The sequence below is a fragment of the Rhodospira trueperi genome (assembly GCF_900101965.1).
Lineage (GTDB): Bacteria > Pseudomonadota > Alphaproteobacteria > Rhodospirillales > Rhodospirillaceae > Rhodospira > Rhodospira trueperi.
In genome coordinates this window covers 56,841-113,227 of the sequence record NZ_FNAP01000014.1, presented here as the reverse complement: position 1 = coordinate 113,227, position 56,387 = coordinate 56,841, and the positions used below count along the sequence as shown (strand labels likewise).

The 56,387-nt window shown below is 68.1% G+C and carries 53 protein-coding genes (2 of these 53 cut by a window edge); 23 read left to right on the top strand and 30 right to left on the bottom strand.

Annotated elements, in window-relative coordinates:
* The 3 genes in view from BLS85_RS15790 to BLS85_RS15780 are tightly spaced (each overlapping or abutting the next) and all read right to left on the bottom strand, a layout consistent with a single transcriptional unit that may run on beyond the window.
* Window positions 1–1,575 carry the 5' portion of a hypothetical protein gene (locus BLS85_RS15790; protein WP_092787700.1) on the bottom strand. Its footprint begins 693 nt before the window's first position, so the window shows 1,575 of its 2,268 coding nt (coding positions 1–1,575); its start codon is at window positions 1,573–1,575; its stop codon lies off the left edge, out of view.
* Entirely contained in the window at window positions 1,572–2,342 is a 771-nt protein-coding gene (locus BLS85_RS15785; protein WP_092787699.1) for a tetratricopeptide repeat protein, read from the bottom strand. The genes BLS85_RS15790 and BLS85_RS15785 overlap by 4 nt, the downstream gene beginning before the upstream one ends.
* Window positions 2,339–4,429, bottom strand: coding sequence for a hypothetical protein (locus tag BLS85_RS15780; RefSeq protein WP_143027224.1), 2,091 nt, complete (start codon window positions 4,427–4,429; stop codon window positions 2,339–2,341). Before BLS85_RS15780 ends, BLS85_RS15785 begins: the two co-directional genes overlap by 4 nt.
* Window positions 4,430–4,739: 310 nt before the next feature.
* On the opposite strand from BLS85_RS15780, the gene BLS85_RS15775 reads away from it, so the two are divergent.
* Together BLS85_RS15775 and BLS85_RS15770 are read left to right on the top strand one after the other, a co-directional pair.
* Window positions 4,740–6,080 carry a hypothetical protein gene (locus tag BLS85_RS15775; protein ID WP_092787697.1) on the top strand — a complete coding sequence of 447 codons (1,341 nt, stop codon included), beginning with the start codon at window positions 4,740–4,742 and terminating at the stop codon, window positions 6,078–6,080.
* Between the two features lie 32 nt (window positions 6,081–6,112).
* Entirely contained in the window at window positions 6,113–6,430 is a 318-nt protein-coding gene (locus BLS85_RS15770) for a hypothetical protein (protein WP_092787696.1), read from the top strand.
* An 81-nt stretch (window positions 6,431–6,511) separates the two neighbouring features.
* Here the strand turns inward: BLS85_RS15770 and BLS85_RS15765 are convergent, their stop codons facing one another.
* From BLS85_RS15765 to BLS85_RS15745, 5 genes are all read right to left on the bottom strand, one after another.
* Window positions 6,512–7,675, bottom strand: a complete 1,164-nt coding sequence (locus tag BLS85_RS15765) for an acyl-CoA dehydrogenase family protein (protein WP_092787695.1) — start codon at window positions 7,673–7,675, stop codon at window positions 6,512–6,514.
* Window positions 7,676–7,776: 101 nt separating this feature from the next.
* Window positions 7,777–8,412: a 3-oxoacid CoA-transferase subunit B gene (locus BLS85_RS15760; protein ID WP_092787694.1), complete on the bottom strand. Its 636-nt coding sequence runs from the start codon at window positions 8,410–8,412 to the stop codon at window positions 7,777–7,779.
* Window positions 8,409–9,062: a 3-oxoacid CoA-transferase subunit A gene (locus tag BLS85_RS15755; protein ID WP_425438487.1), complete on the bottom strand. Its 654-nt coding sequence runs from the start codon at window positions 9,060–9,062 to the stop codon at window positions 8,409–8,411. The genes BLS85_RS15760 and BLS85_RS15755 overlap by 4 nt, the downstream gene beginning before the upstream one ends.
* A 21-nt stretch (window positions 9,063–9,083) precedes the next feature.
* Window positions 9,084–11,042 carry a TRAP transporter permease gene (locus BLS85_RS15750; RefSeq protein WP_092787692.1) on the bottom strand — a complete coding sequence of 653 codons (1,959 nt, stop codon included), beginning with the start codon at window positions 11,040–11,042 and terminating at the stop codon, window positions 9,084–9,086.
* 79 nt (window positions 11,043–11,121) lie between these two features.
* Entirely contained in the window at window positions 11,122–12,249 is a 1,128-nt protein-coding gene (locus tag BLS85_RS15745) for a TAXI family TRAP transporter solute-binding subunit (protein ID WP_092787709.1), read from the bottom strand.
* A gap of 197 nt (window positions 12,250–12,446) precedes the next feature.
* On the opposite strand from BLS85_RS15745, the gene BLS85_RS15740 reads away from it, so the two are divergent.
* Together BLS85_RS15740 and BLS85_RS15735 are read left to right on the top strand one after the other, a co-directional pair.
* Window positions 12,447–13,373 carry a LysR family transcriptional regulator gene (locus BLS85_RS15740; RefSeq protein WP_176793802.1) on the top strand — a complete coding sequence of 309 codons (927 nt, stop codon included), beginning with the start codon at window positions 12,447–12,449 and terminating at the stop codon, window positions 13,371–13,373.
* Window positions 13,374–13,483: 110 nt separating this feature from the next.
* Window positions 13,484–14,686, top strand: a complete 1,203-nt coding sequence (locus tag BLS85_RS15735; RefSeq protein WP_092787690.1) for a CaiB/BaiF CoA transferase family protein — start codon at window positions 13,484–13,486, stop codon at window positions 14,684–14,686.
* Here BLS85_RS15735 and BLS85_RS15730 read toward each other — a convergent pair.
* The 8 genes from BLS85_RS15730 to BLS85_RS15695 all read right to left on the bottom strand — a co-directional run bounded on the left by BLS85_RS15730 (window position 14,617) and on the right by BLS85_RS15695 (window position 22,960).
* Complete coding sequence (locus BLS85_RS15730) at window positions 14,617–15,966, bottom strand: hypothetical protein (RefSeq protein WP_143027223.1); 1,350 nt, start codon at window positions 15,964–15,966, stop codon at window positions 14,617–14,619. The two genes, BLS85_RS15735 and BLS85_RS15730, sit on opposite strands and share 70 nt — an antisense overlap.
* Before the next feature lie 101 nt (window positions 15,967–16,067).
* Window positions 16,068–16,829, bottom strand: coding sequence for an enoyl-CoA hydratase/isomerase family protein (locus BLS85_RS15725; protein ID WP_092787688.1), 762 nt, complete (start codon window positions 16,827–16,829; stop codon window positions 16,068–16,070).
* 4 nt (window positions 16,830–16,833) lie between these two features.
* Window positions 16,834–17,688 (bottom strand): MaoC/PaaZ C-terminal domain-containing protein, encoded by an 855-nt coding sequence (locus BLS85_RS15720; protein WP_092787687.1) that lies wholly within the window; start codon window positions 17,686–17,688, stop codon window positions 16,834–16,836.
* A 1-nt stretch (window position 17,689) separates the two neighbouring features.
* Window positions 17,690–19,798 (bottom strand): acetate--CoA ligase family protein, encoded by a 2,109-nt coding sequence (locus BLS85_RS15715; protein ID WP_092787686.1) that lies wholly within the window; start codon window positions 19,796–19,798, stop codon window positions 17,690–17,692.
* Complete coding sequence (locus BLS85_RS15710; protein ID WP_092787685.1) at window positions 19,795–20,949, bottom strand: thiolase; 1,155 nt, start codon at window positions 20,947–20,949, stop codon at window positions 19,795–19,797. Before BLS85_RS15710 ends, BLS85_RS15715 begins: the two co-directional genes overlap by 4 nt.
* The gene (locus BLS85_RS15705) at window positions 20,946–21,326 is read right to left on the bottom strand and encodes a Zn-ribbon domain-containing OB-fold protein (RefSeq protein WP_092787684.1); all 381 of its coding nucleotides are present in this window, start codon (window positions 21,324–21,326) and stop codon (window positions 20,946–20,948) included. Before BLS85_RS15705 ends, BLS85_RS15710 begins: the two co-directional genes overlap by 4 nt.
* A complete protein-coding gene (locus tag BLS85_RS15700; protein ID WP_092787683.1) occupies window positions 21,323–21,766 on the bottom strand; it encodes a PaaI family thioesterase in 444 nt (147 codons plus the stop codon). Before BLS85_RS15700 ends, BLS85_RS15705 begins: the two co-directional genes overlap by 4 nt.
* 9 nt (window positions 21,767–21,775) lie before the next feature.
* Window positions 21,776–22,960, bottom strand: a complete 1,185-nt coding sequence (locus BLS85_RS15695; protein ID WP_342729563.1) for an acyl-CoA dehydrogenase family protein — start codon at window positions 22,958–22,960, stop codon at window positions 21,776–21,778.
* Between the two features lie 76 nt (window positions 22,961–23,036).
* On the opposite strand from BLS85_RS15695, the gene BLS85_RS15690 reads away from it, so the two are divergent.
* From BLS85_RS15690 to BLS85_RS15640, 11 genes are all read left to right on the top strand, one after another.
* Window positions 23,037–23,822 (top strand): IclR family transcriptional regulator, encoded by a 786-nt coding sequence (locus BLS85_RS15690; protein ID WP_176793800.1) that lies wholly within the window; start codon window positions 23,037–23,039, stop codon window positions 23,820–23,822.
* Between the two features lie 34 nt (window positions 23,823–23,856).
* Window positions 23,857–24,777: an SDR family NAD(P)-dependent oxidoreductase gene (locus BLS85_RS15685; RefSeq protein ID WP_092787681.1), complete on the top strand. Its 921-nt coding sequence runs from the start codon at window positions 23,857–23,859 to the stop codon at window positions 24,775–24,777.
* Between the two features lie 357 nt (window positions 24,778–25,134).
* On the top strand, window positions 25,135–26,265 hold the full coding sequence (locus BLS85_RS15680; protein ID WP_092787680.1) for an ABC transporter substrate-binding protein: 1,131 nt from the start codon (window positions 25,135–25,137) through the stop codon (window positions 26,263–26,265).
* A 9-nt stretch (window positions 26,266–26,274) separates the two neighbouring features.
* The gene (locus BLS85_RS15675) at window positions 26,275–27,144 is read left to right on the top strand and encodes a branched-chain amino acid ABC transporter permease (protein WP_092787679.1); all 870 of its coding nucleotides are present in this window, start codon (window positions 26,275–26,277) and stop codon (window positions 27,142–27,144) included.
* Window positions 27,145–27,155: 11 nt separating this feature from the next.
* Complete coding sequence (locus BLS85_RS15670) at window positions 27,156–28,049, top strand: branched-chain amino acid ABC transporter permease (protein WP_092787678.1); 894 nt, start codon at window positions 27,156–27,158, stop codon at window positions 28,047–28,049.
* Window positions 28,046–28,813, top strand: a complete 768-nt coding sequence (locus tag BLS85_RS15665; RefSeq protein ID WP_245699261.1) for an ABC transporter ATP-binding protein — start codon at window positions 28,046–28,048, stop codon at window positions 28,811–28,813. Before BLS85_RS15670 ends, BLS85_RS15665 begins: the two co-directional genes overlap by 4 nt.
* On the top strand, window positions 28,810–29,526 hold the full coding sequence (locus tag BLS85_RS15660) for an ABC transporter ATP-binding protein (RefSeq protein WP_092787676.1): 717 nt from the start codon (window positions 28,810–28,812) through the stop codon (window positions 29,524–29,526). Before BLS85_RS15665 ends, BLS85_RS15660 begins: the two co-directional genes overlap by 4 nt.
* Window positions 29,526–31,124, top strand: coding sequence for an AMP-binding protein (locus tag BLS85_RS15655; protein WP_092787675.1), 1,599 nt, complete (start codon window positions 29,526–29,528; stop codon window positions 31,122–31,124). Before BLS85_RS15660 ends, BLS85_RS15655 begins: the two co-directional genes overlap by 1 nt.
* A gap of 10 nt (window positions 31,125–31,134) precedes the next feature.
* Window positions 31,135–31,602: a MaoC/PaaZ C-terminal domain-containing protein gene (locus BLS85_RS15650; protein ID WP_092787674.1), complete on the top strand. Its 468-nt coding sequence runs from the start codon at window positions 31,135–31,137 to the stop codon at window positions 31,600–31,602.
* Entirely contained in the window at window positions 31,599–32,648 is a 1,050-nt protein-coding gene (locus BLS85_RS15645; protein WP_092787673.1) for an NAD(P)H-dependent flavin oxidoreductase, read from the top strand. Before BLS85_RS15650 ends, BLS85_RS15645 begins: the two co-directional genes overlap by 4 nt.
* 401 nt (window positions 32,649–33,049) lie before the next feature.
* Complete coding sequence (locus BLS85_RS15640) at window positions 33,050–33,874, top strand: alpha/beta hydrolase (RefSeq protein ID WP_092787672.1); 825 nt, start codon at window positions 33,050–33,052, stop codon at window positions 33,872–33,874.
* A gap of 292 nt (window positions 33,875–34,166) precedes the next feature.
* Here BLS85_RS15640 and BLS85_RS15635 read toward each other — a convergent pair whose 3' ends face one another.
* From BLS85_RS15635 to BLS85_RS15620, 4 genes are all read right to left on the bottom strand, one after another.
* Window positions 34,167–34,472 (bottom strand): hypothetical protein, encoded by a 306-nt coding sequence (locus tag BLS85_RS15635; protein WP_092787671.1) that lies wholly within the window; start codon window positions 34,470–34,472, stop codon window positions 34,167–34,169.
* Window positions 34,473–34,774: 302 nt separating this feature from the next.
* On the bottom strand, window positions 34,775–35,353 hold the full coding sequence (locus tag BLS85_RS15630; RefSeq protein ID WP_092787670.1) for a lipocalin family protein: 579 nt from the start codon (window positions 35,351–35,353) through the stop codon (window positions 34,775–34,777).
* Complete coding sequence (locus BLS85_RS15625) at window positions 35,350–36,057, bottom strand: haloacid dehalogenase type II (RefSeq protein ID WP_092787669.1); 708 nt, start codon at window positions 36,055–36,057, stop codon at window positions 35,350–35,352. Before BLS85_RS15625 ends, BLS85_RS15630 begins: the two co-directional genes overlap by 4 nt.
* A gap of 111 nt (window positions 36,058–36,168) precedes the next feature.
* Entirely contained in the window at window positions 36,169–38,178 is a 2,010-nt protein-coding gene (locus BLS85_RS15620) for a lytic transglycosylase domain-containing protein (RefSeq protein WP_176793798.1), read from the bottom strand.
* Window positions 38,179–38,604: 426 nt separating this feature from the next.
* On the opposite strand from BLS85_RS15620, the gene BLS85_RS15615 reads away from it, so the two are divergent.
* Window positions 38,605–39,927, top strand: a complete 1,323-nt coding sequence (locus tag BLS85_RS15615) for an ABC1 kinase family protein (protein ID WP_092787667.1) — start codon at window positions 38,605–38,607, stop codon at window positions 39,925–39,927.
* 23 nt (window positions 39,928–39,950) lie between these two features.
* Here BLS85_RS15615 and BLS85_RS15610 read toward each other — a convergent pair whose 3' ends face one another.
* Together BLS85_RS15610 and BLS85_RS15605 are read right to left on the bottom strand one after the other, a co-directional pair.
* On the bottom strand, window positions 39,951–41,033 hold the full coding sequence (locus BLS85_RS15610; protein ID WP_092787666.1) for a YeeE/YedE family protein: 1,083 nt from the start codon (window positions 41,031–41,033) through the stop codon (window positions 39,951–39,953).
* A 528-nt stretch (window positions 41,034–41,561) separates the two neighbouring features.
* Window positions 41,562–42,839: a penicillin-binding protein activator gene (locus tag BLS85_RS15605; RefSeq protein ID WP_245699260.1), complete on the bottom strand. Its 1,278-nt coding sequence runs from the start codon at window positions 42,837–42,839 to the stop codon at window positions 41,562–41,564.
* 162 nt (window positions 42,840–43,001) lie between these two features.
* Here BLS85_RS15605 and rsmI point away from each other — a divergent pair, with 162 nt between their 5' ends.
* Both rsmI and BLS85_RS15595 read left to right on the top strand, forming a co-directional pair.
* On the top strand, window positions 43,002–43,895 hold the full coding sequence (rsmI, locus tag BLS85_RS15600) for a 16S rRNA (cytidine(1402)-2'-O)-methyltransferase (protein WP_092787664.1): 894 nt from the start codon (window positions 43,002–43,004) through the stop codon (window positions 43,893–43,895).
* The gene (locus tag BLS85_RS15595; RefSeq protein WP_092787663.1) at window positions 43,892–44,293 is read left to right on the top strand and encodes a YraN family protein; all 402 of its coding nucleotides are present in this window, start codon (window positions 43,892–43,894) and stop codon (window positions 44,291–44,293) included. The genes rsmI and BLS85_RS15595 overlap by 4 nt, the downstream gene beginning before the upstream one ends.
* Before the next feature lie 39 nt (window positions 44,294–44,332).
* Here BLS85_RS15595 and recA read toward each other — a convergent pair whose 3' ends face one another.
* Window positions 44,333–45,433: a recombinase RecA gene (recA, locus tag BLS85_RS15590; RefSeq protein WP_092787662.1), complete on the bottom strand. Its 1,101-nt coding sequence runs from the start codon at window positions 45,431–45,433 to the stop codon at window positions 44,333–44,335.
* Window positions 45,434–45,679: 246 nt separating this feature from the next.
* Between recA and dapB the strand changes: the two genes are divergently transcribed.
* Complete coding sequence (gene dapB, locus BLS85_RS15585; protein ID WP_092787707.1) at window positions 45,680–46,477, top strand: 4-hydroxy-tetrahydrodipicolinate reductase; 798 nt, start codon at window positions 45,680–45,682, stop codon at window positions 46,475–46,477.
* Between the two features lie 16 nt (window positions 46,478–46,493).
* Here dapB and BLS85_RS15580 read toward each other — a convergent pair whose 3' ends face one another.
* A complete protein-coding gene (locus BLS85_RS15580) occupies window positions 46,494–47,276 on the bottom strand; it encodes an exodeoxyribonuclease III (RefSeq protein ID WP_092787661.1) in 783 nt (260 codons plus the stop codon).
* Between the two features lie 94 nt (window positions 47,277–47,370).
* On the opposite strand from BLS85_RS15580, the gene BLS85_RS15575 reads away from it, so the two are divergent.
* The 3 genes from BLS85_RS15575 to BLS85_RS15565 all read left to right on the top strand — a co-directional run bounded on the left by BLS85_RS15575 (window position 47,371) and on the right by BLS85_RS15565 (window position 50,159).
* Complete coding sequence (locus BLS85_RS15575) at window positions 47,371–48,069, top strand: hypothetical protein (RefSeq protein WP_092787660.1); 699 nt, start codon at window positions 47,371–47,373, stop codon at window positions 48,067–48,069.
* A 66-nt stretch (window positions 48,070–48,135) separates the two neighbouring features.
* A complete protein-coding gene (locus BLS85_RS15570; RefSeq protein WP_143027222.1) occupies window positions 48,136–49,053 on the top strand; it encodes a class I SAM-dependent methyltransferase in 918 nt (305 codons plus the stop codon).
* Between the two features lie 119 nt (window positions 49,054–49,172).
* Window positions 49,173–50,159 carry a DMT family transporter gene (locus BLS85_RS15565; protein ID WP_092787658.1) on the top strand — a complete coding sequence of 329 codons (987 nt, stop codon included), beginning with the start codon at window positions 49,173–49,175 and terminating at the stop codon, window positions 50,157–50,159.
* Window positions 50,160–50,232: 73 nt separating this feature from the next.
* Here BLS85_RS15565 and BLS85_RS15560 read toward each other — a convergent pair whose 3' ends face one another.
* The 6 genes from BLS85_RS15560 to BLS85_RS15535 all read right to left on the bottom strand — a co-directional run bounded on the left by BLS85_RS15560 (window position 50,233) and on the right by BLS85_RS15535 (window position 55,546).
* Window positions 50,233–50,610 (bottom strand): Rap1a family protein, encoded by a 378-nt coding sequence (locus BLS85_RS15560; protein ID WP_092787657.1) that lies wholly within the window; start codon window positions 50,608–50,610, stop codon window positions 50,233–50,235.
* Between the two features lie 582 nt (window positions 50,611–51,192).
* Complete coding sequence (locus BLS85_RS15555; RefSeq protein ID WP_092787706.1) at window positions 51,193–51,627, bottom strand: HMA2 domain-containing protein; 435 nt, start codon at window positions 51,625–51,627, stop codon at window positions 51,193–51,195.
* Window positions 51,628–51,769: 142 nt separating this feature from the next.
* Window positions 51,770–53,854 (bottom strand): heavy metal translocating P-type ATPase, encoded by a 2,085-nt coding sequence (locus BLS85_RS15550; RefSeq protein ID WP_092787656.1) that lies wholly within the window; start codon window positions 53,852–53,854, stop codon window positions 51,770–51,772.
* Between the two features lie 152 nt (window positions 53,855–54,006).
* A complete protein-coding gene (locus BLS85_RS19175) occupies window positions 54,007–54,765 on the bottom strand; it encodes a hypothetical protein (protein WP_176793795.1) in 759 nt (252 codons plus the stop codon).
* Window positions 54,762–55,172, bottom strand: a complete 411-nt coding sequence (locus BLS85_RS15540) for a magnetosome protein MamC family protein (protein WP_092787654.1) — start codon at window positions 55,170–55,172, stop codon at window positions 54,762–54,764. The genes BLS85_RS19175 and BLS85_RS15540 overlap by 4 nt, the downstream gene beginning before the upstream one ends.
* Complete coding sequence (locus tag BLS85_RS15535) at window positions 55,169–55,546, bottom strand: hypothetical protein (protein ID WP_092787653.1); 378 nt, start codon at window positions 55,544–55,546, stop codon at window positions 55,169–55,171. Before BLS85_RS15535 ends, BLS85_RS15540 begins: the two co-directional genes overlap by 4 nt.
* A gap of 497 nt (window positions 55,547–56,043) precedes the next feature.
* Between BLS85_RS15535 and BLS85_RS19315 the strand changes: the two genes are divergently transcribed.
* Window positions 56,044–56,387, top strand: the 5' portion of a protein-coding gene (locus BLS85_RS19315; protein ID WP_218128457.1) for a hypothetical protein. 10 nt of this gene lie beyond the right edge of the window; only the first 344 of its 354 coding nucleotides appear in the window; the start codon lies at window positions 56,044–56,046; its stop codon lies beyond the right edge, outside the window.

Genomic DNA, 56,387 nt, shown 5'->3' with positions numbered 1-56,387 from the left:
ATCGTAATACCAGTTGTCGGCAATGGCCTTGATGCCGGTGATCTCGCCCAGGCCCCGCACCGTGGCGTCGATCAGGTGGCCGCCGGCCTCCACCGGATCCTCAGTGAGATCGAGGATCCCGTTGCCGGTGACGGTCGCGACCCAGCCCAAACCCTGGCCGGTGGCGTTGGCCGCGCCCTTGGTGATCCGCCACATGCCGCGCCCGAAGGCGGCGGCGCCGTCCAGCGCGCCGTCGGCGCTGGCGAACTCCTCGCCCATGATGCGCGAGGCTTCGCCGATGGTCCCGTCCAGCACGGCGTGGCCCAGCTTCACCGGCGCCACGACCATATTGTTGAACATCTCTTCGGCCATCTCGACCCCACCCGCACCCAGCCATGTGACCTGTTCACCCTGCATGGCGGCGCGTTCCCGCACGGTCAGCGCGGCGCGAGAGCCCTCGCCGGCGATCTCGATGACCGCCAGCACCGCCCCGCCCGCCTTGGCCAGCGTCTGCAGCCCGCTCTTGGGCGGGCGCAGCTTGTGGGCGGCCTCGAACAGGCCGGTCCCGCGCTCGATCACGTCATCCACCGAGGTGCCAAGCTGCGCCAGCCGGCGCCGCACCTCAGCCGGAGCCAGCCGGCTTTCGCCGCCCATGCGGAGAATCCGGGCCGCCTCGTCGAGGTTGCTCGGCACCTGCCCGCCCAGGGCGGTGACGCGCGGCAGGATGTGCTTGTCGTACTGTTTCGCAAACTGGCGGAACTGCTCCAGTTCCTGGCCGACGGCGGCGCGGCGAGCCTGATCCAGGATCGCCCGCGCCTCGGTCGAGTTGGGGGCGAGGCCCTGGGCGCGGACCAGATCCTCGGCCTCGTCCAGGATGGCACGCGCCCGGTTGGCAGGCTCCAGCGACTTGTGCCGCATGGCCATGCGGATCTGCTCCGGATCGCGCAGGCGGGCATCCGGCGGGCCGTCGAAGAAGGTGGCGGTGTCGCGCCGGTCGATGCCGTAGGCCTCGACATGCTTGACGTCGGTCACCTCCACCGAGAGGTCGCGGGCGAAACGCCGGGCTTCGTCGGGCGAGGCTGGCGGCCGGCCGTGCGTGGCTTCGAAATAAGCATCGGCCACGCGGCCCTCGACCTCGGCGTGGGGGATGTCGCGGCCGTTGACCCGCACCGTCACATCCCAGTCCTGGCCCAGCTTGGGACGGTCACCCGGATTGGGAGCGTTGGTGGCCTCGAAGAACTCGATGGCGTCCTCGGGCACGTTGTATTCCCGCGCCAGCCGTTCCCGCAACCGGTCGCGCGTGCCGCTCTGGATCATATCGTGCTGGCGCGCGGCCTCGCGGATCAGCCGGTCGTCGCCGAACTGATTGAGGCGCTGCACCGCGACCGGATCGGCGCGCAGTTGGACGGCCAGCCGGCGCATTTCCACCGCATCGCCGCGCCGCGCCGCCGCCTCGAACGCCTGGATGGTCTCGTCGGCCTCGCGGATCGCCCCGACCCAGGCCTCGACGTTGGTTTCGACCTGGGCGCGGACGGGAGCGGGCAGCGCCAGCAGGATACAGGCAACGACGGCCAGAACACAGGCACGGCGGATCATGGCTGCCCCTCCTCGCGCAGTAGGGTTTCCGCCAGCGCCCGCAGCAGCGGTTCGGTACGCGGGTTGTCCCGGATCATGGCGATCACGGCAGTGCCGCCGTCCTCGTTGCCGCGCGCGCGCTCCAGGATGCCAAGCGCCAGCAGGGTGCGGTCGTGGGGCGAGATCAGCAGCATGTGGTCCAGCAGGGCCGCGCCCCGGTCGAGCGTTTCGGTGCGGGCATACAGCGTGCAAGCCATTGCAAGGTCCAGCCAGTCCGGATCCTCGGCCGTGCGGGAGAGCAGGGATTCATAGGTCGTCAGGGCAGCGCCGAAATAGCCGCGCGAGGTCAGCAGGCCGGCCAGCGTGCGTTCGGCATCGGTCAAGGTGGGGTCGTACAGCAGCGCGGTGGAATAGGCCGCGATCGCCGCATCCGCCTGGGTCGGGCGTGCGGCGAGGGCATCGCCCAGCCGCACCCACAGGGCGGCATCGTCCGGCGTGCGGTCCAGGTCGGCCCACAGGGCTGCGACCTCCCGTTGGCGCTCTGGGGATAGGCCCGCCAGCGCCTCCGGATCGAGGGCGGGTGCCGGTTCGGACGATGCCTTGTCGGACGGGGCCGCCGGGAGTGCGAAGGTGGGGATGGCCGGCTCGGAAGAGGCCGCGACGATGACGTCGGGCGCCGATCCTGCGTCGGGCTTGGCCTTGCGCTCGGCCTGAGCCGCACCATGCGTGACGCAAAGGCAGACGGCGGAAACCAGCGTCGCAGAAAGGATGCGTTGCGCGCGTTTCATCGGCCGTCCTCCCCGACGATAGCCTCAAGCTGGCGGATCAGGTCGCTGACGTCCAGGTCCTCGCGAATGGTCAGGTCCGGCTTTTCCTCGACCGGTCCAGCAAAAGTTGCGTTCCATCCGGCCGTGGGCGGGTCGTCGCAGTAGCCCCATGTTCCGCGCAGGGTTTCCCCGTCGCGCTCGAACATCACCCGTCCCCAGTGATGGCGGCCGTTGCGGGCCGTGTCACACCTCTGTTTGGAGCCATTCTCGATCCAGTAGCCGTCGAACCGGGACCCGCGAATGGAGCCGTCCAATTCACCGTCGTCAGGCACATAGGTTCCGGTCAGCCTGGTTCCGTCCACGGTCAGGGTCATGGGGTGTCCGCCCTCTGTATTGCGCCAGATGCCGGCGTAGCCCATGGGATCGGCGCCGGGATCGAGGGGGGACGCATCGTCACCGCCATCGCCAACATCCGCCACACGATCGGTCCCGCTCCCATCCGAAGGCGCGCCGGCGCCGCGCGCGCTGACCGGCTTCACATCATCCGGCCGGGTCTCGGAGACACGCAGGGGCACCGAGACAAGCTCCCGGTTGTTGCTGGTTTCGGCCATGCGGAGCGAATAGAGCCCTGGTTCGGCCGGAGCCCGGAACTCCCAGCTGCCTTCGGTGGCGTTGTCCAGCCGGTGATAGGCGATGTCGTGCTGGTCGAGCACCGCGAAATCGCCGTGCGGCACGTCCGCCTTCATCAGCAGGATAAAGGTCCGCGCTGGATAGGTGGCCGACGCGGTGAAAGCGACAGGAAACGTCTCGCCCGGGGCCACCCAGTTCGCGGCCAGCGACAGCGAGGCCGCGCCCGTGTCCACGGCGACCGTAACCGTCCGCGAGGCCAACTCGACGTTGTTCGTCGTCTCCGCCATGCGGATGTCGTAGGGGCCTTCAGCCATCGGCGCCCGGAAGTCCCGCGTACCGTCGGTCGCGCCGTCCAACCGGTGATAGGCGGTGTCGTGCTGGTCGAGCACCATGAAATCGCCGTGCGGCACATCCGCCTTCATCAGCATCAGATACGTCCGCGCCGGATAGGTGGCCGAGGCCGCGAACTCGACCGGCATGACCTCGTTGGGGGCGTAAACATCCTTGGGCAGGGACAGCGAGGCCGCCTCCCGGTCCACGCGCACGTCGAAGGTCAGCGAGGCCAGCTCGACGTTGTTGGTGGTCTCTGCCATCCGCAGGTCATAGGTGCCCTCGACGGTCGGCGCGGTGAAATCGCGCGTGCCCTCTGCGGCGCCGTCCAGGCGATGATAGGCCGTGTCGTGCTGATCCAGTTCCGCGAAGTCACCATGCGGCACGTCCGATGTCATCAGCATCAGATACGTCCGCGCGGGATACGTGGGCGAGGCCGTGAAGGCCAGCGGCATGGTTTCATTCGGCGCATAGACCGGCTTCGGCAAGGACAGCGACGCGGCCGCGCGGTCCACCGCGACCGTGAACGTCAGCGAGGCCAACTCGATGTTGTTGGTCGTCTCCGCCATGCGGATGTCATAGGTACCTTCCGCCAGCGGCGCCGTGAACGGCCGTTCGCCCGTGGTCGCGCCGTCCAGCCGGTGATAGGCCGTGTCGTGCTGATCGAGCACGAGAAAGTCACCGTGCGGCACGTCCGTCTTCATCAGCAGCAGATACGTGCGCGCCGGATAGGTCGCGGACGCCGTAAAGGCCAGCGGCATCGCCTCGCCGGGGGCATAGGTGTCCTTGGGCAATGACAGCGAGGCGGCCTCGCGGTCCACCCGCACGGTGAAGGGAACGGAGGCCAGTTCGCCGATATCTCCGGGCGCGGCCATGCGCAGGGTATAGGTGCCCTCCGGCAGGGGGGCCCTGAACTCCCGCACGCCCGACGTGGCGCCGTCGAGCCGGTGATAGGCGGTGTCGTTCTGGTCGAGGGTGTTGAAATCGCCGTGCGGGACGTCGCCCTTCATCAGCAGGATGTAGGTGTTGCCGGGATAGGTTTCCGACGCCTGAAAGGTGACCGATACGACCTCGTTCGGCGCGAACACGGGTTTGGGCAACGACAACCCGGCGGCAGCCCGATCCACGGGCGTTTGGGCGAGTTGCACGGCTGCCGCTCGGGAGCCGTCGGCACACGCCGCGCGTGGCGGCCCGGCCACGCCCCAAACCAGAACGGCAAGACCAACCACTATCAGGCGCGCCGCGCGCCAGCCCATCCGTGCCATCGTCCCAGCCCCCCACGCAGTCCCCCTCGACCGGATATCCCGATGATGATCAGGGATTTTGGCGACGGCAAGGCATTTGCGTACACATGGCCTGGACAGCCGTCGGGCACCGGTCATACCTTTGTTGCCGCTATGGGTTTCCGCTCAATGCATCCGCGCTTGAATGCCGAGCCGCCCGCAATGGAGTGTCGCCATGCTTGGTGTTCTGCTGCGTTTGCTGCCGCTGACGGCCCTGATCGTGGTCCTGCTGGCGATCTGGTTCCCCGCCCCCGAGGTGGTCGAGGTCGAAGCCGTCGATTGGCCGGCCCGGTACGAGCGAGCGCATTCGCCGTCGCTGGTCGGGTTCGGCGCCCTGTCCGCGATGCGGGCGCAGGTGCGCCGCCAGCATGACGGCGAGTCGATGGCCGACTTCATCGCGCGCGAGACGGACGGCGGCCCGGTCGCGGTGTCGGGCGACGGGTGGGCGCCGCTGCTGTCCGCCGCCGCGCGCCGACCGGGCGAGCGGGTTTACGTCGCCGTCGAGGCGGTGCCCATGGCCTTGAGCCCGCACCACCCCGTTTACGCGACCGTCGGCGTGGGCGCGCAGGCGCCCACCCTGTGGCTGAACCGGACACCGACGGCCGATCTGTGGTCGTGGGACGAGGTGCCGGCGGACCTGCTGTATCCACTGCGGGGATGGTGGCCATTGATGCTGGGCGGGCTGGCGGGCGCGGTCGGGCTACGCTGGGCCGGCGATGGCGGACTCGCGCGCCAGCCAAAGGCCCGCGCAGCCGCCACCACCCACGGCAAGGCCGTGGTCTGGACGCTGGGCATGGCCCTGGTCGGCGCCGCCCTGATGGCGATGCCGCATCTGTACGGCATCTGGGGCGCGGGCATCGGGTTCGCGGCCACGATGTTCGGCCTGTTGCTGCTGCTGAGCGGCCTGATCGCGTGCGCGCTGTTCATCGGCGCGGTGGGCGCGCTCGACCGCCTGCTGTCGGGGCGCGAGCGGCTGGCCTGCTGGTCCTATCCCGAGGCCGACTGGATCGCCTTCGTCGGCGACACCCGGGCCGAGCAACGCGAACGGGCCAAGGCCATCCTGGCGGTGATCGGCGGTCTGATGGTGCTGATCGGCGGCGGGTTCCTTTTGTTCGCCGAGGACACCGAGGCGGCGTTGATCACCGTGGGCGTGCTGGCGGCGGTTTTCGTTTTGGTGCTGGTGGCGGCCCTTGTCATGCCGTGGCTGTCGGCGCGGCACCTGCGGCGCGGTCCATTCGAGATCCACATCGGCCCGCGCGCGCTGTGCGTCGGGCGCCAGAGCCATGTCTGGGGCGGCCTGCTGGGCCGTTTCGAGGACGCCGGTGTCGAGGACGCGCCCGAACCGGCACTGCGAATCCACTACTCCGTGTTGCAGTCTGCCGGAGGCCGTGTCTTCAGCCTCTATCGTCGTCATGAGGTCGTGGCGGTGCCGATCCCGCCGGGCCACGAGGCCGAGGCGCGGCGCGTCGCCGACGCCCTCAGGGCGCGACACGCGGGGTCGGGCGGGGCGGCCTGACGATCGAGCGAGGGCAGGAACACGAGGGGCAGGTGAGCGGTGTTGTCGAAAGGCGCACGCTCGCCTCCAAGGACCGCGCGGCGTCCGGCCGCGATGACCAGCACCAAACCCGATCCATTCTTGCGCCCGGCGCCCCCTTGAGCACCGATTGTCCGGTGTCGGAAACGGGGGACATCATGGATGGGGCGGAGTCCGAGGGGCTGATCCTTCACGTCGAAACGACACCGAAAGTGAACTTCGCGTGCCACCAGAGCGCGTTTCCGGTTGTGCGCGCGCTGAGCGTGGAAAACCGCGGTCCCGACACCGCCAAAAACACCCTGCTAAAAACAGCCGCTCAAAATCCGCGATAGCGGTCTGTGATCGCTCACAAAACCCTGATCTACCCAAAACCCGGTGACGGATGCGGGTTCAAGGCGGGGCCGCGTCCCCGATCAGAAGCTGCGCGGCAACCCGAGGACATGTTCGGCCAGATAGGACAGGATCAGGTTGGTCGAGATCGGCGCCACCTGATAGAGCCGCGTCTCGCGGAACTTCCGCTCAACATCGTATTCCTGCGCGAAGCCGAAGCCGCCCAGGGTCTGCAGGCAGGCGTTGCCGGCCTGCCACGACGCATCGGCGGCCAGCATCTTGGCCATGTTCGCCTGCGCGCCGCACTCTCTGTGGGCGTCGTACCGTCGGCAGGCCTCGAACCGCATGAGATTGGCGGCTTCCACCTGCGTGTAGGCCTGGGCCAGCGGGAACTGGATGCCCTGGTTCTGCCCGATGGGCCGGCCGAAGACGACCCGCTCGCCCGCGTAAGACACCGCCTTATCGATGAACCAGTAGCCGTCACCGATGCACTCGGCCGCAATCAGGGTCCGCTCCGCGTTCAGGCCATCCAGGATGTAGCGGAACCCCTTTCCCTCCTCGCCGATCAGGCTCTCAGCGGGAATCTCGAGTTCGTCGAAAAAGATCTCGTTGGTCTCATGGCCGACCATGTTGGGGATCGGCTTCACCTCCATTCCCTGGCCGATGGCTTGGTCCAGCTCCACCAGGAAGACCGACAGGCCGTCAGACTTGCGCTTGACCTCGGATAAGGGCGTGGTGCGGGCAAGCAGGATCATCAGGTCGGAATGCTGCACCCGGCTGATCCACACCTTCTGACCATTGACGACATAGCGATCGCCCTTCCGCACGGCGGTCGTCTTCAGCTTCGTCGTATCGGTGCCCGTGGTCGGCTCGGTGACCGCCATGGACTGCAACCGCAACTCTCCGCTGGCGATGCGGGGCAGATAGCGCGCTTTCTGCTCTTCGGATCCGTGCCGCAGCAGCGTGCCCATGTTGTACATCTGGCCATGGCAATGGCCGGCATTGCCGCCCGCACGGTTGATCTCCTCCATCACGATCGACGCCTCGGTGAGCCCGAGGCCCGATCCGCCATACGTCTCAGGGATCATCGCGCCAAGCCAGCCGGCCTCGGTCAGAGCCTGGATGAACGCCTCGGGGTAGGTCTCGTCGGCGCCATGCTGCCGGTGATACGCCGCCGGGAACCCGGCACAGAGCGCCCGCAGCGCGTCGCGCAGGTCGTCGAACTCTTCAGGTGCGCTGGTTCGCACAAGCCGCTCCTTCTTCTTCCTTGGCCTCGGGGCCGCCGTATCGCAGGATTTCCTGCTCCAAACGCGGAGGATGCTCTCGGGCGTTCCGCAGGTGGCCGTCCTCAAACATGGATCGTTGCCTCGGTCAGGGCCTGCACCTCGTCGAGCGTGTTCCCCGGAGCGAGATCGACCAGCACGAAACCGCGTGGCGTCACGTCCAGAACCGCGAGATCGGTGTACACCCGCGTCACGACCCCCAACCCCGTGAGCGGATATGTGCAGCGGCGCAGAACCTTCGGCGTGCGGTCCTTGCCGGCGTGGCGCATCATCACGAAGACCTTCGGGACTCCGACCACAAGGTCCATCGCGCCACCGACCGCCGGCGGATAGGTCTCGTCCAGTGTGGCCCAGTTCGCGAGGTCGCCGTTCTCGGCCACCTGATAGGCCCCGAGAACCGCGATATCGATATGCCCGCCGCGCATCATCGCGAAGCTGTCGGTATGCTCGAAATAGGCCGCGCCCGGCACCGTCGTGATCAGCCGCTTGCTGGCATCGATCAACTCGGGGTCCTCCGACCCTTCGGCGGGGGGCGGTCCGACCCCGATGATGCCGTTCTCAGAGTGGTAGATCACCTCGCGCCCCTCGGGAACATAGGCCGAGACATGCGTGGGCTTGCCGATCCCAAGATTGACATAGGAGCCGTCCGGGATGTCCCGCGCCACCCGGGCCGCCAGGTCCGCATCGCTCAGGCTCTTCATGGCCGAACCCCATATTCGACAACGCTTTGCACGAAAATTCCCGGAGTCACGACCACTTCGGGATCGAGCGGCCCGTCCGACAGGGACCGCACCTCGGCGATCGAATGGCGCGCCCCCATTGCCATGGCCGGATTGAAGTTCCGCGCGGTGGCGTGATACCGGAGATTCCCCCAGCGGTCCCCTTCCTCGGCGCGCAGGAGCGCGAAGTCGGCAGGCAAGGGCGCCTCCATCACGTAGCCGCGACCGTCGATCACCCGGGTCTCCTTGCCCTCGGCGAGCTTCGTCCCATAGCCCGTCGGTGTGAGGAACCCGCCGAGCCCGGCACCCGCCGCGCGGATGCGTTCGGCAAGGGTGCCTTGCGGGACAATCTCCAGCGCGACCTCGCCCGCCTCATAGCGCCGCTCGAACCAGATCGAGCCCGGCGTCCTGGGGTAGGAGCAGATCACCTTGGTGACCCGGTGTTCCTTCAAAAGCAGGGCGATCCCGGTTTCGCCCGCGCCCGCGTTGTTCGAGATGATCGTCAACCCGCGCGCCCCCTGATAAAGCAGGGCATGGATCAGGCCGAAGGGAATGCCCGACGAGCCGAAGCCGCCAATCATCACCACCGCCCCGTCCCGGATCGGGGCCACCGCGGTGCCAAGGTCCGTCACACGTTTGTCCATGCTGTCTCCTTATGCCTCCGCCTTCGCCTCTGCCTTGCGCCGCCCGAGGGTGAGGTTCAGCACGATGACGCAGGCAAGGATCGCGAAGCCGGTCAGGCTGGTGATCGGCTCGGGAACGAGGATCAGCAGCCCGCCCAGGCCGAACGCCACGCGGCTGGGTAGGCCGATCCGACCGACGCGGTAGATCCAGGCCTCGAATCCCGAGGTTAGCGCCCAGATCGCGATAACCGCCAGCGCGACGGAGTGGAGGACTTCCATCGGGGTGCCGTGCATGATCAGCGCTGGATCGTAGACGAAGATGAACGGCAGGATGAAAAGCGTGATCCCCAGCCGCATCGCCTGAACCCCGGTGGTCAGCGGGTTCGTCCGGGCCACGTTTGCTGCGGTGATGGCGGCCAGGGCCACGGGTGGCGTGATGTAGGACAGCATCCCCCAATAGAGGATGAAGAGGTGGCTGGCGACCGGGTCCAGGCCGGTCTGGATCAGCGCGGGGGCGAGTAGGATCGACAGAAAAATGTAGCAGGCCGTGACCGTCATCCCCATCCCGAGAACGAAGCTCGTCACGGCACCCGCCGCCAGCATCAGTGCCGTGTTCCCGCCCGCATACAGCAGGAGTTCGCGCGAGAATGCGCCCGCGACGCCGGTGTAGGAGAGCCCGCCGACGACCAGCCCGATGCCGGCCAGGATCGCCACCAGCGACCCCACGCTGACCGCGATGTCGTGGAGAAGCACCTTGAACCGTTCGAAGGTCAGGCGCGTTTCGCGGTTGAAGGCGGTGGCGATCAGCATGACCGCCGAGGCGTAATAGGGCGCGCGCGATTCCATCCGCAGCCCCATCAGGACGTAGATCAGCACCGCGAGGCTCAGAAGGTACGGCCAGCCCTTGCGCAGCACCGGCCAGATGTCGGGGAGCTCCGACCGTGGCAGGCCCTGCAGCCCCCGGCGTGCCGCGAACATGTCCACCTGGAACAGCAGCGCCACATAGAACAGCAGCGCCGGGATGACCGCCGCCGCGACGATGGTGGAATATTGCACCCCCAGGAAGGAGGCCATGACGAATGCCACCGTCCCCATCACCGGCGGCATCAGCGTGGCCCCGGTCGAGGCGCAGCTTTCAACTGCGGCGGCGTAGCTTGCCGGATATCCCACGCGCTTCATCGTCGGAATCGAGAACGGCGCCGACATCAGGATGTTCGAAATCACGCTGCCCGAGAGCGAGCCGAGGATGCCGCTGCCCATCACCGCGACCTTGGCCGGCCCGCCCCGGCTGTGCCCGAGCAGCGCCGACGCCAGTTCCATGAAGAACTCGCTGCCCTTGGTGACGACGAGGACCGAACCGAAGATGACGAACCCGATCACCAGTTCGGCCACCACCTGCATCGGGATCCCGATGATGCTCTCGACCCCCAGGACATGGGCCCGCACGGTCTCGATCAACGAGAACTGCGTGCCCCAGAGGAAGCCGGGCATGTAACCCGCGAAGAGGGGATAGCTCCCGAAGATCAGCGCCGTCACCAGCAGGATCGGTCCGCCCGCGCGACGCACGCCCTCCAGAACCAGGAGGATCAGGATCGAGGACATGATGTCGGCGATCAGCGGCGCATCGTATTCCCATCCGGCCTGGATGATCTCGAGCCCGTGGAGCCCCAGATAGCCGGCGCTGATCATCGCTGCCGCGCCCAGCAGCAGGTCAAGCCAGAGGAGGTGCCGCCTGGCCTTGCTCTGGATCGGGATGGCCAGGAAGGATACGGCCAGGAACAGGCCGATCAGGTAGTAAAGATAGGCGTTCCCCAGCGGCTGGAACCCGAAAAGGTTCAGCAGGAACTGCTGGTTGATCGCCATCAGCACGCCAACGGCGCCCATGATGCGGACCAGCCAGCGCAGGGCCTGCGCCCGGGAGGAGGAGCCTGCCTGATTCCGCGCGGACGGCGCCGATCCGGCGGCGAGTGGCTTAGGGTCGCCCGACATTGAAGCACCCTATCGTCTGGGTTGCCGCCCCCCGCCTGTGACGGAGGGCGGAGCCTGCAAAGGCGATGGTGCGCGGTCCTCAGTCGAGCGACGCGACAATCTCGTTGCGGCGTGCCATCCAGGCTGCGGCGAAGTCCTCGTCGGACAAATCCGAATGACCGTCCTTGAAGCTGCCCCAGGCCTCGACCAGGGCGTTCATCCGCTCCAGCCGTTTCTCGTTCCAGGCATCGTCCTCCTCGGTCCAGACGCCGATCTCTCTCAGATACCGGATCGCGCCCTCGTGGAACGGCAGGTCGATGGCGGGGCGACCCGCGCGATCAAGCGACCAGCGCCGCATCGTCGCCGTGCCGTCCTTGTAAAGGTCATAGGTCTCATCCAGCGCCTTGATGAAGGCATAGACCGCGTCGGCCGACTTGTCCGGGGTCGTTGTGACGACCGGATACCGGTAGGCCGCCATCTTGGCGGTCTCGCCCTCGGCCAGACCCGCCGCCACGTCCTCTTCCGACGGGCTCATGATCGGCAACACCTTCAGAAGCTTGGCCCAGCCCTCCTCGTTGTCGGGCTCCAGCGGGGCGTAGTAGATGCCGCGCGGGCTCTCGGCCAGTTCGTAGAGTTGGCTGGTGGTCGGCGTGGTGCAGGTCGCGTCGGACTCGTTCCTGGTCATCGACGACATGGCCGAGGCATAGGTCGGGAAGGTGATGACCTCGACATCGTCAAGCGTCAGCCCCCCGAAAGCCAGGATCGCCTCGCATTTCACGTTGACCGACGGATTGCCGGCCACGAAGGCAATGCGCTTCCCCCGGGCATCGGCGACGGTGTCGATCCCAGCGTCGCCCGCCGCGATCAGCGTGATGCCCGCCGGGCGTCCCGCCACGGCGCGCAATTCGTGTGGGCCCCAGTCGGACGTGGCGAAGTCATAAACGCCCTCGCTGACGAAGAACGCCTCAGTGGCGAGGAAGGCGTAGTCGGCCCGGCCCTGCAAGAGCGGCTGCAACCGGCCGATGCCGCTGCCCGACGGCTGGATGCGCACCCGCGTGCCGTACTCCTTGCCAAAGGCGTCCGCGATGGCCGAGGCCTCGGCGTAGCCGGCCGAGCCCACGTCATACGACGTCCAGACCATGGTGTCCGGCAGATCCTGAGCCGCGGCGGGCAGGCTCGCGCAGGCGAGCACGGCACCGAAGGCGGCCCCGACAGAACGATTGGTCATGATTTCCTCCCGGTTTTTTTTGATGGGAGAGAGCCGCGCGGCCCCGGTCTCCTCCGCGGTGGCGCGGGCCAAGGCCCGGACCTGCGGCGGCCACTCTGTCGGCACGGCATATGGCCTCCCTTGTGCAAATGCTGCAGGGCTGCCATTCATGTTTCAAATGCATTATGGATATAACAGAGATATCATGCAGGCATGGAATGGATCTGAAACAGCTGCGCAACTTCGTCCACATCGTGGAACTGAACAGCATCACCGCGGCCGCCGAACGCATCGCGATCGCCCAGCCCGCGCTCAGCCGGCAGGTCAAGGCGCTTGAGGCCGAGTTGAACGTGGCGCTCTTGCGTCGCCACGGACGCGGTGTGATGCCGACCGAGGAAGGCCTTCGCTTGGCCAGTCGCGCCCGAGCGATCCTCGAAGAGGTGGACGCACTCGCCGGCGAGTTCTCCGGAGAGCACCAGGTGCTGCGCGGTACACTGACCCTGGGCCTGCCGCCAACCGTCGCCGAAGTTCTCGCGACCCACCTGATCGAACGGGCGTTGGATTCGTTTCCCGAGGTGAAGCTGCGCATCGTCTCGGGGTTCAGCGGCCATGTCCAGGATTGGCTGTTGCGCGGGCGGATCGACCTCGGCGTCGCCTACGAGGGGCAGAAATCGCCCTTGGTCAAGATGCAACCGATCATCCTTGAGCAGCTCTTCCTGATCCAGTCGCCGGACGTTGCGAGCGTGGCGGATGGCACGCCGGTCCCGGTGGATGTGGCGTTGGCCCAGCCGCTGGTGCTGCCCAACCCCGAACACGGATTACGGGGCCGAGTGGAGATGCTCGCGGCACAGGAAAAAGCCGATCTGAACGTGGTGCTGGAGATCGACATGCTGCCCAGCATGCTGGCATTCGTCGAACGCGGGCTCGGCAGCACCGTCCTGCCGCTTGTCAGCGTGGCCGGTCGGGTCCGCGCCGGGCGCCTGATCGCCCGGCCGATCGTCGGGCGTAGCGTCGACCGGACACTGGTGCTGATGACGCCGATCAACCGTCCGTCCTCGCGCCTGATCGGCGCCTTTTCCGAATTCCTGATCGCCGAGGTCCACCGTCTGTCGGCCACCGGCGAATGGCCGGGCACGACGCTCTGAATCATGCCTCAGCGGCATTTCTAAAATCACGAAATAGCCTTAGAAGCATAAAATCTGCTTTCCTATCCTGTCGCGAGGACGCCCGCTCGTGCGGTCAGGGAGGAGCAGCGATGCATGAACAGCCGCTGAACGGTATTCTCGTGGTGACGGTCGAGCATGCCGTGGCCGCGCCCTTTTGCACGTCGCGCCTGGCCGATGCCGGAGCGCGCGTCGTCAAGGTCGAGCGGCCGGAAGGCGACTTCGCCCGGGGCTACGACCGGGCGGCGGCGGGGGAAAGCAGCTACTTCGTCTGGCTCAATCGGGGCAAGGAGTCGGTCGTGGTGGACTTGTCGGCGGACGCGGACCGGCGACTGCTCCTCGCGATGACCGACCGCGCGGACGTCTTCGTGCAGAACCTCAAACCCGGCAGCCTGGAGCGCAAGGGGCTCGGTTTCGATGCGTTGCGGGCGCGCAACCCCGGTCTGATCTGTTGCGCGATCAGCGGCTATGGCGAGACCGGCCCCTATGCGAAACGCAAGGCCTATGACCTGTTGATCCAGGCGGAGTCCGGACTCTGCAGCATTACCGGAGGGCCCGAGGAACCGGCGCGCGTGGGCATTTCTGTCGTCGACATCGCCACCGGCGCGGCGGCCCAGGCCGCAATCCTGGAGGCGCTGATCGCCCGCGACCGGACGGGTGAAGGCACCGAGATCCAGATCTCAATGTTCGACGTGGCCGCCGAGTGGTTGAGCGTGCCGTTCCTGCATGCTGCGGCCGGGACACCGCCCCGGCGCATGGGCCTCACCCATCCCTCGATCTCGCCGTACAGCGTGTTCCGCACCAGCGACGGGCGTGACATCCTGATCGCGGTGCAGAACGATCGGGAATGGGCCGTGCTGTGCCGGATCTTGCTGGAGCGCCCCGAGTGGGCTACCGATCCCCGCTTCGCGACCGCCCATGAACGGGTCGTGAACCGTGCCGAGGTGAACGCCGCCGTGGCCGCCGCGGTCGAGGCGCGCGACGCGGCCGAGGTCGCGCGCCTTCTCCTGGGGGCCGACATTGCCTTCGCGGGTGTCAACGACATGGACGGGCTGATTGCCCATCCGCATCTGTCCACGGCGCTGGTCGAAACGCCGGCTGGCGCCGCCGTGGCGCTGCCGGCCCCGGCGGCGATCTTCGATGGGGGGCGGCGGGTCGCGCACGCGGAGGTCCCCGCTCTGGGTCAGCACTCGAACGCGATCCGGGCCGAGTTCGGCGCGGTCCCCTACAGCACGCCCGCCGCCATGAGAACGCCGAGCACCACCCACCAGGCCAAAAAGATCGCAAGGCAATAGGGGCCGTTCCAGATTGGTCCGATCCGTGCGGCCGGACGCCGGATGATCGCCGAGCAGAAGATGACTGTGGTGATGAACGGCGACAGCCCGATGACCGTGCCCCAGCCGCCGATGATGGCCAGCGCGATGAGGGGATCCCCGAGGCCCGGCACGTTGAGTTGGGAGGCGATGGCCCCAAGCACCGAAGAGGTGACGATCGGATTCACGCCGATGAAGGCCAGCCCAATGATCGCGACGGAAAGCCCCGGCGCCAGGATCGCCGGACCAAGCGCCAGTTCGGCAATCAGGCTGCGCAGTGCGTCGACCGGGATCAGGGCCGGCAGCACCACCGAGGCGAAGCCCGCCGCCGCGAACACGCCGATCTCCGCGCCCATGTCCGGAAGCCGCACCCAGGCGCCGCGAACCGCCGCCACCACCGCGCCCGTGGGGCCGCCTGGACGCCCCATCCCCACGACGGCGGACCAGAGCAGCGCATAGGCTGGCACCAGCAGGATCAGCGCCTGCTGGAAGCCGAGCGGCGACAGACCATGCAGCAGGAAGACCAGGCCGCCCACCAGCACGACGTGCCCCACCACAAGCACCGCGCCGAGGGCCGACCCCGGTGGCGGTGCGGCGCGCGGCAGGGCCTTCCCCCGGAAGCGCCGCCCTTCGATCCGATCGACCGCCCAGCCGATCGCCACGAAGACGAAGGACATCGCGAAGCCGAAGGGCCCGAAATCGAGGTAGGTCAGCCCCGGCATGGAAATGAGAAGGGCGTTGGTGGCGAATCCGAGTGGCGACCAAAGCGAGATCAACGAGAACCCGCGCACGATGGCCAGCGTCATGCGCTTGAGCTTCACCTCGCGGATCTCGGCGGACATCCGTCGATTATCGTCGGTGTCCATCGAGCGCATCGCCATGTCGAGGAGCAACGCAAGCCCGCCGAAATTGATCAGCACCCCGAAGAGATGCCCCCCGAACGTCAGGGCCAGATATCGGCGCGAGGCGGGCTGCCCGGTCAGATAGGCCCCCGCCTGACTGACCTCGCGGGCAAGCGCCGCAGCCGAGCGCAACGTGCCCAGAAGCGCGATCAGTGCGGCCAGAAACAGCATCCGCCCGAAGCCGTCCATCAGAACGGTGCCCGGCACACCCCCGAACAGACTCACCGTCAGGACGCCCAGCGCCAGCAGGATCGGCACCCAGGCACCAAAGCCGAACTGCCGCCAACCGAGGACGAGATAAAGGGTCAGCGCGGTGGCGCCAACCAGGGTGAGCCATGCCACGTCCACGAAGACGAGCACGAGGACGGAGGTCATCACAAAAGAAAGAAGCACTCGCCGCGTTTGAACGATGGGCGCCCTCCACGGGTTGTCATGTAAGGCCACCGCGCTGCCTCCGCCGTTCAGCGCCCCTTGAACCGGGCGGGACGCTTTTCGAAGAAGGCCGCGCGCCCCTCGGCGGCGTCGGCGCTGTTGAGCAGGATCGGCTGCACGCCGTGCTCATAGTCCAGCGCCGCGTCCACCACGCTGGCAAAGTAGCTGAGAACGAACTGCCGGGGAAGCGGCGCGCCCGACGCTTCTTCAAGCGCCAGGGCCGCTGCGGTTTCGACCGCGCCGCCAGGGTCGGCGACCGAATCGACGATCCCGAGCCCGTGCGCCTGTTCGGCCTCCAGGGGTGCGTTGCCGAGCAGAATGCGCCGCGCCGTGCCGGGCCCGACCCGGGCGGGCAGGGTCGCCAGAAGCCCCATATCAGGGATCAGGCCGATCTTCGTGAACCCCGCGACAAAGCGTGCGTCGCGCGCGGCCACCACGGTCGGGCAGGCGAGGGCCAAGGCAAAGCCACCGCCGACCGCCCAGCCTTCGACCGCGGCGACCAGAGGTTTCGCGTACCGCACCATGCGCCCGATCAACTCCCTGATCTGGCCCATCCGGGCGCGGTGGGCGGCAATGCTGCGCTCCGTCTGGTCGCGGATGTCGCCGCCGGCGGAGAAATGGCCCCCGGCCCCGGTCAGAACGACGGCGTGAACGGCATCGTCGGCCTCGGCCTCGGCCAGATGGGCCGCGAGGGCCTGCCGCACCGCAAGGCCGAGGGGGTTGCGCCGTTCGGGCTCGTCAAGCGTCAGCACCAACACCCCATCGGCTCTCAAGACGCGCGATACGTTCATTTCATCACCTCCGATGGCGGAAACGCCCGTTGCCGATCACGATCGTGTCGCGCTCGACGGCCCGCGTGCGGAACGACCCGTCCGCCCATATCTCGGTGCGAAGGGTCTCTCCCGGGAAAACATGGGCGGTGAAGCGGGCGTCCATCGACCCGAACCGGTCGGCGTCGTAATCGCACAGCACGGCCAGCAGCGCATGGGCCGCGCAGCCGAAGCTGCAGAGCCCGTGCAGGATCGGCCGCTCGAACCCGGCGCGTTCGGCTGCCTGCGGGTCGAGATGCAGGGGGTTCGGATCGCCGTTCCAGCGGTAGAGCAGGGCCTGTTCCGGCCGCGTCGGCGTCTCGAACACGTCGTCGGGCGCGCGCTCGGGCACTTGGTGGGGAACCTTCGCCGGCCCGCCCGGTCCGCCGAAACCGCCATCGCCGCGCAAGACGATCGTCGCGTGGCAGGTGGCGAGCACGTCCCCGGTCCCGGCGTCGCGCACCTCCTTTTCGCTGTAGAGCAGCGCGCCCTTGCCCTCGCCCTTGTCGATCAATCCCACGACCCGGGTCTTCGCACGTACATCGCCCTGGGGCGGCAGCGGGCGGTGCAGCGTCATCCCCTGTTCGCCGTGGACGAGGCGCACGGCGTCAACCCCCGTGGCCGGATCGGCCAGCCAGAAGCCCGGATGCCCCAGCACGTTGGCCAGGGCGGGCATCGCGCACGCCGGGTTCGTCGCTCCGACGTAGGGAAGCTGGCGCGCGTCCAGCGGGTCCTGCCCAAGCCCCACCGACAGGGCGTAAACCGCGCTTTCCCGGAGACCGTAGGTCTGGCGCACTTCGGGGATGTCGTAATTCATCAGGTGGTCGTAATCGATCGCCACGTTAGGCTTCTCCCTCCAGTTCGATTACCGCGTCAAGCGCGTAGGCTCCTTGCCCCGTGGGCAGCGCCAGCACCGGGTTGAGGTCGACCGAGATCAACCGCTCGCCCGCGCCGGCGGCGAAAACCGACAGCCGCGACAGCATCTCGGCCAGCGCGTCGATATCGGCCGGGTCCCGCCCTCGCGCGCCGGTCAGGATCCGTGCGCCCCGGATCGACAGGATCATCTCGCGCGCCGTGTCCACGTCGAAGGGACAGGGCCGGAGCGCCACGTCGTTCAGAATCTCCACGAAAATGCCGCCGAGGCCGAAGACGGCCATCGGGCCGAAGCGCGGGTCGCGGTTGAGTCCCATCAGGCACTCGACCCCACCCGAGAGATGTTTCGCGACCAGAACGCCCGAAAGGCGCGCTTCGGGCGCGTTGCGCCGGGCCGCATCGAGAATATCCAGGTGTGCCCGGCGTACCGCCTCGGCATCGGTCAGGTTCAGCTTGACCCCGCCGATATCGGACTTGTGCGCAATGTCGGGCGACAAGAGCTTCATCACCACCGGATAGCCCAGCGTTCCGGCGGCTTTCGCGGCGGCCTCGGCATCCTCGGCGACGATCTCGGGCGCGGCCCGGATCCCCGACCGGGCCAACAGCGCCTTGGCCGCCGCCTCGTCGGGGGAAACGGACGGCAAGGCGACGGGCGACACGACGGGAGACCGCGCCGTCGGCTTCGCGCGGGCGGCGCCCATGCCGCACACCGCGTGAATCGCCCGCGCCGCTCGGCACGGATCGTCGAAGACGAGAATGCCGGCCTCATCATAGCGGTCCAGCACATCGGGCGCCCCCAGGGCGCAGAAGGCGATGATCCGGTCGGGAAACTCGGCGCGCAGGGGCCTGAACGCCTCAAGGATCACGTCGCACAGCGCGGGACTGCCCGCGACATAGGTGAGAAAACACAAGACCGCGCCATACTCGCCGTCGTTCAGCGCCGCGCGCGTGAAGCTCTTCAGAAGCGAGGGATCGTTCAGCGCCTGCGCCGTGCAGTCGAGCGGGTTCGTGGCCGAGGCGTAGGGCAGAATCCGTTTCAGCGTCGCCTGGGCGTCGTCGGGCATGGCGGGCATGGCGGGCATGGGCAGGCCGATGCGTTCTGCCTCGTCGCTGATCACGATGCCGGCGCCCCCGCTGACGGTGATGACGCCCAGCGAATGCCGATCAGGCAGGATCTTCTTGCTGGCGGCGTAGGCGAAATCCATCAGCGTTTCGGGATCGCGGACCGCGACAGCGCCGTGCGCGGCCAGCACCGCGTCGGCCACCGCCGCGTTGCCCGCCAGCGACGCGGTGTGCGACGTCGCAGCCCGCGCCCCGACGGCCGAGCGGCCGGCCTTGAGGGCGATCACGGGCTTGCCCGCCTCCCGCGCCGCGTCGAGCGCGGCGAGAAAGGCGGGGACGTCGTTGACCGCCTCCATGTAGGCGCAGATCACATCCGTCCGGTGGTTCCGCGCCATCCACGCGATGGCGTCGGCGACAGTGATGTCGGCCTCGTTGCCGGTGGTCATCAACACCGAGGTGCCGAGCCCCCTGTCGCGGGCGAGTGCGCCGAGATGGGCGCCGAAAGCGCCGGACTGGCTGGCGATTCCGATATTGCCAGGCCGTGGCAAGCCCGTGTCGAGGGACGACGAGAAGGTGCCGTAGTAGCCGATGTCGACGTTGTAGACGCCCAGCGTGTTGGGCCCAAGCAGCCGGATCCCGGCCTCCCGCGCCAGCGCCAACAGCTCGCGCTGTGCAGCTTCGCCGTCCCCTCCCACCTCGGCGAAGCCCGCGGAGAAGAGCGTCGCCACCTTGCACCCCTTCCGGCCCAGCGCCGCGATGCTTTCGGGGACCCGTTTCGCGGGCACGGCGATCAGTGCCGCGTCGGGCGCCTCGGGCAGGTCGTCGATCCTGGGATGACAGGCCAGGCCCTGAACAGTCTCCCGCTTGGGGTTCACGGGCAGGATGCGACCCGCGTATCCGGCGCGGCGCATCACCGCGATGGGACGCCCCCCGATCCGGGTGGGATCGTCAGAGGCGCCGATCACCGCGACCGTGCGGGGTGCAAGCAGCCCCTCGATGGTCGCGAGATCACTCATGCGACGGCCTCCGACGCGAGGATCGCGGTGCATTGGCTGGACAGCGTGCCGCCATTGCCGTGGCAGAGCGCCAGGTCGCAGCGGTCGAGCTGGCGTTCGCCGGCCTCGCCCCGAATCTGGGCGACCGCCTCGGCGATCAGGAACAGCCCGTACATGCCCGGATGCACGCAGGACAGCCCGCCACCGTTCGTGTTGACCGCCAGATCGCCCCCCGGCGCAATGCGGCCGCCCTCGACGAACCGGCCGCCTTCACCCTTCGGACAGAACCCCAGGTCCTCAAGGAACAGGATCGTGTTGATGGTGAAGGCGTCATAGAGCATCACGAGGTCAAGATCCGCGTGCGTGACGCCCGCCATTTCCAACGCGCGCGGGCCGCTCTCGGCGGCGGCGGTGGTGGTCAGGTTGGGCATCGCGACGATCGAGCGGTGCGTGTTCGCCGCTCCCACCCCCATGACGTAGACGGGCTTGGCGGTCAGATCCTTCGCCCGATCGGCGCGGGTCAGCACGCAGGCCGCCGCGCCGTCGGTGACCAGACAGCAATCGGCCTTGGTCAGCGGGTCCGAGATCATGCGCGCGCCCAGCACGTCATCCGCCGTCAGCGGCCCGCGCGCGAAGGCGTCCGGGTTGAGGTTGGCCCACCCCCGCGCGGCCAGCGCAACCTCTGCCAACTGCTCGCGCGTCGTGCCGAACTCGTGCATGTGGCGGCTCGCGGCCAGCGCGTAGGCGGTGATCGGGTGACGCGGACCGTAAGGGGTCTCGTGCCATTGCGGCTCGCTCATGGACACCAGCCGCCCGCCCGCCGTCCGTTGGTTCGAGCCGTAGCAGACGAGCGCCGCGTCGCAGAGACCGGCGTCGAGCGCCAGCGCCGCCTGCAGCAGGTGCATCTCGAAGCTGGACCCGCCGACATTGGTCCCATCGAAGAAGCGCGGCCTGAGGCCGAGGTATTCGACCACGCTCATGGTCGGGAACGCATGCGAACTGGTGGCGGCGAACACCCCGTCGATGTCGGGCAACGCCAGACCCGCGTCCGCAACGGCGGCCACGGCCGCCTGCCCCAGAAGCTCCATCGCCGAAAAGCCTGGCGCCTCGCCGACTCCCGCCGTCGCCATGCCCACGATCGCTGCCTTGCCGCGCAGATCCTGACTGCTCATGCCGCGCTCTCCTCGATCAGGTCGAAAACCACGCGCGGGCCTTCACCCGCGGCCTCGATGCGCGCGCGGACACGGGCGCCGATGGGCGCGGTCTCGACATCCGGCAGGGTCGACATCATCCGCACGCCTTCGTCGAGCTGGATCAGCGCAACGTTGTAGGAGCCAGACCGGCCACGAGTGACCGTGATCGCGTAGACCCGACCGGTCCCCGCCGCCGGCACCCATTCGAGATCCGTCGCCCCCGACGGCGTCGTGACGCGGGGGTAGAAGACATGCTCGCCGGTGCTTTTCGCGCGCTGGATCATGAAACGACCCTCGGTCAGGTATCGCTCGTAGGCCGCCTGCGGCCCGAGTGGCGGGGTTCCCGTGTTGCTCATTCTTGTCCTCCCTTTGTCCGTTTGCCGTTCCAGTCGATCACCATGTGCGTCTGGGTCGACATCGCGGCGATCTTGCCGTCCCCGCGCGTCATTTCGATCTGGAACACCATCACCGTGCGGCCCCGATGGAGGGGTGTGCAGCGCGCCGTGAGCACGTCGCCGACCCGCACCGCCCGCAGGAAGTTGGTCTTGCTCTCCACCGTGGTGTTCGATTTGTCCGCCGGGATGTTGATGAAGGCCGCGCTACCCGCCGCCGCGTCGGCCAGCGTCATGATCGCGCCGCCGTGCAGCACCCCGTTTCGGTTGGTCTGCGTCTCGGTCACCGGCATCTCGTAGACGACGAGATCGGGCGTGACCGACACCGGGCGAATCCCGGAATGGCGGGTGAAGGTCGAGGTGGGCGGCATCTCGTCGGGACGCCGTGGCCGTTGGTCGGTCATGCGGTCCCCTCAGGCGGCACGGGCGGCCAGGGTGCGGCGCGCGATGACGATCTGCTGGATCTGGCTGGTGCCCTCATAGATCCGCAACAGGCGGATATCGCGGTAGAGCCGCTCGATATCGTATTCGGCCATGTAGCCGGCGCCGCCATGGATCTGCAGCGCCCGATCAGCCACACGGCCGGCCATTTCGGTGCAGAAATACTTCGTGCAGGAGGCCTCAAGGATCGCCTTGCCCTCCTGGTCGTACGTCTCGGCGGTGGCGCGCACCAGGGCCCGGCCCGCCTGCAACTCGGCCTGGCAGTCGGCCAGCATGCCCTGCACGAGCTGGTGCTCGCCGATGGGTTTTCCGAACTGCTTGCGGTCCAGCGCGTAGTCGGTCGCGATATCCAGCATCCGTTGCGCCTGACCGACGGCCATCGCGCCGATATGAATGCGCCCGCGGTCAAGCACCTTCATGGCGGTGCGAAACCCGCGATTGAGCATGCTCGGCCCGCCGATGATTGCGCTTTCGGGAACGCGCACGTCTTCGAAGATCACGTCCGAGGTCGTGGTGCCGTTCTGGCCCATCTTGCGGTCGGGGCTGGCCACGGTGATGCCGGGTGTCCCCGCCGGCACGATGAAGGCGGTCAGACCGTCCGCTCCCGGCTGATCCGGATCGGTTCGGGCGATCACGGTGAAGACCCCGGCGCGAACCGCATTGGTAATGTAGCGCTTGGTGCCGTCGAGCACATAGTCCGACCCGTCGCGCCGGGCCCTTGTGCGGATGCCGGCGGCGTCGGACCCGTGGTCGGGCTCGGTCAGTGCAAACGAGGTGATAATCTCGCCGCTGGCGATGCGGGGCAGCCAATCCTGTTTCTGCTCGGGCGTGCCGTCCATGACGATCCCCTGCGAGCCGATGCCCACATTGGTTCCGATCAAAGACCGAAAGGTGAGCGAGGCGTAGCACAGCGTTTCGATCAGCTTGGCCTCCTGCGCCGCGCTCAGCCCGATCCCGCCATACGCTTCGGGCGTCGACAGGCCGAACAGGCCCATCTCCTTCATCTGCATGACGATGTCGTCGGGGATCTCGTGCTCGGACTCAACCTGGCGCTCCGCCGGGATCAGCCGTTCCCGTGTAAACCGGCCGACCGTTTCAACCAATTGCTCGAAAACATCGTTGTCCACGCCCATGGCCATCCCGCTCCTCCTCGTCATCACGCCCTTTCCGGGGCACTCTTGATTCGACAGCCGTCATTCTGTATAGTGAACATCATTCGTCATGGGAAATATCATGCCTGATGAGCTACGTCAAAAACTCGTTCCAGCCGTCCAGAACGCGGCCCTCATCCTGCGGGTGCTGGCCGAGCGCGGACAGCCGCTCGGCGCGACTCAGATCGCGCGCGAAACGGGCATGAACGTTTCCTCGGCCTTCAACATCCTCAGGACGCTGAGCCACGAGGGGCTTGTGACCTTCGACGGCGTCGCCAAGACCTACCGGATCGGCATGGGGCTGCTGGAGTTCGTTTCACCGCTCCTGGGCGCAAGCCCCGCGGCATTGATCCGGCCCGCCCTGATGGAAATCGCGCAGACCCACCAGGTGATGATCGCTTTGTGGCAGATCACCGCGAAGGAGCGGATCGTTCTGATCGACCGGATCGCCGCGCCACGCATTGTGCAGGCCTCCATCGCCCGCGAAAGCCGCCTGCCGGTGTTCGTGGGGGCGGTTGGACGTGTCTATGCGGCGGCGCGCGGATTAGACCGTGCGACGACGCGGGCCGGCTATGAGTCCGTGCATTGGCAGGCCGAGCCCGGTTTTGAGGCCTATTGGGCGGATGTCCAGGAGGCCCGCGAGACTCGCATGGCCTTCGACCATGGCAACCTCTTTCGCGGGCTCGAGATTGTGGCAAGCCTCGCCCGGGATGCCGACGGCGTCCCCCGCCTGGGATTGAGCAGCATCACCATCGCCGGCCAGCACGACAGCGAGAATCTCGTCACCGTGGGCCGGGCACTCGCCGAGGCCGGGCTGCGGATCGAGCGCTGCGTTTTCGGGCCCGGTCCAGGCCCGGGCGATCCCTGACCGCGCCCTTGAACCCTGACATCACGGAGGAACCATGTCCAAATCCAACCCCCTCGACGGCAAGGCCGTTCTCGTGACCGGCGCCGGTGGCGGAATCGGCCGCGCCATCGCCATCGAAGCCGCGAAGGCGGGCGCCAGCGTGCTGGTCAACGATCTTGGCGCGACGCTTGGGGGCGAACGCGAGAGCAGCGAGGCCGCGCAGAGCGCCGTGACTGAGATCGAGAGAGCGGGCGGCCGGGCGATCGCCAATGGCGACGACGTGTCGGACCGCGAGGGCGCGGCTCGGATGATCCGGCAGGCGACAGACGCCTTCGGCCGCCTTGATGCCGTGATCAACAACGCCGGCATCCTGAGGGACTGTTTCTTCCACAAAATGAGCTACGAGGATTTCGACGCGGTGGTGAAGGTCCATCTCTACGGCACCTTCAATGTCAGCCGTGCCGCGGCGGACGTCTTCCGCGAGCAGAAATCCGGCGCCATGATCCACATGACGTCGACCTCGGGGCTGATCGGCAACCTGGCGCAGGCGAACTACTCCGCCGCGAAGCTGGGCGTCGCGGCGCTGTCGAAATCGATGGCGCTGGACCTTGCCCGCTGGAATATCCGATCGAACTGCATCGCCCCCTTCGCATGGAGTCGCATGACCTCGTCCATCAAGGTCGACAGTCTCGAGCAGGAACTGCGCGTGGAGCAGATGAAGCTGATGGTGCCGGAAAAGATCGCCCCGCTCGCGCTCTGGCTCGCCTCGGACGCCGCCACCCACGTGACCGGCCAGATCTTCGCGGTACGCAACAACGAGATCTTCCTGATGTCGCAGCCGCGCCCCGTGCGGTCGGTGCATCGGGATGAGGGGTGGACCATCGATAGCGTAGACACCCACGCCATTCCGGCCTTGAAGGCCAACTTCCAGCCGCTGGAGGTCTCGGCCGACGTGTTCTGCTGGGATCCGGTCTGAATCACCCGACGTGCCAAAGGGGAGAAGACGGGCGCCTCCAGGCCGTCCCGGCCATCTTCTTGCGATTGGAGGCCGAGCGGGTCGACCCTGGTCAACGCGGGACCCTGTCCGTCGCGTCCCCGGTGGCCGGGCCGGTGCTGGTCCGCCCCCCCTCGGCCCCGCGCCGCAGATTTGTCGATGATGCGACAGATCGACCCGAAAGGCTTTGACATTCTCTATTCGGAATAGCATTCTCTATTCAGAAAGCGCCCATGGCGTGGAGCGAGGTGGATCGAGCGGATGCCCGCCCCCCCCGCCCCCCCTTGGGCAAACGGAGCCGTCCGGCAACGACCGGCGGCAGCACGGGAGGATGACAGCATGAACACGTTCCGGCTTTGCATAGTGGTCGCGGGCCTTCACCTCGCCACCGCCTTTCCATCCCAGGCCGCCGATCATCAGATCGGAGCGTTGTTCCCGCTCAGCGGGCCGAACGCGACGTACGGCGACATCTTCATGTCGGGCGCCGACCTGGCGGTCGACCATATCAATGCCGACGAACTGCTGTCGGGCGAGCTGTCCTTGCGCTACGAGGACAGTCAGGCCCTACCGCAACGGGCCGTGGTCGGGATGACCAAGCTGGTCAATGTCGATCAGGTGCCGTACGTGCTGTCGGCGTTCACTGGTGTCTCCAAGGCGATCTCGACCCTCGCCCAGCGCAACCAGGTGGTGGCGGTGAACGGCGGCGGCGTGGGCCCGGACCTCGCCCAACTTGGCGAATATTTCTGGAATGTCATCCCGCTCGCCAATCTGGAGGTGCGCGGGCTGGTGCCCTATCTGGTCGAGGAAGAGGGCCTGAAGAACGTCGTCTTGATTTATGTCGACGACCCGCTCGGTCAGGCGATCCGGACCGAACTGGAGACCGAATTGCCGACCGTTGGCGGCACCCTGGTCGACGCCTTGTCCGTGCCGACCACGGCACAGCAGTTCTCGGGGATCGCCGCGAAGGTGCGGGCCGCCGAACCGGATGCGGTCTACATCGCCTCCTACGGGGCTCAGCAACTTCAGATCGTCAAGCAACTGCGCGACAACGGAGTCGACGCGCAACTGGTCACCTACTCCGGCTATTCCGTGTCCGAGGCGTTGGCGCTGCCCGAGTCGGAGGGCCTGATCTACACCACCCAGAGCGTCGACTACGACTCCGATGACCCTGTCACCAAGCGCTTCGTCGACGACTACACGGCCAAGTACGGGCGCGCGCCCACCGCCTACAACGTCAACTACTACAACGCGGTGCGACTGTTCGGCCTGCTTGCCCACGCGCTCGAGGACAAGGGCCAGGCGGTCACCGGGGCGAACCTTCTGGCCGAGCGCATGGCAACGGACAGCTTCGACCTCGTCGGCGGCACGGTCTCCTTCCAGGACGACGGAACACTGGTGGCCCCGATTCAAATCAACATCGTGACGGACGGTGCCGGCCAGCCCGTCGCCACGGTCGACGTCGCTGACTGATCCGCCGCCATGCTCTGGCTTCAACTCGCCATCACCGGCCTTCAGGTGGGCGCGCTCTATGCGCTCACCGCCGTCGGTTTCTCGCTGATCTTCGGGTGCACCCGCATCTTCCACTTCGCGCACGGCGCCACGTTCGTCCTGGCCGCATACGTCTTTTATTACGTCGAGAGTCAGGGTTACGGGACGGCGGCCGGTGTGCTGGCAGCGTCCGTCGCCGCGGTGGGATTCGGGGTGTTGATGGACCGGCTGGTTTACGCCCCGATCCAGCGCCACGAGGGCTCGTTCTTCACCGTCTTCGTGGCCTCCTTCGGGATCGGCATCGCGGTGCAGAATCTGGTCGGCATGGTGTTCGGCCGCAGCTTCGTGACCGTCACCACGCCCCTCAGCCGATCGGTGGAAGTGCTGGACGGGGTTTACGTCTCGCCCCTGGCCTGGATTGCCGTAGCCTGCGCCGGCGTGTTCTTCCTCGGCCTGTGGTTCTTCCTGCGCCGCACCAACCTCGGCACGGGATTGCGGGCGCTGGCCGACAACCCGGAACTGATCCGCGTCTTCGGGCTCAGTCCGCGCCTGTTGTCGACCTACGCCTTTGCATTGGGCTCCTTCCTCGTGGTGCCGGCCGCGGTCATCACCGGAGCCACGGCGGGCCTCAACCCGGCGCTCGGCCATCACGTCATGCTGATCTCGTTGGCGGCCACCATCGTGGGCGGAATCGGCAGCATCGGCGGCGCCCTGGTGGCCGGTTTCGGCCTTGGACTGGCGGAAAGCCTGGCGCTACTCCAGTTCGACTCGCAATGGACCGAAGCGGTGACGTTCGCGATCCTGTTCCTGTTCATCCTGTTGCGCCCCTCCGGCCTGTTCGGCCGCGCCGCAACCAGTTGAGGAGGCCGCCGGTGGAAGCCTATCTGCTCAATCTGGGCGTCCTCATCTCGCTGTACGCGATCCTGGCAGTGACGCTGAACTTCATCATGGGCTACGCGGGCATCTATTCCTTGGCCCATGCCGTCTTCTTCGGGACCGGGGCCTACGCTGGCGCCTCGGTGGCCCTCAATTTCAGCGCTTCGATTTTCGTCATGGTGCCGACGGCGATGCTGTGCGCGGCCGCGCTGTCGCTGTTGCTGGCGCTGCCGGCCCTGAGGGTGCGCGGGGAGTACTTCGTCGCCGCCTCGCTGGGCTTGCAGGTGCTCGCGGTGACCGTGTTCGCCGAGTGGAAAGCGGTCACCGGCGGCATCGGCGGGCTGATCGGCATTCCGCCCGTCGACATCGCCGGCTTCGAGATCTACAGCCCGGGCAGCTTCTTCATTCTGTCGCTGGTCACCCTCGCGGCGGTGGTGGCCATCACGCGACTGCTCGTGCGCTCCAGTTTCGGGCGCAGCCTGAAGGCGATCCGCGACAGTGAATCGGCGGCTCTGGCGTTCGGCAAGAACATCGCCCTGATCAAGACCACCTCGGTGGTCATCTCCGCCGCGCTGGCCGCCATCGCCGGCTCGCTCTATGCCGCGTACATGAGCTTCATCAACGTCGAGAGCTTCATGCTCGATACATCGGTGCTGATCATGGCGATGGTCATCATCGGCGGCACCGGCACCCAACTGGGGCCGATCGTGGGCGCCGCCCTGCTGCTGATTCTGCCGGGGGCTCTCAGCTATCTTAGCTTCCTGCCGCAGACAGAGATCGGCTCCATCCAGCAGATCCTGTACGGCCTGGGCATGGCCGTGCTGATGATCTTCCGCCCCGGCGGCATCGTCGGTCGCGGGCGGGCAGAGACCGGCGAGGGCGAGGCATGACGATGAACGGCGCACGCAACGCGGGCGAGACGCTGCTGGAGATTCGCCATCTGGAAAAGCGGTTCGGCGGCGTCAAGGCGGTCGCGGACGTGACGATGGACCTTCGGGCCGGGATCGTGACCACGCTGGTCGGCCCGAACGGTGCCGGCAAGACCACGCTGTTCAACCTGATCACCGGCCACCTGCCGCGCAGTGGCGGCAGTGTTCGCTGGCTCGGCCGCGACATCGGCGGCCTCAAGCCTTACCAGATCGCCCGGCTGGGCATCGCCCGCACGTTTCAGGATCTGCGCCTGTTCAGTGAGATGACAGTGGAGGAAAACATCCTGACCGTGATGGAGCCGAACGCGCTGCCGTTCCGCCTGTCCGGTCCGCCGCTGAAGGAGCGCCGCGCACGCGCCGGGCACGTGCTTGAGCGCACCGGGCTCGCCGATAAGCGCGCCGTGCGCGCCATGGATCTCGCCTATGCCGAACGCAAGTTCCTCAGTCTGGCGCGGATCATGGCCACCGACGCCCGTTTGTGGCTGCTCGATGAACCCGCCTCCGGGCTGGACCCACACTCGTACGAACTCTTCCTCGCGCTCCTACGCGAGGAGGTGAGCGCCGGCGTGACCGTCTGCATCATCGAGCACAACCTGGACATCGTCATCGGCATCTCCGACCGCATCGCTTTCCTCGACCACGGCAGGCTCCTGGCTGACGACGATCCGAAGACGGTGCTTGAGGACCCCGCGCTGGCCGCCATCTACTTCGGAGATCGCTCATGACGGACCGGGTGGTACTCGAAGGTCGCGGCCTGGTCGTCGGCTACGGCGGCCGGCCCATCATCACCGGGCTGGACATCGCCTTGCTCGAGAACGAGGTGCTGTGCCTGATCGGTCACAACGGCGCCGGCAAGTCCACGTTGTTGAAGACGCTGTTCGGCCTGCTGCGGCCGTCCGCCGGCGAGGTGCGGGTCGATGACGCCCCGGTCGACGACGCCGAGCCTCGCGCCCTGGTCGCCAAGGGCCTCGCGATGGTGCCGGAAGGCCGCAGCGTCTTCCCGAGCCTGACGGTGGGCGAAACCCTCAGAATGGCGATGTGGGCAACCGGCCTCCCTCGGCATGAGCAACGAGTCCGGATTGAATGGGTGCTGGACATCCTTCCGGCCATCACGGAGTTCCTGCACCGCCGCGCCGGCACCCTGTCGGGCGGTCAGCAGCAGATGGTGTCCATCGGTCGCGCCCTGCTCAGCCGTCCGCGCATCCTGCTGCTTGACGAACCCTCGATCGGGTTGGCCCCGAAACTGTTCCAGGACCTGTTGCAGCCGATCCGTCAGCTTCAGAAGACGGACGGGCTGTCCATCCTGCTGGTCGAGCAGAATGTGCGCGAGGCCCTGAAGATCAGCGACCGCGTCGTTGTCATGAAGTCGGGGGCCATGATCTGGGAAGGAGTGCCCAGCGACCTCGAGGACAACCGAAAGCTGATGGAGCTGTACTGATGGACCGGGATCTGCCCCGCCTCGACGCGCTCTTGGATCCGTGGAGGGCGGCCCATGGTGACGCCGTCGTTTTCGTCGAAGAGGACGGCGGCACCGTCACCATCCGGCACTTCGATGCCCTCGTGGCCGCGACCGAGGCTTGGTTGCTGCAGGCCGGGATCAAGCCGGGCGACCGTGTGGCGGTGTGGCTGCCCAACAGGATTGAATGGTTGGCGCTGCTGTTCGCGCTGGCACGCGTCGGCGCCACGCTGGTGGCGGTCAACACACGGTACCGCTCGGCCGAACTGACCCACATCCTGACCGCGTCCGGCGCCCGCCTGCTCATCATGCAGCCGGGGTTCCGGCGCATCGACTTCCGCACCGTGGTGGCTGGCATTGACCCTGCGGGACTGCCGGACTTGAAGGCGGTCGCGATCCTGAGCGACACGGGCGAGACGCTGGAGCGGGTGCTCGACCGGCCAACAGTACCGTTCAGGCCCGTGACCGAGGCGCCGCCGCCGGGCCCCGACACCACGAGCGACCCGGCGGCGCCGCTCGTTCTGTTCACGACCTCGGGCACCACCAAGGCACCGAAACTCGTGGTGCACCCCCAGCATACGCTGGCCCGGCACTCGCTGCGGGCGGCCCACGCCTACGGTTTCGATGTGGAGGGCAGCGGCTTTTTGACCGCGATGCCGTTCTGCGGTGTGTTCGGTCTCAACGGTGTGCTGGCGGCGCTGGCCGGCCGGGCGCGGATCCATCTGAGCGCGCTCTTCGACGCGGCTGACGCGGCGGCACGGGTGGAACAGCATCGCATCACGCACCTGATCGGCAGCGACGAGATGTTCCGCCGGCTGATCGAGTGTGGCGCGGATCGCTTGGCGTCAACGCGCCTCTGCGGGTTCGCTTCGTTCACCCCCGGCCTGGGTGACCTGCTGCGCAAGGCTGCCGAACGCGGGCTGCCGCTTGCGGGGTTGTACGGGTCGAGCGAGATCAACGCCATCTTCGCCATCCAGCCGATGTCCCTGCCGCCCGAGGACCGCCTGAAGGGCGGCGGTCGCCCGGCCTCCGGCGGTGCCGCAGACGTGCGCGTTCGCGACATGGAGACCGGCGCGCTGCTGCCCCCCTTCGAGACCGGCGAACTCGAGGTCCGGGCACCAACCAACTTCACCGGCTACTACAACAACCCCGACGCGACCCGAGAGGCGGTTGATCCGGAGGGATTCTTCCGCACCGGCGACGTTGGCTACGTAAGGGACGACGGTACGTTCGTCTACGTGGCACGGCGGGGCGACGCCATCCGGCTGGCGGGCTTTCTGGTCGACCCGGCGGAAATCGAGGACGCGCTCAAGACCATCGACGGTGTGGACGATGCGCAGGTGGTGGGCGTCGAGCAGGACGGCGGGACGCGCCCGGTCGCCTTCGTCATTCCGGACGGCCAGACGCCCTTTGAGGAGCGCCGGGTGATCGACGCGGCGGCCGATATTCTGGCGGCCTTCAAGGTGCCGATCCGTGTGCTGCCGATCGACGCGTTCCCGATCGCCCAGAGCGCCAATGGGCCGAAGATCCAGCGAGTCAAGCTGCGGCAGATGGCGGCCGAATGCGTGGCGCAGGAATGAGGACACGCCCATGACGACGACACTGTATTTCGAGGACTTCCAGCCCGGCCAGGTCTTCGAGACGGTGGGACGCACCATCACCGAGACGGATCTGACCCTGTTCTCCATGCTGACCGGAGACTGGAACCCGATCCATGCCGATGCCGAGTACGCCCGCGCCACCCGCTTCGGCGAGCGACTGGTGCACGGCGCCTACGGCATCGGTCTGGCCATCGGTCTGATGCATCCGCTCGGCATCTTCGAGAAGAGCGCGGTGGCCATGCTCGGGATCGCAGACTGGCAGTTCAAGAAGCCGATCCTGGTCGGCACGACGCTGCGTCTGCGGCTTAATATCGTCGACACGGAGCGCGGCACGTCCGGTCGAACGGGCCGTGTCGGCCGCCTGCTCGAGTTGCTGGATCACGGTGGGGAGGTTGTCCAGGCTGGCCGCAGCGACGTCCTCGTCCTCACCCGGGCCGGCGCGGAGGCCAACGCATGAACGATCCGATCCGCCCCCAGGACAATGTCCGCGCTGCGGACGATCCGCTCGCGCGCCTGCCGGCGCCGCTACGCGACCGGTTGACGCTTCCCCTCATCGGCTCGCCGATGTTCATCGTCTCCGGTCCCGATCTGGTGGTGGCGCAGTGCCTGTCGGGGATCGTGGGCACATTTCCGGCCCTCAACGCGCGTGCTCCCGAGACCCTGGATGGATGGCTGTCGGAGGTGAAGACGCGGCTGGCGCAGGCCGCCGCCGCCGACCCGACGCGCCGTATCGCACCCTTCGCCGTCAACCTCATCGTGCACGCCTCCAACGACCGTCTCGCCGCGGATCTGGAGACCTGCGCCGCCCATGAGGTCCCGCTGATCATCACCTCGTTGCGGGCACCAGGCGACGTCGTGGCGCGTGTGCACGCCTACGGCGGTCTCGTCTTCCACGACGTCACCACGATCCGACATGCCCAGAAGGCGCTGGAGAGCGGCGTCGACGGTCTGATCCTGGTGTGCGCCGGGGCCGGCGGCCACGGCGGGACCCTCAGCCCGTTCGCGCTGCTGGGCGAGGTTCGGCGTTTTTATGACGGCCCATTGGTGCTGGCGGGGGCCATCACCAGCGGGCGGGCGATCCTGGCCGCCCAGGCCATGGGTGCCGACCTCGCCTACATGGGCACGCGCTTCATCGCCACCCGCGAGGCCAATGCCGCGCCGGACTACAAGGCCATGATCACGCGGGCGAGCGCCGCCGATATCGTCTATACGCCCTACTTCACCGGCGTACCCGGCAACTACCTCAAGCCCAGCATCGTCGCCGCCGGCCTCGACCCGGACGCGCTGCCCGCGCCGAGCCGGGACAGGGCTTCCTTCGGGAGCGCGCGCGCCAAGCCCTGGCGCGACGTCTGGGGCTCGGGTCAGGGGGTCGGCACGATCGACGACGTGCCGGCGACGTCCGATCTGGTGGCCCGCCTGCGGGCCGAGTATCTGGCGGCGCAGCGGCCACTGCTGGCGCTGGCGGGCCGTTACGGCGGGTCGGGCGGCGACGTCGACTCATAACACACGCAGTTCCACATGAGGTACGCGATCAGCCTGACGGCGGCGAGGCGGATCAGCGGACCCGTGTCTTGGCGGGGCGTGATGCCCCGGACTTGTTTGATTCATTTGAAGGCACGCTCCACCAGGGTGCACTGGCGGAAATTGCTCATGGAGTTGGTCAGGTGGCGGCGAGGGTTTGGCCGGCGCCTGCTACGAGACGGCAAATTTCTGCTTCGCGCAGAGCACGCAAGGCGGCCCACACCAGCCGCTTGCGTCTCGGCGGGGGGCTTTCCCTCGCCCGATTGTCCGATCTCTTAATGTGAAGACAGGGTGACGACACCGCCCGGGATCTGCTAAGGGCTAAGGACGCTGGGCCGGCATCGTCCTGTCATGAGTGCCCGCGTGGAGGCGACGGACGACTGATGTGTGTTCTGGAAAACCCCGCCCCGACCCTCGAGATCAACATCACACAGCCGGCCGACCCGAAGGTCGCCGGAGATCGGCCGCCCTTGGTCTTCGTGCATGGGGCGTTCGCGGGCGCGTGGTGCTGGATGGAGTATTTCGTCCCGTACTTCACTCACAAGGGATACACCACGGTCGCCTTCAGCCTGCGCGGCCACGGCGACAGCGAGGGGGGTGACTACCTGGACCTCGTCAGCCTGGGCGATTACGCCAACGATCTGCGCCGTGTTCTGGAGGAGCTTGATCGGCCGGCGGTGCTGATCGGCCATTCCATGGGCGGTATGGTGGTGCAGAAGTACCTGGAAACCGGTCCGGCGGCAGCCATGGTGCTGATGGCGTCGGTCGGGCCCTGGGGACTGGTGGAAAGCTCGTGGCACATGATGCTGGCCAACCCGGGGTTGGCGCAGGGCATCTCGTTCATGCAGACCATCGGCAAGTCCTTCATCAACCCGGACGTGCTTTATGAAGGGTTGTTCTCCTCCGACGTCCCGCAGGAGCGGGCGGAGCGCTACTACAACCAGTTCCAGCGGGAATCCCAGCGGGTCATTCTGGACATGACGCTCTGGGACGTGCCGCGCCATCCGCCGCGCCGGCCGGTTCCCACCCTGGTCATGGGCGCCGCCAACGATGCCTTCATTCCGCGCTCAATGGTCTTGCGCACGGCGCGGTATTTTGAGGCGGACCCGGTGATCGTGCCCGACATGGCGCATGCCATGATGCTGGAGGAGAACTGGCGCCACGCCGCCGACCCCATCCTGCACTGGCTGGTCGAAAACGGGATGTGAGTTCGCCCGGAGGTGAGGCAGGCTTTTCCGTCGGGCGGCATGACACGGGCCCGACCGATTTTTTCTAGAGCACATCCCGAGCGATCCGGAACGGATCGCGACGACGATTTGCTTCTAGATCAAATGACGAGGGCGCGTTCTCAGGAATCCCCTCATTTCGGAAAAGGGCCGCAAAATCAATGGGTTTCACGACACCGGCCTGCGCGATAACCTGTTGATTTAATTGCATATTTAAGAAATGAGGGGCTTCCTGAGGGGCGCGTTGGGTGACTCAAATGAAACGCAACGATCCCTAGATAAAACCGGTGTGGCGGTGTTTGCGGCGGCGCAGGCGGCCGAGTACGACCATCACGATGCCCAGGAGAGCGAACGCGGTCCACGCCGGCATTGTCATGACACTGGCGGCCACCATGTCCATCCAATGGTTGGGAGAAGCCAGGGCGCTGGCCGGTATGCCGGACAGCAGCGTCCACACCTCGCCGGTGGCCAGTCCCGGGCTCGGCAAGGCCCCCGGGGTGAGGGCCAGCACGGCCTCGGCCGATGCGGCCACCGACGCCACAACGATCAGACACCACCCAAGGAAACGGATCAGAATCATTGAGCCCTCGAAGCCTGCTCGATTCACTGAAGGCTATATGCCAAAATCTGCCGCTAACGGGCGATTCTGGCAAGACTTTTTTTGTCCTAAAGTTTGATGAAAATTTCGCGGACAGACGGACTCCGTCCCCTGTTCCCAAGGTGTCCGTTCACGTTCGTGCAACAATTCCGGCCAATCCTGGACAGACTCGCCCGACCAACGACTTGTCGCGCAAGCGGCGTTTCGATCCAGAGGCGCCTCTTCCGGGGGGGCTGGCTTGACGCCAATGCATGCCCCGCCTGCTCTCGCAGGGGGACCGTGGCTTACCCGCGCTCACAAACGGGCGGGTCGCTCTGATCCACGCGCACCAGATTCTCGACCGGGAAGCCGAAGTCCCGGGCCCTGCGCATCAGGGCGTGGCGTTGCTCGTCCGGCATGGTCGGCGTGCGCGACAGGATCCACAGGTATCCTCGCGTCGGACCACTGGCCAGCGCCCACTGATAGTCCTCTGTGTCCAGGGCGATGATGTGCAAGCCGCCCTCAATGGGCGCGCCCAGCGTCACGCCGAAGCTCGCGACGTCGGGCCCCTCGCGGAACCGGGCCGTGCCGGAGATGGTGGACCAGCGGCATGTGCGCGGGTTCCAGCCCCGGTTGAGCACAGCCACGGTGCCATCGTCACGCGGCTGATAGGTGGCCCGTACGTTGGTCATGCCGCGCTCGAAGGAATGGTCGAGCCGCATGATCGAATACCAGGTGCCATAAAAACGGGTCACGTCGAAGTCCCGCACCGCCGTCAGGCCGGACGGCAGGCCGGTGCATCCGGCCAGGGCCAGAAGCCCGCCCAGGAGCGCGAGCGGATTCAAGCGGGGCAGCCAGCGGGCGCGGCCCTTGTCGATGTTCATGCGGATCCTCTCCAAGTCAGGTCCCTCAGCAGATCGGGCAGCCGGTCCAGACTGTCCAGTTCGGCCACCGGGCAGCCAGGCAACCGTTCCGCGGGTGCCCCGCGCCGGTTCACCCAGACGGTCCTGTAGCCGAATGACGCCGCGCCAGCGACATCCCACCCGTTTGACGATACGAACATCACCCGTTCCGGATCAGTCCCGAAGTGCGCACGCCCCAGGTCATAGGCGGCGGCGGCCGGCTTGAAGATGCCGACCGCGTCCACCGACAGAACGGCGTCCAGAAGGTCCGTCAGGCCGGCGCTGTCGCAGGCGGCCTTCAGCATGTCGGGGGACCCGTTCGACAGGATGGCGGTGCCGATGCCGCGGTCGCGAAGGGCGGCGAGCACGGCCGGAACCTCCGGATACGCATCCAGGGTCATGTACAGCCCCATCAGGCGATCCCGCAGCGTCGTCGAGGGGGCCTGCCCCGTCGCATCCAGCGCATAATCGAGGGCCTCCGCCGTGATCGCGCGGAAATCCGTGTAGCGGTCCATCAGACTGCGCAGCCACGTGTACTCGACCTGACGAACGCGCCAAGTCTCGGCCAGGTCTTCCCACGACGGCCCAATCTCGTCCTTCAGATGCCGCGCGGCGGCGGTGACGTCGAACAGGGTCCCGTAGGCATCAAACAGGCACGCGACGGGGCGTTGGGGAGTCACGGACATGGGCAGAAATCTCCAGAGTTTGGCCGGGCGCGAAACAGGCACGCGACGGGGCGTTGGGGAGTCACGGACAGGGGGACCGGCCTCCGTAAGCGACACGGCTTTCAGGGCGGATCAACGCCGCAGGTCCACGCTCAGGGACCCGAACGACGCCTCCTGCCCGAGACGATACCGGTAGACCTGGGCGCCCTCCAGCACGCGCTGCACGTAATTCCGGGTTTCGGAGAAGGAGATCTTCTCGATCCAGTCCACCGCCTCCTCGATCGTCATGCGGCGGGGATCGCCGTTTTCGCGTATCCAGCGCACGGAGCGGCCGGGGCCGGCGTTGTAACCGGCGATCGACAGCACGTAGGAGCCTCTGAAATCATCCAGCAGGGAGGCAAAATAAGCCGTGCCAAGCCGGGCATTGTGACCCGGATCGCTGACCAGACGCACCTGAGACGTCTGCTCGCCCAGACGCGAGGCCACCCGCGAGGCGGTGCGCGGCATCAACTGCATCAAGCCCCGCGCCCCGGCGCGGCTGACCGCCTCCGGATTGAAATTGCTCTCCTGGCGGATCAGGGACAGCATCAACGCCGGCTCCGGCAGCGGCCCGGTGGGCGGACGCTGGCGCAGCCCCTGAAGCACGTCCGGCGGGGTGGGATAGGCGAGCTCCGGCAGCGCGACCCCCTTCAGGGCGGCCCGGCGGGCCAGATACACGGCCATGTCCGGCCGCGTCGTGCCGGCGACGAACTCGGCGGCCAGCCGCAGGAATCCCGGTGTGGCCGCCTCATCGTTCAGCGCCAGCACGAACGGCAGCGCCATGTCCGCGCGCCCGGCCCGGTCCATCAAGGCGATCACTTGGCGGCGCTCATCGCCGGCGAAGCGGGCGCGGTCGGCCTCGGTCACCGGCGGCGCCTCCCGCAGATGGTCGCCGAGCGGCTCGCCCAGGGCCTCAATGGCCAGTTGCCCGTAGAAGGTTTCCGCATGCTCGGCCGCGCGCCGGTACCAGGCGGCCGCCTTGTCGGACTGCCCCAGGGCCGACGCCGCCCGTCCGGCCCAATACGCCGCCCGCGACAGGCTTTGCGGATAAGAAACGCCGGCGTGCATGGTCTGGAAATGCTCCAGGGCGCGGGCCGGATCGTTCTGAAGGCGCAGGGCAATCCAGCCGGCGGTCCATTCCCCGACGGCGAAGTAAAGGCCCTCGGTGAGGCCGTGGCCGGCATACAGCCGATAGGCGATGGCAATATCGCCCCGTTGCTGGGAATCCCGGGCCAGAATGGCGCGCTCCCGCGCCCAGGCCTCGGGACGGTCCTTGTTGGCGGCGGGATGGAACAGCATCTCGACGGCGCGGTCATGCAGGTCGTGCTTGCGCCGCCAGACCATCCGGTCGAACACCAGTCCGGGATCGCCCTTCAGGGCGGACGGCACTCGGTCAATGGCCGCGTCGACGCCGCCGCTGTCGCGGATCAGCCGGATCCGCGCGTCGGCAAGCCGTTGATGCCCGGCATCCAGTTTGGGAAGGGTGCGCTGTGCCTCGGTGACGCGTTCATCCCACAGCAGTTCCGAGACCCGCCGGGCATGGTCCTCATGCCGCAGCGTGTCGCCGAAATCCCGCAGAAACGCCTGCTCCTCCCCCGGTGCGAAACGCCCTTCGATCCACGCCCGGCGCGCGGCCTCGATAGCCGCCGTCCCCTGCCCGACGCTCCGTAGCGCGCGCGCCTTGGCAACGAGCCCGTCGGTGGTCAACGGCGGGTTCTGCTCGAACCACGCCAACAGACGGCGGGGATCCTCGCGCCCGGTCATGGACCGCTCGGCCGACCGCCGCAACGCGTGCTCTTGGGGCCACCCCGGGTTCTGGGCCATGAAGGCGGCGATGGTCTCGAACGTCGCCGGCCCTTCCTTCAGATACGCCCAGGTAAAGAGTTCGCGCGCCAGCGGATCGTCCAGCCGTGCGGCCAGGGCCCGGGCCGTGTTGAAGTCCTTGTCCTCGATCGCGTCCAGAAGCGCCGTGACCGAATCCGCCCGGGCCGGCCCGGCGGCACCGATGGCCACCACGGTCCAGGCCATCAGCAACGCAATGAGACCGGCCGCGCAGCGTCGCACCGACGGCACACGGAACCGGGGGGCCAGGGTGGCGCTCATGACGCGGCTCCTTCGGCTCTGACGCGAGGGGGTTAGTGGTCGCAACGGGTCTGGCGAGAGTGAGAGCGGCGAAGACGCACCCGAGCGCCGACGTCGCTGAACATATCGTGGGGTCGTTGCCCGGCGAGGGCAAGGGCGAGCGGTGACGATGCCAGGGCAATCGGGTGAAGGCACCTTTGGCGAAACGCGAGACTTTGTAGGGCGGGTTCGCGCCGAAGGCGCAACCCGCCGCATCGCCGCCAAACGGCGGATTGCCCCGCTTCGCGGGTCTAATCCGCTCTACCTTCATAAAAGATGGTGGGGCGTGCTTTCACCCGATTGCCCTGGTGACGATGCCTCTTGCGAACCGCCCACCTTGCGATATGTCAGGGAAACGATGTCAATCCGGGGCTAGTCTCGCCCGACCCTCCATTCAAGGACGCCTCAATGGCCGAAGACCGATCTTCCTCCCGGGCGCTGGCGGTTCCCAGCGGCCGCTTCTCCCGTTTGGCCCGCTTCGGCGGGCTGGCCACCAACATCGCCGGCAGCGCCGCCCTGAACAGCGCGCGCCATCTGTCGCAGGGCCGCCGCCCGCAGGCCAGCGACGTGCTGCTGACCCCCGCCAACGTCCGCAAGGTCGCCGACCAGTTGGCCCAGATGCGGGGCGCGGCGATGAAGGTCGGACAGTTGATCTCGATGGACGCGGGCGACATGCTGCCACCCGAACTGGCCGAGATCATGGCCCGCCTGCGCGCCGACGCCCATTTCATGCCCGGCCCCCAACTCAAGTCGGTGCTCACCGCCGCCTGGGGCCGGGACTGGCTGAAACGCTTCACCAAGTTCGACACCCGCCCCATCGCCGCCGCCTCCATCGGGCAGGTCCACCGCGCGCAGACGGCCGACGGGCGCGATCTGGCGATCAAAGTGCAGTATCCGGGTGTGCGCCGCAGCATCGACAGCGACGTCAACAACGTCGCCGCCCTGATGCGCCTGTCCGGGGTCATGCCCCGGGAACTCGACATCCGCCCGATGCTGGACGAGGCCAAGCGGGAGCTGCACGACGAAGCCGACTACGAGCGCGAGGGCCACTACCTCACCCGCTTCGGCGACCTGCTGGCGGACGACCCGGCGTTCCGCGTTCCCGGCCTTCATGCGGACCTGACGACGCGCGACGTGCTGGCGATGGACTACGTCGAGGGTGTGGGCATCGAAACCCTGACCTCGGCGCCGCAGGAAACCCGCGACCGGGTGATGACGGTATTGATCGGGCTGGTGTTCCGGGAACTGTTTGCGTTCCGGATGATGCAGACCGACCCGAATTTCGCCAACTACCGCTATCAGCCCGACACCGGGCGCATCGTCCTGCTGGACTTCGGCGCGGCGCGGGAGTTCCGGCCGGAGATGCCCGAGCAGTTCCGGCGCCTGATGAAGATGGGGCTGGACGGCGACCGCGACGGCATGCGCGCCACCATCCGCGAGATCGGCTTTTTCGGGGACGATACCAAGGCGCGGCATCAACAGATCATGACCGACATGTTCGACCAGTCGATGGAACCGCTGAGGCACCCCGACGGCTTCGACTTCGGCGGCAACGATCTGGCGATGCGCATGCGCGACGCCGGCATGGCGCTGGGCGCGGATCGCGATTTCTGGCACATCCCGCCCATGGACACCCTGTTCATGCAGCGCAAGTTCTCGGGGGTCTACATGCTGGCGAGCCGCCTGAAGGCCCGCGTGAACCTGCGCGCCATCATCCAACCCTACCTGTGATACCGCCCTGCCCCGCTCCGCCGTCACCCAACCGCGACCGCGCCGTCCGCCGCCGGGCGGCGCCGGCGGTCCACAATCAGGTCCGTGACGGCGGCCCCCAGCGACATGAACACCAAGGCGGTCCAGGCGGTCAGGGCAAACACGGCGCCGCCACTGACCCCGGCCCCGATGGCGCAGCCGCCAGCCAGCATGCCACCGAACGCCAGCAGCACCGCGCCGATAATGTAGCGGGGCACGGAGTAGCCGGCCGTGAAGCTCTCCAGCTTGATCTCACGACCGAGGAGGGCGGCGAGAAATGACCCCAGGACCACACCGGGGATCATGCCGGTATCGAAGTCCAAGCCGACGGCTCCGGGGCTGAGCAACAGCATCAACATGTCGGCGGACGGGCCGGTGAAACTGAGGCTCTCCACCGTCACGGGATCAAAGGCCTGAAGGGACAGACTGTACGTCAGCAGCCAACCGAGCGCGACGGCAGCCCCCACACCCACGCCGCCGATCCAGGCCCACGCCGACAGCCGCGCGCGCATCGCCACCAGGATCGCCCCGGCCATGAACACGCCGGCCAAGACAACGCCCCAGTTCGGACCAAGCCCCAGGACCGTGAGAGCATTCTGCACCGACGGATCGTTGACGACCCACAGCCCCGCCAGGCTTTCCCGAACAGGCGCCAGCACGCCCCGCAGCGAGGCCTGAGCAACCACCGCGAAGACGAGACCCGCCAGCAGCGCCCGCAGATTGCCGTTTGCGGCCAGCACCAGCAGCCGACCGGGACATCCCCGGGTCAGAATCATGCCGGCCCCGAACATCAGGCCGCCGATGATGGCGCCGGACAGGCTGCCGGCCGAGGCAAGCTGGCGCGCCTCCGAGACCTCCAGCATCCCCGACCACGCCAACCCCTGGGTGCCCAGGACGGCGCCGGCAAAGGCGATCATCCACACGGCTGTCCTGTTCACCCCGGTGCCGCGCGACAGTTCGACCACCGCCGCGCGCATGCAGAAGCGACTGCGTTGGGCACACACCCCGAACAGCATGCCGGCCAGGAGGCCGACGGAGACGAATGTCACCGGTTCTCCCAGGGGATCGATGGCCCACGTCATATCCATGGCAGGTCTCTTCGTAACAGGGGCGGAATGCTTTCACATAGGGTCGGGTCGCGACCGCGCCCAGGGCACGTCAGGCACGATGTCTCTCCGCCTCCGCCCCTGCTCTCGGCCTGGGGCGGCCCTGCTCGGGCGTCGCCGCATCACACGGGCCGTCGCATCGATGGTCTCATCGGCCTGACGATCCCCGCGCCGGCCGGCCTCCAACAACGCCGACCGTCTCGTCAGCGGCATGCGGGGCCACCGGGGTTGCCGCCCCTGATTCTGAACCGGGTGGCACGATGTTCGGAGGGTGAATTCTCCCCGCGCAGCCCCGGCAATGCGACGGGGTCGGTGACGCGGCCCCGCACCCGCCGCGTCGCGGCGGTCAACCGTGCCCTATGTCGTGGTCTCGGGCGCGCTGGATGGGTCAGATGGAACCCCGGGACCTAGAGGGCGTCGCGTGAGCTCTGACACACGCAACGCATTCTATTGGATTGATCTTGAAGCAAATCATCGTCGCGATCCGTTCCGGATCGCTCGGGATTTGCTCTAGAACCCGAGACGTCCACCGCCGTCGAACGACAGCGGCGCGGGCGAAACCTCCGCCACGGTGCCGTCCGACTGGATCTCCATCACGGCCAGTCCGCGCTGCACCGTTCCGTCCGGGCGAAACCGGAAGATCCCGGCCACGCCGCTGAACCCGGCGGCGCTGGTCAGGGTGGCGCGGTCGAAGCGCGCCCCGCCGGGCGTGCGCGCCAGCACGGCGGCAAGCGCGACGGCGTCATATCCCAACACCGCCAGATCGGGCGGTGCGGCGCCGAACGCGTCCGTGTACTTGCGGTCGAAGGCCCGCGCGCTGCCGCGCGGTGGCGCCGGGAAGATGCCGCCGGCCAGGGCGCTTTCGCGCCACAAGTCCGGGTCATCCCACAGCATGGTCCCCATATAGCGGGTGCGGCGCGAATCGATATCCACGTAAGCCAGACCGTTCGCCGCCGCGCGCAACCCATCGCCGGCATCCGGAATCAGCACCGCGTCGGCACCGCGCAGCGCCCGGGCGGGTTCGCGCAGATCCGGGTTGTCCGGGGCATAGGTCTGGGCCGCGACCATCTGCCCGCCCCGCGCGGCAACCCGATCGCGAAAGGCCGAGGCCGCCGCATAGCCGTAGGTCTCGTCCGGAGTCAAGGTTCCGAAGCGCGTGCGCCCCTCTCCCATGGCGAAGGCGACCATGCGGTCCACCTGCTCGGCAACCAGGAAGCCCATCACGAACACGTTGCCGCCGGCCACGCCGGGATCGGTGGTGAAGGCGACGACGTTCACGCCCGCGCCGGCCGCGACGGGTCCAACGGCCCGGGCGCTGGCGCCGAACAGCGGCCCCAGCAACAGACGCGCCCCTTGCGACAGGGCCTGTTGGGCGGCCCGCGCCGCCCCGGCGGGCGTGCCGCCGGTGTCATACGGTTGCAGGACGAAGCGACGGTCACCCATGTCGAACGCCGCCATCTGCGCCGCGTTCGACAGCGCCTGCCCGGCCCCGGCGCCACGGCCGGTCAGGGGCACGAGCAGACCCACGCGGACCAGTCCGTCGTTGCCCAGCGTGCCCGCCGTCATGTTCGGAAGCGGGGCATCGACGCCGGGCTGACGCGGCAGGTTTTGAGGGGACGGCGCAGTTTCCACCCGTTGCGGCGGGGCGGCCACGGGCCGGCTCGGCCGGGCCGGGCCGGACATCGGGGTGCAGGCCGCCACCGTCGCCGCCGCGACCATGACCAACGCCAGGATCGCGCGGCTGACGTTTCTTCTGTCTGATTGCCGCCCGTGTTCGCTCCGTCTCACCGCGCCCTCCTCCCTGATCCGCCCACGTATCCCTATCGGCCCGTCGGCCCCGACCGCCGCTTGGCGGCCCGCCGCGTCGCCCTTTCCCCGGGCCGCCGGCCCGTGAAATACTGTCCCGCCCGCCTGGGGCGGGAAAAAGGCGAACCACGGGACCCGACGATCATGACACCACAGCCTAGCCACGGCGACTCGGCAAGTAAACACACCCTGCCGCCGGGGCTTTATGTCGTGGCCACTCCCATCGGCAATACCGGCGACATCACCCTGCGCGCCCTGGAGGTGTTGCGCGCGGCCAACGTCATTGCCTGTGAGGACACGCGGACGACGGGCCCGTTCCTGGCCCGGCTGGGCGTCTCCACCGCCCTGACCGCGTATCATGAGCACAACGCCGCCCGCCAGCGACCGGCCCTGCTGGCGCGCCTGGAGCGGGGCGAGGCGGTGGCGCTGGTGTCCGACGCCGGCACACCGCTGGTGAGTGATCCCGGCTACAAGCTGACCCGCGCCGTGATCGACGCCGGGCATGCGGTGATTCCGATCCCCGGAGCGTCGGCGCCATTGGCCGCGCTGGTGGCGTCGGGACTGCCCAGCGACCGCTTTCTGTTCGCGGGGTTTCTGCCGCCCCGGGCGGCGGCCCGGACGACCGCGCTGGCGGACCTGGCGCCCGTGGCGGCAACCCTCGTGCTGTTCGAGAGCGCCCGGCGTTTGCCGGAGACACTGGCCGCGATGGCAGAGGGTCTGGGTGAGCGCCCGGCGGCGGTGTGCCGCGAGCTGACCAAACTGCATGAGGAGGTGCGCCGCGCGCCCCTCTCCGAATTGGCCGCGCACTATGCGGAGGCCGGGGCGCCCCGGGGCGAGGTGGTCATCGTCGTCGGCCCTCCCGCGTCCGCCAACGCCGCCGCCCCGGCCCCGGAGGATCTGGACGCGCGATTGCGGGCCCTGCTGGCCGAGGGGCTGGGGACCCGCGACGCGGCGGCGCGCGTCGCCGTGGAAACCGGCCTGCCCCGGCGGGCGCTGTATCAGCGGGCGCTGGCCCTGGACGGGACAGCGGCCCCATGAGACGGCGGCCGCCGGAAGCCCGTCGCGCCGCCGAACAGGCCGGGCGGGCGGCGGAGGATGCCGCCGCCGCGTGGCTGGCGGCCCAGGGCTGGCTGATCCTGGACCGTCGGGCGCGCGGCCGGCGCGGCGACGGCGCGGGGGAAATCGATCTCGTGGCCCTGGACCGGTCCGGCGCGGAGCCCGTGGTGGTCTTCGTGGAGGTCAAGGCACGGCCGACGGTCGAGGCGGCCCTATCGGCCCTCACCCCGGCGCAGCGGCGGCGTCTCGCGGTCGCCGCCGAGGGCTGGCTGGCGGCGCGTCCGGCGTTCGCCGAGGCCGGGGTCCGCTTCGACGTGATCGCGGTGGCGGGCGGCGGCGCCCCCGCCCACCTGCCGGACGCTTGGCGCCCGGAGGCGTGAGCGGCGCAACACCAGGCGCCGCACCGCCTTTTCGGCGGGTCAGTCCTCGCCGCTGGCGGCGACCGGCGCGTCGTCGTTGTCCTCCAACCCGCCCGGACCCGTGATCATCGTTTCGGTGATGAGCCCCTCGTTGGCGCGGATGGCGTTCTCGATTTCCTCCGCGATGGCCGGGTTGTCGCGCAGGAACTGGCGCGCGTTCTCGCGGCCCTGGCCGATCCGCTGGGAGTTGTAGGAGAACCACGCGCCGGACTTCTCGACGATGCTGGCGCGCACGCCCAGATCGAGGATCTCGCCCAGCTTGGAGATGCCCTCGCCGTAGAGAATGTCGAACTCGACGGTCTTGAAGGGCGGCGCGACCTTGTTCTTGACCACCTTGACACGGGTCTGGTTGCCGACCGTCTCGTCCTTGTTCTTGATGGCGCCGATGCGACGGATATCCAGCCGCACGGAGGAGTAGAACTTCAGCGCATTGCCGCCAGTGGTGGTTTCCGGGCTGCCGAACATGACGCCGATCTTCATGCGGATCTGGTTGATGAAGATGACCAGCGTGTTCGACCGCGCCACCGAGGCAGTCAACTTGCGCAAGGCCTGACTCATCAGGCGGGCCTGAAGGCCGACATGGGAATCGCCCATCTCGCCTTCCAGCTCGGCGCGAGGCACCAGGGCGGCCACCGAATCCACCACAAGCACGTCGATGGCCCCCGAGCGCACCAGGGTGTCGGCGATTTCCAGCGCCTGCTCGCCGGCGTCCGGCTGCGACATCAGCAGGTTATCGAGGTCGATGCCCAGTTTGCGCGCGTAGGAGGGGTCGAAGGCATGCTCCGCATCGACGAACCCGCAGGTGCCGCCGCGTTTCTGCGCCTGGGCGACCACATGCATGGCCAGCGTGGTCTTGCCCGAACTTTCCGGCCCGTAGATCTCGACGATGCGCCCGCGCGGCAGGCCGCCGATGCCCAGCGCGATGTCCAGGCCCAGCGAGCCGGTGGACACAGACTCGATCTCAACGATCCGATCACGCTGGCCCAGGCGCATGATGGAACCCTTGCCGAACGACCGCTCGATCTGGCTGACGGCGGCGTCCAGTGCCTTCTGCTTGTCCATGGTGTCCTGATCCACGAGGCGGAGTGCGCTTTGCGACATGACGAGACCCCCTTATTCCATACGGACGCGGCACGGTGCAAGGCGGGACCGCGCGCCGCCGATCGCGATTACCGTACATGGTTTGTTCCGCAGCGCAAGCGAAAAGAACATTATGGGAACAATCAATGTTGCGTGGGCCACGCAGGCTGCTGTACACGGCAGGTGTACACGGCGGGCCGGGGCTGTTTGAATGGGCCTGCGAGCGGCTTGCGTCGGCTCGCCGAAACCAGGAGATGATTGCGCATGATTCGGATTGGGATCGTCGGCTGCGGCGGCCGCATGGGCCGCACGCTGGTGCAGCAGGTGCTGGAAACGGACGGTGGTGCCCTGGCGGGTGGCACCGAACGGCCGGGAAGCGACCTTGTGGGGCAGGACGTGGCCACGCTGGTCGGCGCGCCACCGGCCGGCGCGGCCGTCACCGACGATCCGAGTACGCTGTTCGCGACCGCCGACGCCGTCATCGACTTCACCACCCCGGCCGTGACGGTGGAGAACGCCGCGCTGGCGGCGCGGACCAACACGATCCTGGTGGTCGGCACCACCGGCCTCGACGCGGGCGCCCTCGCCCGGTTGGCGGAGGCGGCGAAAAAGACGCGCATCGTGCAGGCCCCGAACATGAGCGTCGGTGTCAACCTGCTGTTCGCGCTGACCCGGCGCGTGGCGGCGACACTGGGGGTCGAGTACGACATCGAGATCGTCGAGCACCATCACCGCCACAAGGTCGACGCGCCGTCCGGCACCGCGCTGGGGCTGGGCCGGGCGGCGGCCGAGGGGCGCGGCGTGGACCTCGACGCCGTGGCCGACCGCGCCCGCGACGGCCACACCGGCGCCCGGGAGGATGGCCACATCGGCTTTGCGGTGCTGCGCGGCGGCGACGTGGTCGGCGACCACACCGTGATGTTCGCGGGGCCCGGCGAGCGGGTCGAACTCACCCACAAGGCCAGCGACCGGGTGATCTACGCCCGGGGCGCGGTGCGCGCGGCGCTGTGGGCGGCGGACAAGCCGAACGGCCTGTATTCGATGACGGATGTGCTGGGATTGTGAGCGCGACGAGACCCGCTCACGCCTCCTCGCGCAACCGGACCCAAGCGGGCGTATGGTCCGATGCCTTGGGCTCGCCGCGCGGGGCGCGGTCGACGCCGGCGTCCTCCAGCCGGTCGGCGGCCAGCGGCGATAGCAGCAGATGGTCGATTCGCAGGCCGTTGTCTTTCTGCCACGCGCCACCCTGGTAGTCCCAGAAGGTATAGACCCCGGGCCGGGGATGCCGGACGGCGATGGCGTCCGTGTACCCCAGGTGCAGCAGCGCCCGGAACCGCTCCCGGCTGTCCGGCCGGCACAGGGCGTCGTCGCGCCATCCGGCCGGGTCGTAGACGTCCCCGTCGGTGGGACAGACGTTGTAGTCGCCCCCCAGCACCACCGGCTCGTCCAGCCGCGCCAGTCCGGCCGCATGCGCGCGCAGGCGCTCCATCCATGCCAGCTTGTAGGGAAACTTGGGCGAGTCGGCGGGATTGCCGTTCGGCAGGTAGATCGACGCCACCCGCAGCGTGCCGCCGACCACGGCCTCGATATAGCGCGCCTGATCGTCGCCGTCGTCCCCGGGCAGGCCTCGCGTCACGTCCTCCAGGCCGAGGCGCGACAGGATGGCCACGCCGTTGTAGGTCTTCTGGCCGTGCACGGCGCAAGCATAGCCCAGATCACCGATCTCCTGCTCCGGAAAGCCGTCGTCGACGGTCTTGATCTCCTGCAGCAGTGCCACGTCCGGCCGCGCCCGCTCCAGCCAGCGCAGCACGGCCGGCAGGCGAGCCTTGATCGAGTTGACGTTCCAGGTGGCAATGGTCGGCATGGGATTTCCGTTCGTATTTGCGATCAGGATCACGGAGTCGGGCCTCAGGATGTGGCATCATCCCGGGACGGCTCGATCAGCGCAAGAGAGACCCATGACGCCTGTGTTCCACAACACCGTTCCCGGGATGGCCACGATCATGCTTCTGGTGTCGGCGGTTGTGATGACGTCGCCCGCCCTGGCCGACGGCTCGTGTCCTGGACGGGACGCGCCGGTCCAGATCACCCTGAACACGCGTTTCGATCCGGCGCGGCTCGATCACACGCGCAGCCGCGCCCAGATCCACACCATGTTTCAGGACTCTCAGAGCCAGCCGACCATGCCGGTGGGCGGAGGCGCGGTCGGGCTGACCGTGACCAACGCCGCATTCGGTTTCCGCACGCGAATCGAACTGTTCCACCGTCGAGACGGAATGGTTTGCGTGTATCTGCGCTCCGTGGAGGCGCACATGAATCAGGTCGACACCGTCGTCTATGTCGCCAGGGAGTATCCGAAGGGGTCGTGCAACTACGACAACATCTACGAACACGAAAAGATGCATGTCGGCGTCTACTATTTTACGCAAAGGGACTATGCGCCGCGTGTTCGAGAGCGGCTTCAACGCCTCGTGCGCGGCATCAACCCACAGGTGGTCCGCACCGAGGCCGCCGCGAGAGAGGTGCATACGGAGATCCTCAACCGGGGCGTTGCCGACCTGCTCGCCGACATGGAGGCCGAGCGCAAACGGCGCAACAGCGCCCTCGACACGCCCGAGAACTACCGTCGCGAGCAGGCCAAGTGCCCGAGTTGGTGACCGGATCGCGTGCGGCGTTTGCCAAGGCGCGCCGGATGGGATAGTCGGAAGGGACGCCGCGCCCCCTTGTCCCGTCCACCCACGACCGCCGCCATGACGCCCGATCTATTCCGCGACCGCCGCAAGACAGACCTGCGCGCCCTGCCGCCCGGCATCGCGCCCTGGATCGCGCCGTCCGACGACCCGCCGGACGGCGAGGAGCCTGACGCGTCGGAGTTGATCGCGCGTCTGATCGATCCCGCCCGCACGCCGGCCCCGCTGTACGCCAGCGCCGACCCGGCCCGCGCCGCGCAAAGCCACGCGGTGACCCGTCTGGTGCTGGAGAGCCTGGGCCGCGACAGCCTGATCGACGCGGTCCCCGGGGGACCGCTGGCGATGGACATCCGCAACGCCGAGGACTACCGCTTCCAGGATCTGTACCCGCGCCCGCCGCGCTGGCAGACCCGGCGGCTGCTGGACTTCCACCCCGGGTGCGGTCGCCAGCTCAACATCTGGTGCCAGGAGGTGCCGGGACTGGTCTACACCGCCATGGAGTCGGACGAAGCGGCCTATATCGCCCAGGCCGAGTACTTCCGCCGCGCCAACGTGCTGCCGGTCAGCGATTACGTGGCGGCGCCGCGCGCCTTCAGCCTGGGGGAGCAAGCCGGGCTGTACCACCTGCCGACATGGCGCTTCGACCTTCTGCCGCCCGGGTTCTTCGACCTCATCATGTGCGTGGACGTGCTGCCGCACCTGTCGGAGCGGCTGTTGCGGCACATGCTGCCGCTGTTCCATCGCTGTCTGGCGACCGGCGGCGGGCTGTACATCCGCGACGACGCGGATGCCGCGTTCGACCAGGAGCTGGACCGCGCCTTGAGCCAGCTCGGCTTCGTGCTGGAGTTTCGCCCCTACCTGTTCTCGGGTGAGGACATTCACGGCCTGCCCCGGCTGTGGCGCAAGGTGGACCCGCGTCGGCCGGCCGCCGGCCGCCCCGTGGGGGGATAGAACGAAACCGTCATGCGTCCCGCGCATGGCGGCCCTGCCCGCCGCCCACCGATTTCCATCGTCATACGGCGCGCGGTCGCGATAGTCTCGACCCTTCCCGTTTGAAAGAGGGAGTTCGCATGGGTCCGGCCGCCGCCACGCGCTGGCGGGCGTTGTCCGGCAACGTCCGTGGCATTCTGTTCATGCTGATGAGCGCCGTGGTGTTCTCCACCATGGGGGGGCTCATCAAATACGTCGGCGACGAACTCCATACTTTTCAAGTGGTCTTTTTCCGCTGCCTGTTCGGGCTGCTGGTGCTGTTGCCGTTCATCCGCCGCGAGGGCCTGGGCATCCTGCGCACGGCGCGCCCGGGCCTGCATGCGATTCGGGTCAGTATCGGCATCATGGCCATGTTCTGCCTGTTCCACGCCATCACCCACATGCCCCTCGCGGCGGCAATCTCCATCACCTACGCGCGGCCGCTGTTCATGATCGTGCTGGCCGTGCTGGTTCTGGGCGAGGTGGTGCGCTGGCGGCGCGGGCTGGCCACGCTGGCCGGGTTCATCGGGGTGCTGATCGTGATGCGTCCCGACCCGGCGGCCCTGGACCTGAACGCGCTCGCCGCGCTGGCCTCGGCGGCGCTGATCGCCGGCGCCCTGACCATGGTCAAGGTCCTGTCGGCCACCGAACGACCCCTGACGATCCTGATGTGGTTCGCCATCGGGGCGGTCATCACCTCGGCGGTGCCAGCGGCGCTGGTCTGGCGCTGGCCCGAGCCGGGAACCTGGGTCCTGGTGGTGCTGATCGGCGCCGCCGCCAGCGGCGGGCAGTATCTGGCCGTGCGGGCGTACCGCGAGGGCGAGGCCTCGCTGGTCACGCCGCTCGACTACTCCCAGATTCTGTGGGCGACCCTGATCGGCGTGCTGGTCTTCGCCGAGATCCCGGACGGCTGGACCCTGACGGGCGCGGTGGTGATCGTCGCCTCGGCGCTGTACATCGTGTATCGCGAAACCCGGCTGGGACGGCGGGCGATTCCGCACGGCGGCGACGCCCCGGGACCGGACCCGGACGCCGCGCCGGACCAGGACACCGGACGGCGCGCCGGTGACGAACCGCGCCCATCCTAGAGCGAATCCCGAGCGATCCGTTCCAGATCGCTCGGGATTTTCCGTGGACGATCAACCTTGTCGTCGCGCGATCTCAGTAGCAGGGGTAATAGGCTTGCAAAGCCCTCACCATGACGACAGGCAATGTCGAGGCGGGCTGGACTTTGTTTTCGGGGTTTGCCTGTACGTAATTTCTCAAGATATCGAAATAAAACTGGTTCGTGCCGGCAAGATGATCCGGCGGACAATATATATCAACCTCGAAATCACTATGCGCCACTGCGGCGCTCCATGAAATCCCCTCAGTGATACCGTAGAAATAGCTGTTAAGAAAACTCCCCTCTTGATGTCCGTACATCTGATAGTTGAATAGAAACTCCTGGACCGTGTAATCCTGTTCGGTCGCGTTGGATGGCGTCACCGAAGCCAGCATGACACTGACAGCAATGCCAATGCGCCATACCTGTCTCATGACGAACGCTCCCTGTTTATGCGTGATCGGGGCGTCAACGCTCCTCGACCACAGACCGCGCTTCTTCCGGACTCATCGGCGCCTGGGGCCGAGGCCGGCTTCACGGGACGAAACCTCTCTCGATTCAACCGCGTTCACCCGTTTCAGGATGACGCCGACACAATCGAGACGGGGGCGCGCCACGTCATTCGTTTTAGGCTACCCCGGTTCACAACCGGCTTCAACCGTGGTCTGTCCCGGTTGATGGCCCTGTGGGTTTGTGGGCAAGCTGGCGGGCTTGTCCATCATATCTTCAGGGCGCGCGTCTGCGCTGGCTTCCGCTGGCGTGTGCCAGCCGAGCGCTCAATGCGGGCAGACATCGGTGTTATCGTCGCGCCACGCCGCCAGCTCTTCCCGCGCCTGGGCGAGGCGGCGACACCGACCGACGAATGAAGTGATTTCATTCGTCGATCGATATCTCACAGCCGCCGCGCGACCTCATCATCTGTCTTGCCCGATGGACAGGATACGCCTGATCATTGCCAGCGCCGCCGCCGAGTCCGGGAGCCTGCCAAGGTCGGCGCGGAGTCGGCGGCATTCGGCTCAGCGGATCGCGGCCGTCACCAGGCTGGAGACGCCGCGCTCCACACCGGTCTTGAGGACGGCGCCGAAGACCGCCTTGCCGATGGCGCCGCCGAGCACGCCCAGCGCCTGCGTGGCCAGGGCGCCGGTCGCCGCGGAGGACAGCGCTCCGCCACCCGGCCCACCGGACACCGACGCGCGCGGGGCGGGAACGGGGGCGGTGGTGTCGTCCGGCACCAGGCCATGGTCCCTCACCAAGGCGATCAACGCGTCGGCGGACACGAGGGAGGGATCGAACAGCACGATCAGGCTCGCCGCCCGGGGCTTGTGGGCCACATCCTCGACGCCGAGGATGGCCCGCAAGGCATGGCAGGCGGCCCGGGTGGCGCGGGTTTCGGCAGACAGGGCCCGGGTCTTCAGGCGCAGGCGCCCGGGAACGGCGTGGACGTACGGCATGGCGAAGCCCTTTCGGCGAATGGGGTTAATCATCGCGGATGATAGCCATTCGCAACGCCGCAGGCCAGTCGGTCAGAGTCCGCACTATCACCCTCAATGACCCGTTTGTTCAGTTGATGCTGTTGGCGGCCGAGCCGCAGGGTCAAGCGCGGTCGTCCCGTCCCCACAGAGTGGCCGCGATCAGCACGCCAATGGTGGTGCCGTTGTGCAGCAAGGCGGTGGGCGTGGGCGGCAGGCGGCCCAGCGCGGCGCCGATCAACACCCCTGTGTTGACCACGGCGGACGCCTGGAACGTCCGGTCGATGCGCCGCAGGGTCTCCGTCGCCAGCATTCGGGTGCGGGCGACGCCATCCAGGTCGTCTTCCGTCAGCACGACATCGGCCGTGGCCCGGGCGATGTCGGCGCCCCGGGGCATGGCGATGCCGACATCGGCGGCCATCAGCGCCGGGGCGTCGTTCACCCCGTCACCGACGAAGGCCACGCGGCGCCCCTCTTGCTGAAGGTCGGCGATAATGTGCGCCTTGTCCTCGGGCGCGATGCCGGCGTGGACATGATCCAGGCCCAGATGCGCCCCCAGGTCCGGCCCCGCCGGGCCGGGGTCGCCCGTGATCAGCACCAGCCGTTCGATCCCGGCCGCGCGCAGGGCCTCGACCACTTCACCGGCGTCCGCCCGCACGCGGTCGCGCATGGCGATCACCCCATGCGGCACGCCGTCGGCTCCGATGTACAGCAGGGACGCCCCGTCCGCCGTCAGGTCGGCCAAGGCGTCCTCGAATGGGGCAAAGTCGATGCCCTCGTGTTCTTCCAGATAGTGCCGGCTGCCGATTCGGACGGAGCGGCCGCCGACCATGGTGGACAGGCCGTGGCCAATGAAGAATTCGACCGCCTCGTGGTCGATGTGGGCCAAGTGCCGTTCCCGGGCCAGATCCACCACGGCGCCGGCCACGGGATGAGTGGAGTGTTCGGTGACCGACGCCACCAAGGCGAGCAGGTCGTCCTCGCCCCGGCACTGCGACCCCAGGCAGGTGATGGAGGCGACGTCCAGGCTGTTGTGAGTCAGCGTGCCGGTCTTGTCGAACACCACCGTGTCCGCCGCCGCCAGCCCCTCCAGCGCGGCGCCGCCCTTGATCAGCACGCCGCGCCGCGCCGCGCGGCCCATGGCGGTCTTGATGGCGACCGAAGTGCCCAGCTTGACGGCGCAAGAGAAGTCCACCAGGAACAGGGCTTCCAGGCGGCGCGCGTCCCGCGTCAACGCCAGCACGACCAGCCCCGCCGCCAGGGTGATGGCGACGCGCCGGTCGGCCAGTTCGGCGGCCTTGGAGAGAATACCCCGGTCGTCCTCCAGCGCGGTGCGCAGGAAACTGGCGATGCGGGCCATGGTCGTCGCCGCGCCGATGCGCTCGGCCGTGATGGTCAGGCGGCCATCCTCGACCACCGAGCCGGAAATCACCGCATCGCCGGGTTCCTTGGGCTTGGGCAGACTCTCCCCCGTGACAGCGGCCTGGTTGACCGAGGCCAGACCGGCGGCGACGGTCCCGTCGACCGGGATTGTCTCTCCGGCCGCCACCACCACCCGGTCCCCCTCGCTGAGGGAGTCGGCCGGCACGCGGTGGCGCCGGCCGTCGGTGTCCTCAATCCACACCTCACCCAGGTCGGGGCGCATCAGGTGGGCGAGCAGATCATCGGCGGCTCGCCGGGTGGTGCCCTCGACGAAGGTCGCCAGCGACAGCAGCGTCTGGGTGACGTTGGTGGCCATCCAGTCCCGTCGCAACGCGGTCAGGGTGACGGCGGTGGCGTCCAGGGCCTCGACCGTGATCCCCCGGGTGAAGAGCGCGCCCACACCCTCCCGGATCGTCCCGCTGATATGCGCCCAGGTGACGAACGCCCGAACCGGCGGCGGCAGCAGAGGCACGAGGACAAGGGTGGCGACGCCCGCCACCAGCGGCAGCGGATCGGCGCCGTTGGTTCGGTCCCGTCCCGTCGAGACCCGCCGGGGCGGGCGCGACTCCGCGAGCCCGTCGAGCGCGGCCGCCACGCGGTCGCGGACCTCGGGCGTCTGCGCGTGCTCCACCACCACCGACCGGGCGACTTGGTTGAGGCGGGCGCGCGTGACCCCAGGCACGGCCTCGACATAGCCGCGCACGTAGTGCGGATCCAGCGTGCGGTCGCCGAGCAGCGGCACGCGAAAACGCGACCGGCCCGGGCTTGCGTGAACCAGTTGGACCATGGGTGAGCTCTGGGGTGTGCGCTGGCGCCCCGGCGGCGCCGGGACCGCGCCAGGGCGCGTTGCGTGAGGTCTGCCTCACCCAACGCGCCCGAACCTTTTGATATTCAAGCAAATCGCCGTCGCGACCCGGTCCGGAGCGCCCGGGATATGCTCTAGTCCTCCCGGTTCGTCGCGGGCATATCGTCCGGGGCTGCCGGGGCCCGGCTGGCGGCGCTCATTTCCGCCTCCACGTCGGCAAACCGCTCCTTCAACTCCTCCACTCCGCCCTGAAGCAGGGTCCAAAGACCGGCGACCGACTGCATAGCCTTCTTCTGCACGTCGTCGTTGGACATCAACACGGCCCCAAGGGCGCCGACCAACAGACCCTTCAGGTAGGCCTCGTTGCGGAAGTCCAGCCAGCCGCTGGTCCAGTTGAACGAGGCCGGACCCTGGCCGGGCGATCCAGCAGTGCCAGCACCGTGGTCCGTTCCACCGCCGTGCGGACCGCCGCTCCAGCCCGCCTGGGGCGCGCCCCAGGGACCCTGCGCGGGCCAACCCATGGTCGGGCCACCGTAGGGTCCGGGCGCCGCCGCCGGGTACCCGGGGGCGGGGCCGTGTCCGTAGGCCGGCGCACCGTAGGGCATGCCGTGGGGCGCACCGTAAGGCGCTCCATACGGGGCGCCATACGGCGGCGCACCTTGGGGGGCGCCATACGGCGGCGCACCTTGGGGGGCGCCATACGGCGGCGCACCCTGGGGGGCGCCGTGCGGAACCCCGTGCGGCCCGAGGTGCCACGGCTCATGGTACGGTGGGGGCCCCGCCGGCGGGCCGTGCGGCGCGGCTCCGGGATGCGGGGCGTGGGACGCGGCCTCGGGCCGGCCGTCACCGGCGCAGCCGCCGGCCTGGGACGTCGCGGTGTGATCGTGACTCATGCCGTCTCTCCGGTCTCGGGGCGGGCCTGGGTGTCGTCCTGGGTCTGTTTCGCGCCGGGCCGGCCCTTGCTCATCAGGCGCAGCGCCACCGCGCCGGTGGCCACCATGACCGCTGCCGAGACCAGAGGGCCGCCGCGCAGGCTGTTCGCGGCCAGGGCGCCCAGGCCGGTCGCCAGCCCGGTCTTGCCGGCGGTCACCGCCACGTCCTTCAGCGCGGCGTCGCGCGCCGGTCCGCCTTCGCGCAGGCGTGGCCAAGTCGAAGCGATGGCGCCGGTGGCGCCGACCAGCGCGCCGACCGCGCCAGCCCGGACCAGGGTGTCCGTCGGCATGCCAAGGCCAGCCGGCGCGTGGGGGTAAGCGTACGGCGCGACAAGGCCGCCGCCCCTGTTGGCGAAATCCTGACTCATGTAACGGTCTCCATGTCGGACGTGTGCTCCGGGAAGGTCTCGGCAAGCCGGGCGCGCGCCGTCTCCTCCGGGCCGTCCAGGCAGTCGTGCCAGAAGACGGGCGGGAAGCGGACCGCGTCATGGGTGATGACCACGGATCGGGCGCCGGCATTCAACCGCACCGTGCCGGGCGCGAACAACGGGGCCAGGTCGTCGACCGCCCAGGCCCCGGCCCCGAGACGCGCTAGAACGGCCAGCGCTCCGGAGCCGATGCGCAACCGCACGCGGCCCGGCACCTGATGGACCAGCGACAGGTGCGGCCGAAGATGCAGAAACACGGTCAGGGGATCGGGACGCGCCGAAGGCGCGGCGTCGGTGGTGGCAGGGGCGGTCATGGGTCCAAACGGCACGGGCAACGGGGAACAGGATCCGCACACTAGGCGGAAGCAACCGCCCGTCAAAGGCGACGAAAGCCCTGTCTCGAACCCCCTTAAACCCTTTTCTGCGCGGGGTTGTTAGGCGACATACAGCACCAATCCCGAGTGATCCGGACCGAATCGCGACGACGGTTTGTTTAAACATCAAATCATTAGGGAGCGTCGAGGGCGTCGGAACGCACGCAACCCGGCCAAGACCACGGGCGGTCTTTTTGGGGGTTGGGCGGGGTGCGCGCCCTGCTGTCCCGCACACGTGCTATTGCGACTGACTCGCAAATGGAATACCGTCACGGCGTTTAAGGATGTGGCGCCGGAGACTCCGTCACCTCCTTCCGTGAAACTGGTACCTCCCCTACGGCGACCGGGTCTTTCAGGGACCTTCGGCCCGGTCGCCGGCTTTTCCCTGGTTTCGCGGTTCCATCCCGATCCGACCTACTCTCAGGAGCCGCCACCCGATGACCGACGCCCCCCCATCGCACCCCCACCTTTCGCCGTCGACACGACCGTCCAACGTCACCGTCCATCCGGCGACCAACCGCCCCGGGCCGTCGGCGCCCGCGCCCCGCGCGACCGACCCCAAGGCGGTGGCCAAGGCCCGCCAGCGCGAAAAGACGAGGGCCAAGAACGCCATGGTCGCGTCCCTGGGAGCGCTGGTCTTCACCGGATACCTGTGCGCCCGGGGCAGCCGGCGCGACACCGAGTCCGCCCGCATGGCCCACATGGTGGCCGGCGTCGCCCTGCTGGGCGCGTCCTATTGGCACACGACCCTTTATGGCGCCCGGAACGGCGGAGGTGGAGG

What these genes read in the sequence shown, in the direction of transcription:
- BLS85_RS15550 (WP_092787656.1), bottom strand. Translation starts at nt 53,854, where the DNA reads ATGGTCCAACTGGTTCACGCAAGCCCGGGCCGGTCGCGTTTTCGCGTG.
- rsmI (WP_092787664.1), top strand. Translation starts at nt 43,002, where the DNA reads ATGACACCACAGCCTAGCCACGGCGACTCGGCAAGTAAACACACCCTG.
- BLS85_RS15685 (WP_092787681.1), top strand. Translation starts at nt 23,857, where the DNA reads ATGTCCAAATCCAACCCCCTCGACGGCAAGGCCGTTCTCGTGACCGGC.
- BLS85_RS15635 (WP_092787671.1), bottom strand. Translation starts at nt 34,472, where the DNA reads ATGATTCTGATCCGTTTCCTTGGGTGGTGTCTGATCGTTGTGGCGTCG.
- BLS85_RS15655 (WP_092787675.1), top strand. Translation starts at nt 29,526, where the DNA reads ATGGACCGGGATCTGCCCCGCCTCGACGCGCTCTTGGATCCGTGGAGG.
- BLS85_RS15630 (WP_092787670.1), bottom strand. Translation starts at nt 35,353, where the DNA reads ATGAACATCGACAAGGGCCGCGCCCGCTGGCTGCCCCGCTTGAATCCG.
- BLS85_RS15615 (WP_092787667.1), top strand. Translation starts at nt 38,605, where the DNA reads ATGGCCGAAGACCGATCTTCCTCCCGGGCGCTGGCGGTTCCCAGCGGC.
- BLS85_RS15645 (WP_092787673.1), top strand. Translation starts at nt 31,599, where the DNA reads ATGAACGATCCGATCCGCCCCCAGGACAATGTCCGCGCTGCGGACGAT.
- BLS85_RS15555 (WP_092787706.1), bottom strand. Translation starts at nt 51,627, where the DNA reads ATGCCGTACGTCCACGCCGTTCCCGGGCGCCTGCGCCTGAAGACCCGG.
- BLS85_RS15680 (WP_092787680.1), top strand. Translation starts at nt 25,135, where the DNA reads ATGAACACGTTCCGGCTTTGCATAGTGGTCGCGGGCCTTCACCTCGCC.
- BLS85_RS15595 (WP_092787663.1), top strand. Translation starts at nt 43,892, where the DNA reads ATGAGACGGCGGCCGCCGGAAGCCCGTCGCGCCGCCGAACAGGCCGGG.
- BLS85_RS15560 (WP_092787657.1), bottom strand. Translation starts at nt 50,610, where the DNA reads ATGAGACAGGTATGGCGCATTGGCATTGCTGTCAGTGTCATGCTGGCT.
- BLS85_RS15650 (WP_092787674.1), top strand. Translation starts at nt 31,135, where the DNA reads ATGACGACGACACTGTATTTCGAGGACTTCCAGCCCGGCCAGGTCTTC.
- BLS85_RS15565 (WP_092787658.1), top strand. Translation starts at nt 49,173, where the DNA reads ATGGGTCCGGCCGCCGCCACGCGCTGGCGGGCGTTGTCCGGCAACGTC.
- BLS85_RS15775 (WP_092787697.1), top strand. Translation starts at nt 4,740, where the DNA reads ATGCTTGGTGTTCTGCTGCGTTTGCTGCCGCTGACGGCCCTGATCGTG.
- BLS85_RS15690 (WP_176793800.1), top strand. Translation starts at nt 23,037, where the DNA reads ATGCCTGATGAGCTACGTCAAAAACTCGTTCCAGCCGTCCAGAACGCG.
- BLS85_RS15705 (WP_092787684.1), bottom strand. Translation starts at nt 21,326, where the DNA reads ATGAGCAACACGGGAACCCCGCCACTCGGGCCGCAGGCGGCCTACGAG.
- BLS85_RS15745 (WP_092787709.1), bottom strand. Translation starts at nt 12,249, where the DNA reads ATGACCAATCGTTCTGTCGGGGCCGCCTTCGGTGCCGTGCTCGCCTGC.
- BLS85_RS15715 (WP_092787686.1), bottom strand. Translation starts at nt 19,798, where the DNA reads ATGAGTGATCTCGCGACCATCGAGGGGCTGCTTGCACCCCGCACGGTC.
- BLS85_RS15750 (WP_092787692.1), bottom strand. Translation starts at nt 11,042, where the DNA reads ATGTCGGGCGACCCTAAGCCACTCGCCGCCGGATCGGCGCCGTCCGCG.
- BLS85_RS15540 (WP_092787654.1), bottom strand. Translation starts at nt 55,172, where the DNA reads ATGAGTCAGGATTTCGCCAACAGGGGCGGCGGCCTTGTCGCGCCGTAC.
- BLS85_RS15660 (WP_092787676.1), top strand. Translation starts at nt 28,810, where the DNA reads ATGACGGACCGGGTGGTACTCGAAGGTCGCGGCCTGGTCGTCGGCTAC.
- BLS85_RS15700 (WP_092787683.1), bottom strand. Translation starts at nt 21,766, where the DNA reads ATGACCGACCAACGGCCACGGCGTCCCGACGAGATGCCGCCCACCTCG.
- BLS85_RS15785 (WP_092787699.1), bottom strand. Translation starts at nt 2,342, where the DNA reads ATGAAACGCGCGCAACGCATCCTTTCTGCGACGCTGGTTTCCGCCGTC.
- BLS85_RS15610 (WP_092787666.1), bottom strand. Translation starts at nt 41,033, where the DNA reads ATGGATATGACGTGGGCCATCGATCCCCTGGGAGAACCGGTGACATTC.
- BLS85_RS15625 (WP_092787669.1), bottom strand. Translation starts at nt 36,057, where the DNA reads ATGTCCGTGACTCCCCAACGCCCCGTCGCGTGCCTGTTTGATGCCTAC.
- BLS85_RS15740 (WP_176793802.1), top strand. Translation starts at nt 12,447, where the DNA reads ATGGATCTGAAACAGCTGCGCAACTTCGTCCACATCGTGGAACTGAAC.
- BLS85_RS15535 (WP_092787653.1), bottom strand. Translation starts at nt 55,546, where the DNA reads ATGACCGCCCCTGCCACCACCGACGCCGCGCCTTCGGCGCGTCCCGAT.
- BLS85_RS19175 (WP_176793795.1), bottom strand. Translation starts at nt 54,765, where the DNA reads ATGAGTCACGATCACACCGCGACGTCCCAGGCCGGCGGCTGCGCCGGT.
- BLS85_RS15575 (WP_092787660.1), top strand. Translation starts at nt 47,371, where the DNA reads ATGACGCCTGTGTTCCACAACACCGTTCCCGGGATGGCCACGATCATG.
- recA (WP_092787662.1), bottom strand. Translation starts at nt 45,433, where the DNA reads ATGTCGCAAAGCGCACTCCGCCTCGTGGATCAGGACACCATGGACAAG.
- BLS85_RS15710 (WP_092787685.1), bottom strand. Translation starts at nt 20,949, where the DNA reads ATGAGCAGTCAGGATCTGCGCGGCAAGGCAGCGATCGTGGGCATGGCG.
- BLS85_RS15675 (WP_092787679.1), top strand. Translation starts at nt 26,275, where the DNA reads ATGCTCTGGCTTCAACTCGCCATCACCGGCCTTCAGGTGGGCGCGCTC.
- BLS85_RS15580 (WP_092787661.1), bottom strand. Translation starts at nt 47,276, where the DNA reads ATGCCGACCATTGCCACCTGGAACGTCAACTCGATCAAGGCTCGCCTG.
- BLS85_RS15760 (WP_092787694.1), bottom strand. Translation starts at nt 8,412, where the DNA reads ATGAAGAGCCTGAGCGATGCGGACCTGGCGGCCCGGGTGGCGCGGGAC.
- BLS85_RS15665 (WP_245699261.1), top strand. Translation starts at nt 28,046, where the DNA reads ATGACGATGAACGGCGCACGCAACGCGGGCGAGACGCTGCTGGAGATT.
- BLS85_RS15725 (WP_092787688.1), bottom strand. Translation starts at nt 16,829, where the DNA reads ATGAACGTATCGCGCGTCTTGAGAGCCGATGGGGTGTTGGTGCTGACG.
- BLS85_RS15640 (WP_092787672.1), top strand. Translation starts at nt 33,050, where the DNA reads ATGTGTGTTCTGGAAAACCCCGCCCCGACCCTCGAGATCAACATCACA.
- BLS85_RS15620 (WP_176793798.1), bottom strand. Translation starts at nt 38,178, where the DNA reads ATGAGCGCCACCCTGGCCCCCCGGTTCCGTGTGCCGTCGGTGCGACGC.
- BLS85_RS15695 (WP_342729563.1), bottom strand. Translation starts at nt 22,960, where the DNA reads ATGACGAGGAGGAGCGGGATGGCCATGGGCGTGGACAACGATGTTTTC.
- BLS85_RS15735 (WP_092787690.1), top strand. Translation starts at nt 13,484, where the DNA reads ATGCATGAACAGCCGCTGAACGGTATTCTCGTGGTGACGGTCGAGCAT.